The sequence below is a fragment of the Microbacterium sp. H83 genome (assembly GCF_001650405.1).
Classification (GTDB): Bacteria; Actinomycetota; Actinomycetes; order Actinomycetales; family Microbacteriaceae; genus Microbacterium.
Map to the genome: position 1 here is coordinate 1 of NZ_LWCU01000019.1, position 53,974 is coordinate 53,974.

Consider the following 53,974-nt stretch of genomic DNA (forward strand, 5'->3'; position numbering starts at 1 on the left):
GTCATGGTCGGCGGGTCCCTTTCGGTCGATGTTGCGTGGCGGGCGGTGTGAGCTCCGTGGGGGTGCGCAGGTGGGTGAGGGTGGCGGTGATGCTGAGCAGCACCACCACTCCCCCCAACACGGCCGCGGCTCCAGGGAGGGTGAGAGCGGGGACGAGGAAGCCGGCCAGCACGACGGGGACGGACATCGCGAGGTAGGAGATCGTGTAGATCACGGCCATAACGGTGGCGCGCTGCCCGGGGTCGACGTGCGGCAGCAGGGTGCGCATCGCGCCCATGAAGGCAGTCCCGAACCCGGCACCCACGACCGCGACACTGGCGAGGTACCCGGGCAGAGTTGGCACGGCCAGCGCGGCGAGGCTGAGCACGGTGCCTGCGCCGAGAGACACGGCCCCGAACACGCTGATCCGCCGGGCGGTGGCCCCCTGCAGTGCGGTGGCGGCGACCACCCCGGCCGCGGCGAGGATGATGATGGACCCGGCCTGGTGCAGGTAGGTGTCGGCGTGGAACCGGGTGGCGATGATCCCCGGTCCCAGGGCGAGGAACAGACCGTTGGTGACCCACCCGGCGATGATGGCGGGGGCGACCGAGACGATGATCCGCCGCGTCGCCGCCGAGACCCGCCGGGCCCGTGGGTCCGGTCCCGCGTCCCCGGGAAGGACGGGTGGGGTGGGAATGGTCCAGGCGGTGGCGGCGAGGAGAGGGAACACCGCGGCGAGGAGCAGAAAGATGGTGCCCGCGTCGATGCCGGGTAGGTCCAGCAGTCCAGCGGCGGTGAGCGCCCCGAGCCCGAGACCGGCCATGGGGGCCACGGTGTTGGCCAGCGCGGCCGCCCCCAGCCAGCGGGAGGGTTCGTGGTCGACCATCATGGCGTTCAGAACCGGGACCAGCAGTCCCGCCGCCAGGCCTTGCAGGGCGCGGGCGGCGAGCAGCAGCAGGAAGGAATCGGCGGCCCAGAACATCAGCAGGCTCACCGACAGGGCCACCGATCCGACGGTGAGGATGCCGCGACGCCCGACCCGGTCAGAAAGCGACCCGAGCGTCAGCAGTGCGAGCAGCAGCGGGATGGCGTAGATCGCGAAGATAAGAGTGGTGGCCACCGGGGGCAGCTGGAGCTGCTCGGTGAGTTGCGGGTAGAACGGGGAAGGCGCCGACGCGGCCGCCATTAGCACGACGGTGCCGGTCACGGCGAGACAGAACCCGCCGCGGGCACGAGTGGCCGGGGTCACAGGGGTGGCGGCGGTCATGCGGCGCTCTCGTGCAGGTGCTGGGCGGTTTCGTGGACGGTGGCGACCGCGTCGACACCGCTCACCCCCACCAGAGCACCGTTGAGCGTGTGCGTGACGAGGGTGCCGGGTCCTGGGCCCTGTCCTTCGGTGGCGGGCGTCATGGTGTACCCGATGCCGGTGATGGCGGTGCCGTGGATCAGTGACGTGTAGGAGCTACGAGGACGGTAGGGTCCCGGGTCGGCGGCGCCGGTGCGGTCGTGGAGCACCGCGGCGGCGGCGTGCTGTCCTTGCGCGGCCGCGTCGGCCCAGTGATCCAGGCGCCAGATCCCGAGGTGGTCGTCGCGGTGTATGGCGGTGCTGCCGGCCGCGTACACGTGCGGGGCAGTGCTCCGCAGCCGGTCATCGACAGGCACCCCGGAAGAGAACGGTCCCGGTGCGGTGGGGGCGTTGCCGAGGGCGGTGATGAGCAGGTCGGCGGAGAGCGTGGTGGTGTCATCCAGGGTGATCCCCAGCAGCGGGCTCCTGTCACGGACGGCGGTGATCGTGCGGCCCAGGAATGTGGTGATTTTGCCGCGATGGATGCCGGTGATGTGGGCGGCGATCTGCGCGCCGAAGGAGGCCCGCCCGGGGATGCGGGAGCGGCTGATGAGGGCGACGTGATGTCCGGCGGCGTGGAGTGCGGACGCGGTCTCCGCGCCGGTGAATCCGCCGCCGTAGATCGCGACCCGGGACGGCCCGGCGGTGCGGGTGAGGTGTTCTCGGATCTGTTGGGCGTCCTGGATGCTGTGCAGGGTGACGACCTGGTGCCGTGCAGCGGGAGTGTGCCGCCCGGGCAGGCCCGGGGTGAGGGTGTCCGGGCGGCTGCCGGTGGCGATGATGACCGCGTCGTAGCGCAACTGTGCGCCGGAGGCGAGGTGCACGATGCGGCTGATCGGGTCGAGGTGGGTGGCGGTGTCTGCCAGCACGGTGACGGGCGGGAGCGGCGCGTGGATGGTCTCGGGCAAGGTGGGACCGAACGCGACGCCGGTGATGTGCATCCGGATGTACGGGGTCTCGTGGGTTCTGCCGACCAGGGTGACGTGGATGTCCTCGTGGCGGGCGAGGGCTGTTGCGGCGGCGACGCCGGCTGCTCCTGCCCCGAGGATGAGGACATGGTGGGTGGGCATGAGGTGCAGTTCGCTTCCGGGGTACGGGGGTCGCGGCGCTGCGAGGAGGGCAGGGTCAGGACCGGATCAGCTGGGTGATCGCGGTCGAGGCGGCATCAAGGACGGTGTCGTCGGTGAGGGTGCCGGTGGCGTGCGCGTGGCGCAGGTAGTCCGTCAGCAGGGCGAGACCGACACCCTGGAGCGCGCGTTGGGTGGCGGAGATCTGGGTGAGGGTATCGATGCAGGGGCGTTCCTGCTCGATCATCCCGGTGAGCCCGCGAATCTGCCCTTCCAGACGGCGCAGCCGGTTCCGGTAGGTGCGGGGGTCGGTGATGTAGCCCGGTTCGCGGGCGGCCGCGATGGTGGAGGTCATGAAGGGTCCGGTCTCCCGGTGCCCGCACGGGGTGTGTGGGCACCGGGAGTGAGGCTCAGGCCATGGCGGCGGCGTAGCGGGCCGGGTCCGCGTCGAACGCGGGACCGCAGCCGGCGCAGCAGAAGTAGTACCGCTCGCCCTCGTAGTCGCGGAACAGGCCGGCCGCCACGGCGGTGGCCTTGTTGACCGGGGTGCCCTCCATCACGGGGCAGGTGGTCATGTCGGCGCCACCGGCGGCGTCGAGGAGGTTCTCACGGCCGCCGGGGGCGGGGGCGCTGGTGCTGCAACAGCTGGACATGGGTGGTGTTCCTTCCGATGTGGGTGGTAGGTGCTGCCGGGTTGCCCGGTCAGCGGGCGATGCTCTTGAATCCGCGCAGACGCAGGCTGTTGCCCACGACGAACACGCTGGACAGTGCCATGGCGGCACCGGCGAGCATCGGGTTGAGGAGACCGAGGGCTGCGACCGGGATCGCGGCCGTGTTGTAGGCGAAGGCCCAGAACAGGTTGGTCTTGATAGTGCCGAGGGTCTTGCGGGACAGCCGGATCGCGTCAGCGGCGCTGCGCAGGTCGCCGCGGACCAGGGTGATGTCCGAGGCCTCGATCGCGACGTCGGTGCCGGTTCCCATCGCCAAGCCGAGGTCGGCCTGCGCGAGCGCGGGGGCGTCGTTGACACCGTCTCCGACCATCGCGACGACCTTTCCCTCGCCTTGGAGGCGGGTGACGACATCGACCTTGTCCTTCGGGAGGACTTCGGCGATGACCTGGTCGATACCGACCTCGGCGGCGATCTGGCGGGCGACCGCCTCGTTGTCGCCGGTGAGCAGCACCGGAGTCAGGCCGAGTGCCTTGAGCTGGGCGATGGCCTCCTTGCTGGTCGGCTTGACGGTGTCGGCGACGATGAGGATGCCGCGAGCGGCACCATCCCATCCGACGGCGACGACGGTCTTGCCTTCGCTTTCGGCCTGCGCCTTCGCGGCGGCAACCTCGGCGCTCAGGCGCAGCGACCACTCGGCCAGCAGCGATTCCCGGCCGACGATGAGTGCGTGTCCGTCGACGACACCCTGCACGCCCTTGCCTTCCAGGTTCGTGAACCCTTCCACGGTGGGGAGGGTGCCGGTCTGCTGGGTGGCGCCCTTCGCGATCGCCTGCGCGATGGGGTGCTCGGAGGCGTCTTCGAGTGCACCGGCGAGGCGGAGTAGCTCGTCCGCATCGGTGCCCGGCTCGGTGACGACGTTGACCAGGGTCATCTTGCCGGTGGTGACGGTGCCGGTCTTATCGAGCACGACGGTGTCGACCTTGCGGGTGGATTCCAGCACTTCCGGGCCCTTGATCAGGATGCCCATCTGCGCGCCGCGGCCGGTGCCGACCAGCAGCGCGGTCGGCGTGGCAAGACCCAGGGCGCACGGGCACGCGATGACCAGCACGGCGACGGCGGCGGTGAACGCGGCAGCGACAGGGAACCCGGCACCCAACCATGCCCCCATCGCGACGACGGCGATGAGGATCGCAATCGGGACGAACACGCCGGAGATCTTGTCGGCCAGGCGCTGCACCTCAGCCTTTCCGGTCTGGGCGTCCTCGACGAGCTTGGCCATCTGCGCCAGCTGCGTGTCCGAGCCGACCCGAGTGGCGCGAACTACCAAGCGTCCGCCGGCGTTCACCGTGGCTCCGGTGACGGGGTCGCCTTCGGCGACCTCGACCGGGACGGATTCGCCGGTGAGCATGGAGGCGTCCACGGCGGACGTGCCGGAAACCACGACACCGTCGGTGGCGATCTTCTCGCCCGGGCGGACGATGAACTCGTCCCCCGCCTGCAGGTCCTCGACCGGGATCTTCGTCTCCACCCCGTCGCGCAGCACGGATACTTCCTTCGCGCCGAGCTCGAGCAGCGCGCGCAGCGCGGCGCCGGCCTGACGCTTGGACCGCTTCTCGAAGTAGCGGCCGGCGAGGATGAACATCGTCACCCCGGCGGCGACTTCGAGGTAGATGTTCGCGGCTCCTTCCGAGGGGGCGAGGGTGAGCTCGAACGGGTGCGTCATCCCGGGGGTGCCGGCGGTGCCGAAGAACAGCGCGTACAGCGACCACAGGAACGCGGCGGTCGTGCCCATCGAGATGAGCGTGTCCATCGTCGCGGTGCCGTGCTTGAGGTTCGCCCACGCCGCCTTGTGGAACGGGAACGCCGCCCACACGATGACCGGCGCCGCCAGCGCCAACGACGCCCACTGCCAGTAGGTGAACTGCAGGGCGGGGACCATCGCCATCGCGATGACCGGGACGCTCAGGACGATGGAGACGATGAGCCGATTGCGGAGGCTGGTCAGCTCCGGGTCGGCATCGTCCGCGTCCCCGCCCTCGGCGGTGTCGTTCTTGGCCTTCTTCGGGGCCGGAAGCGCCGCGCTGTAGCCGGTCTTCTCGACCTCGGCGATCAGCAGGGCCGGGTCGTATCCGGCGGGGATGGTGACCTTCGCCTTCTCGGTGGCGTAGTTGACCGTGGCGGCGACGCCGTCGAGCTTGTTCAGCTTTTTCTCGATCCGCATCGCGCAGGAGGCGCAGGTCATCCCGCCGATCTGGAGTTCGACGGCGGAGTCCGCGGTCTGTTCTGCGGGGGCTGTGGTGCTCATGGTGTTCCTTCTTCTCTCAGATCACCGCGGGGCGGTCAGTGACCGTCGCCCGTGTCGCTGTGTGTGTCGTCCGTGTCCGTGTCGCCGGTGCCGTGCCCGGCGTCCACGACGAACTCGGCGGTGTGGACCTGCCCGTCGACCTGGAAGTCGAGGTAGAGCAGGTACCGGCCGGTGGTAGGCGCCTCGGCCGCGAATCGGATGTCGGGTCCGGCGGTGTCGCCGTCCTGCGGGTCGTCGCCTTCGGCGTGCACGTGCAGGTAGGCCAGGTCCCCATCGCGCAGCGCGACGAGGTGCCCGAAGGCCCCAAGGTACGGCTGCAGGGTGGTGACTGGCTGCCCGTCACGGGTGACCGACAAGGTTAGCTCGGAGCTCTCCCCCGCGGTCAGGTCCCCATCGAGGGTGACCGTGTACCCGTCGACCTCGCTTGTCGTCGACGTGGCGGTCGCCGGGTTCGGGGTGAACGCGCCCGCGACGTCGACCGTGCGGGTCAGGGTGACCTTGTCGGGGCCGTCGGCGACGTCCGGCACGAAGTCGGCATAGATCCGGTAGCTGCCGGCTTCGGTCCACTCCCAGGAGGTCGTCCAGGTGCCGGTGGCCTCGTCGAGCGTGGGGTGCACGTGCCGGAACTGGGTTCCATCGGTGCGCACCACGATCAGGTGCAGGTCCTTCTCATGCGAGGACTCGTACGCGGTCAGCGCAGTCCCGTCAGCGTCGAGGATCTGGAAGCTCAACTCGCCTGACTCGCCCGTTCCGGTGGGCGCGGCGATCGGGCTGAGTTCGTATCCGTAACCGGAGAGGGAGACGCCGGGGATGGTGGCGGTCTCGGCGGTGTCCTCGCCGGTCATGCCGGCGTGATCGGCCATCGAGCTGTCGTCAGCCGCGGCCGTCCAGTTGGCGACGGCGCTGTCCGGGACGACAGCTGCCGCGATGCCGAACGCCCCGCCGAAAGCCACGACGACGCCGGCGCCATACAGGCTGAGTCGTCCCGCAGCGTTCATCAGGCGCGCACCGCGGAGTAACCAGCCTCGTCGACCGCGGCCAGCACGGCGGCGTCATCCAGAGCACTGGTGGAAGACACGACGAGCTTGCCGGTCTGGGCGCTCACCTGGATCTCGTCCACGCCGGGGATCTGGGAGACCTCTTCACGGATGGACATCTCGCAGTGTCCGCACGTCATGCCGGTGACCTGGTACTCGCTGGTGGCCATGATGGTTTCCTTCCGTCGGTGATGCGCCAGAATCGGCGACACCCACCCTAACACCCCTACCCCCCTAGGGTATTCCGGAGTACTGAGGAAATCGTGGTGTCCATGCTCAGATTTGTTTGTGGCATCGCGTGAGACCTACCGCCTCGAACCGGCCGCCTGTGCGTGAATTACGTCTCCCGCCCAGCAGCTATCCCCTTGCTGCAGGAGAGATCACCCGAACCACCCGACCGAAATGTCCATATGGACACCACGTGGACACTTCATCTGCGAAATGGACATTTTAGAAAAATCCCTACAGAACTTCCGCTTGACGGTGGCACGGGGTGACTGTATCTTTGTGAATGTCACATTCACTATCGGACCAACACCGAGGAGACGCCCACCACAGACTCACCGACTAGGGGAACCGCTCAGCGCCGTTCCCCTCCGCGGGACAGAGCCCACTTCGCAGCCTGACGAGCGCTCACAGCGTTCGTGGCATCCCGCGGCTACGGCGTCGACCGACGCCCGCCCATACCGGTCGGCGCCAGCGGAGGCGGCGCCGTGACATCGCCGCCTCCGCACATCCTGTCCGCGAAGCGCACCAGCTGCGGCCTATACCCAGCAGAGACCACCGGAGGCAACCATGGACACCACCCCCACGACGCAGCCGACCGCAGACTGGCACGACTTCTACGTCGAGCCCTACCCCGGCCGCAAGGGGAACGAGCGCATCCAGGAGACCTGCGGCGCGTGCGGAGGCACCGGAATCTACACGGCGCCCACCTACATCACAGACGGCGAGGGCCGGCCGTACTGCTTCGCATGCAAAGGGTCCGGCGTCCACAGTCGCCTCGTCAGCAGCGCACGCGCCACCGCTCGCTCTCACGCGAAGGCACGCGCCGAGCACGCCAACACCATGCAGGCCCTCGCCGCGCGGCGTGCCGACTTCGAGCTCGCTCACCCAGGCCTGCGCGACCAGCTCACCGAGGCGCATCTGTCCGTCCGCGACGGCAACCCGCTGCGGCTGCGGATCGGCCAGCTGCTGGACAGCCTCGAGGACTACACCGGCACCCTGGACGACGCCGAGGTCACCGAAGCGCATGCCCTGCTCGAGCAGCTCGAGCAGGAGAAGGCAGCCCGTCGCCCCGTCCCCACGGGACGCACGATCATCCGGGGCGAGATCCTCGCGACGAAGACCCTCGACAGCCAGTGGGGCATCACGGTCAAGATGCTCGTCCAGGGCCCGGGCTGGCGCGTCTGGGGCAGCCGCCCGTCCGAGATCTCAACCGCCGGCCGCGGCGACGTTGTCGAGTTCACCGCCACCGTTTCCGCCAGCGACGACGACGACAGCTTCGGCTTCTACTCACGCCCCACCAAGGCGCACATCATCGCCGCCGGCCTGCGCCGCACCGCATGAACAGGAACACCATGGCCGGACGCACGCTGCTCACGATCTACCTCACTCCGACCACGAGCGACCCGCGACTGCCGGCGCCGATCCTCGTGGGGAATCTGTACCTCGTCCACTCTGGGCTTGACCAGCCCAGCCGACTCATGGGGTTCAGCGCTCCCGGCGAGATCCCGATCGCCCTCTGGGCGCACGACGCCCTGCGCACTCCCGAGAAGGCGCGAGGGCTGCATCCCCACTTCATCATCCGCGGCCGCGTCTGGCGCCACCCGCTCACCGTCGACGCGCTCACCGTGCGCGACAACAGCGACGTCATCCAGGTCGTCATCACCCACACGGCGTCCGGGAAGAGCTACCGCCCCTATGTCGGCGACGACCCCGACAGAGCCAAGCGGATCGCGACCTCCTGGGGCAACAACCCCCACTACACCGCCGTCGTCAAACCCCTCCACGAACACCAATAGGAAGGTCCACCATGCGCTGCCTCATGTGCGAAGAGCCGGAGATCATGTACATCCCCTCCGACGACATCCCCGACGTCGGGCTCTACAGCTGCGGCGTCTGCGGCTTCGAGCTCGAAGGCCCGCTCGAGCGCCCCTCGAGACCTCTCGCCGTTCCGGGCCCGCGCCCACTCCCCATCGCCGAGATCCACACCCACACGCTTGCGCTCGAGCGAGCCACCGCGTAACGTCAGTGAATGTCACATTCACTACTGATCACCTATCGCGGAGGACACCATGAGCGACGCTGCGCAGATCGTCGACGAGGAAGTCGTCTACATCGGACGCAAGCAGGCGGGCAACGGCAAGCTCGCCCACTGGTACCGTCCCCTCGTCAACGGCGTTCTCGAAGAGAGAGAGATCGGCTCCTACAAGCCATACCTGTCAGTGCCGGTCGGCGCGATCGTCACCATCACCCGACCCGCTGACGAGCCTGAATCGCTGTTCGTCCGCGGCGCTCACGGGCCCAGACTCACCGGCAGCTGGCAGGACACCGCAGAGATCTCGGAGTGGCGCACCCGCGATCGCGCCGAGTACCAGCGCGACGCGAACGAGCGCCGCGTGAAGCGTGATCTCGACGGGCTCCCGGATGACTTCGAGAGCGCAATCGACATCCTCGGCAAACACTTCTCACGGCTCAACAACAGCCAGAGAGCCGCGCTGATGACTCTCGTGACCGCGCGCATCCTCCGCTACTGAGGGGTTCGCCATGTCCACTCTCGACCTGCTCGACGACAGCTTCCCCCATGGCACCCCGGACGGGTACAGGCAGGGATGCCGCAGCGCAGCATGCCCCGCAGTCATCCCGTGCCGCACCGTCCACTCCCGGTACTCCGGCGACTACTCATTCGCCCGTCTGATCGACGCCGGCGTGCCCCTCGCCGAGATCCTCGAGCGCGACGCGGCCGAACGCGCGAATGCCCGTCAAGGAGACCGCGCAGCCGCCCGCGAAGCACGGCGCGCAGCGGATACTCCGGCCAAGCGCACCCCCTCCCGGAAGGCGCCACCCACTCCACGAGCGAAGCGCAAGCCAGCACCCGGCCGAGACGTCGACGAGTATCAACGGGCGCTCGAGCAGCGCAGCGACGAGCTCGCCCGCTGGCAGATCGAGCGCCGCCGGCTGCGGGAGGCGCTCGCCCTCATCACCGAGCAGCTCGAGGCGGCGACGATCGCCACGGGAGCCGGCCTGTCCCTCGGCGGCGTGATCGAGCAAGCCCTGCTGCAGGCCACCCAGCGACATGCAGCAGCAGCCGCCGAGCTCGCGGCACACGACGAGCAGCGCCCTTCCCCGCCGACTAAGCCGCGCCGCCAGACAACGCCGCGGCCGCGGACCTCCACCACGCCTCGACAGCTGCAGCCGCACGGCACCAACGCCTGCCGCGCGCGCGGATGCGATCGACCCGAGTGCATCGAAGCGGGACGCACCTACCACCGCGAATGGATGGCGAAGCGGGCCACCGCCCCGATCCCCCGTCAGCACCATGGCACCGCTTACGGCTATCAGCTCGGCTGCAAGGACCGCGACCAGTGCCCTGCGGAGACCTCGTGCGCCGACGCTTCACTGGCCGAGGAGCGACGCCGGCGCCGGGAGTCCGGCGTCGCGCCGCAGGCCCCGCGCGTGTCCGCCGAACCGATCCGACAGCACGTCCGTCAGCTCATGGCATCCGGCATGGCCGTCCTCGAGATCGCCGACCAGGCGCAGGTTTCCAAGACCGGCGTGAAGATCCTCCTCTACGGCCGCTCAGGTGCTCGCAAGGGGGAGCTGCCTCGTGAGATCGAAGCGGAGAAGGCGCAGCGGCTCCTCGCGCTGGAGCCGCTCACCGCAGCCCCGAAGCTCGAACGCTCCGCCTGACACCGACATCAGGAAGGCCACCATGAACGACCGCACCACCCCTACCGTCACCGTCACGATTCAAGTCCCCAGCAACGCACCCGAGGACGTGATCTCCCGGGTCACAGCCCTCGGCACGGAGCTCGGCGCCCAGGGCGGAATCGACCAGGTTCTCCTCGATCTCGTGCGCACCTGTCACGTCTGCGGGTGCACCGACGAGCGAGCATGCTTCGGCGGCTGTTGGTGGGCCAACGACGAGGGTGCCGCCGACCTCTGCTCGAGCTGCGCGGACGGGCCCCGCCAATGACGCAGGAAGCTACCGCCCGGATCTGCCTGGCGGGCATCACAGGATCACGCGGCTACTGCGGACGCAAAGCGACGTCGGCAGCCACGGCCGTCGCAGACGTGACCTGCAAGGACTGCAGCGCAGCCGTGCGCGCAGACCAGCAGGCCGGCATCCTCTCCCCCGAGCTGACGGCGGCGATCGCATGCTGACCGCCAGCTGGTCGTCATGGACCCCCGGGCGCCCCGGAGGCGCACTGCGCGGCGTCATCGACCACGTCACCGACAAAGGCACCCACCAGTCCGGCGAGCGGGTGTGGCGCTGCGCCCACCGCCACGCCACCGAGGCCGACGCCACCCAGTGCGCCAACACCGAGCTCAAGCGCCGACAGAACGCCCGGCGTCTGAACTGGTCGCAACGGGTCACCATGCGGATGATCGCCGATGGTCGATCCCCCTCCGGCGGCGCGAGCTACCTCGACACGGCAGGCCTGGGGATCCCCGGCGGCACCATCCAATCCCTCCGCCGGCGCGGACTGATCGAGCGCTACTCCTGGATCGAACCAGGATGGGTGCTCACCAAAGCCGGTGTCGACGCCATCAACAGCGGCGCGTGCAACGAACCCGAGGACAACGTCGACGACTGACCACCCGACCTCCGCAACTCCGATGTCCGCGAACACCCTCAAACCCGGCCTATACCCAGCAAGAAAGGCCTGCAGCAACGTCAGGCACGGGGTTCCCCTACCGGGCGCGCAGGCGTATAGTCAGTGAATGTCACATTCACTAATTGATTGAGGAGAAACGCCATGACCATCACCCAGACCGCCGCCCCCACGGGCACCGCGGTCACCATCACAGGAACCGTCCGCACACCGCTCACCCTCGTCCGCCGGCTCACCGACCGCCGAGCACGAGTCGGTTTCCGCGTCGACACTGACACCGGCCCGTACAACGTCCACGCCAACGGCGCCCTCGCCGAGCTGCTCCGGCTGACGACGCACCGGGGCGATCACGTCACCGTCCACGCCGCCGCTGCCACGTTCAGCCACCCCGCCCAGACCATCCCCGACCTCGAGGCCGACAGTGTCGAGCTCGACATTGACTGAGTCCGCCGCCGCGCCGCATCAGGATGGGAACCTGACCATCCCGCAGCGCGCAGCAGGAGAGACCGACATGGCGAACATCTTCCACATCAACGGCAAAGACGTCGATGTCACCGACCGCGCTGCAGTACAGGCACTCACGCCGGACGAGTACCGCGAACTGCTCGAGCTCACCTTGCAGGATCAGGCCTCCCCCGACGACACGATCGTCGGCCTGCACCAGGAGCAGCCCGACGCCGGCACGGGCTTCATCATCACCAACCCGTCGACCGGCGGTGATGACGATGCCTAGCCTGCGCCGAACCATCGGCCCCGCCGCCAATTCGGTCGTGGCTCCCATCGCTGCGCTCCTGACCGGCAAGGGATCCGAGGCCGCGGTGCCGGTCCAGCCGCCGGCACCGCCAGCCAGCCCCAAGCTCGACCCCTGGCATGAGGCGTTTTCCTACGCGAAGAGCTCCGGCCTCAGCCGCGCGAGTGCGCAGGACTTCGCCGACCACTACGCGGCCTACATCGAGGACCGCACGAACGAGATCCGCTACCCGGATCTCCCGCTGCCGACCCCGAGCGAGTTCATCCCGTGACCGGTCGCGCATCGACACACTGACCCATCCACAACGGGCTCCGGCGATCACGCTGGGGCCCGTTCTCGTTGTCCGCGAAGCCCTCTCCGCTCGGCCTATACCCAGCAGAGATCACGGAGGCGCTATGTGTGACGACATCGACCACGGTGGGCGACGTTGCCCCTCGTCGACGGCAGACGGACAGCGGCGCCGGCGAGCGGACCAACGTGCCGCGGCCGCAGCCGATCAGGTTCGCGCGTTCATCGGCGCCACACCTTTCCGACCGGAGTCGGGCGAGCTGATGCGGATGAGCTCGCGTCCCAGCTACTACGACACCGATGAGTGGATCGAGTACGACGAGACGCTGCGCGCGTCAGCTGAGCGGCATGGGATCGAGATCTCGGAAGCCGACCGTGCCGATGGCCTTTGGGAGGGCGAGTCAGAGCCCGCCGGCGCCTACGTCGTCCACGCAGAGAGTTTCGAGCAGATCACGGCATGGGCGGGCGAGATCGCTGGCCGATACAACCAGGACAGTGTCATGGCGGGCTACTTCGACCAGGACGGCCCCGACCGGGTCTACTCATTCCCGGTCGGCCTCGACGAGCAAGACCGGGTGCAGCACACGCTCGACATCCTCCGAGACGCCGGCGCCTCCGGCGGCAGACTCTACGACGGCAAGCTCGAGATCGCAGAGCCGGCCTCGTACCCGCTGCCACCGGCAGCAGTGAACGCGATCGCCTCCCGGCTCGGCGTCGACCCCAGCTTCGCTCAGGCGCACGTCACGTTCGTCGAGGGGGATGAGCGCTATCTGCGGCACACGCCGATCAAGGAGATCCAGTCCCTCCGCGAGCGGTACGCCGATGCTCAGGGACTCCCTCGTCGACGCGGCATCCCTCACCTGACAGACATGGACGACATCGCGGCCGCACGCGCCTACGACGTCGCACCCCACGAGCCGGCCCACCCGCGGGTCGCCCGCTCCTACCGGTCGTTCCGGCACCACATCGCTGCCCAGTGGGACATGCTCACCGAAGCCGGCTACCGCTTCGAGCCCTGGCACGGCGAGAGCGAACAGCCTTACGCCGACTCCGCGGCGATGCTCCGAGATCTCCGCGAGAACAAGCACCTGTTCTACTTCCGCACCGACGTCTCACAGAACACCGAGGGCGCCCTTCCCCCCGATCACCCCATGGCCACCCAGATCCCGGTCACCCTCCCCACGGGCGAGCGATCGAGGATGATCGCCAACGACGTGTTCCGAGCCGTTCACGATGCTCTCGCCCACAGTGAAGGGCACCAGTTCGGGCCCTACGGCGAGAAGCGGGCGTGGTGGACCCACCGCTCATGCCTGCCACGCGATGCCCGGCTCGCGCTGTGGTGCGAAACCCGCGCGCAGAACTGCTGGACCAACGCCGGCCCCCACATGGTCACCGGCGAGTCCTCGAGCGGTGAGCTCCGATTGAAACGCCGTGGCGAAGACGGATGGGCGCCCATAAGCGATCGGCCCTACGCGCAACAGAAGTGCGTGCGCGTCCCGAGCGCCCTCACCTAACAAGCTCGCCGCAGTCAGCTCGACCGAACCGCGCGCAAGCCGCCGTCGACGACGACGACGACGAGCAGTTGACGACGTCCGCCCCCTGGCATATGATTGTGAATGTCACATTCACTGTCAGTCGCAATCGAGGGAGGACCACATGACCACCACCAAGACCCGTCGCCCCGCACGCCGCACACCCGAGGAGCGCCGCGCGCAAGCCGAGGCGCTGCACGAGCAGCTCACCGCGCAGGTCGCCACGCTGGCGGAGAGCGAGAACTGGAAGGCGTGGCTGCGCTTCGCCGGCACCGTCCGCCGGCGGTCGTTCTCCAACCAGATGCTCATCCTCGCCCAGGGCGGCACGCACTGCCTCGGCTACCGGCAGTGGGAGGCCCTGGGCCGTCACGTCGTGAAGGGCGCGAAGTCGATCAAGATCTTCGGCTACTCCACCAAGCGGATCGTAGAGAAGGACGAGACCACCGGCGAGGAGACCACCAGCAGCCGTGTCATCTACCCGGTGCTGTCGGTCTTCGACGTCCGCGACACCGATGGCGACCCGCTGCCCCAGCAGCCCGCCACCTACCTCGAGGGTGACGACGTCGACGGCCTCTTCGACCAGCTCGAGCAGTTCATCACCGCTCGGGGATGGGATGTCGCGCTCGAGGACATCGAGCAGGACGGCCTCAACGGCTACACCGATGGCGCTACCCGCCAGATCCGCGTCGACGCCAAGATGTCGCCGGCAATGCGCGTCAAGACCCTCCTCCACGAGATCGGCCACGCGCTGCTGCACTTCGAGGATGGCGCCACCCGCGAGCACCGCGGCCTGATCGAAACGGAGGCCGAGTCCACCGCCTACGCCGCCGGCGCGCTCCTCGGGCTGGACACGAGCTCGTGGTCGATCGGCTACGTCGCCGGCTGGTCCAACGCCGACGTCGACCTCATCCGCAGCACCGCCGGCAACGTCCTGCGCGCGGTGAACACGATCGCCGACGCACTGCTGGGAGACGAAGACGACGCGGCCGCGTGACGGAGGACCGGGGTGGGCCGGATCTTGGGTCCACCCCGGCATCTGTCCGCGAACACCGCTCCCCGCGGCCTATACCCAGCAGAAGACTTCCCGGAGGACCACTCAATGCGCACCCGAACTCGCCGCACCCTCGGCGCCACCCTCACGGCCATAGCCGCCGCGATCGTCGCCGCGGTCGTTCTGCCCACCCTCCCGCAGACGCCCGAGGACGTCACGCCGGCGCCAGCGATCGCAGTCACCACCGAGACCCCGGCGCAGCAACTCTCGCCTGATGCCGCAGCTGCAATGGATCTCCTCGAGGCACTCGCCCCCGCCGAGCCAGCGAACCAGGACACCTACGAGCGCGACGACTTCGGCCAGCGCTGGGCCGACATCGACCGCAACGGCTGCGATCAGCGCAACGACGTCCTCGCCCGCGACCTCACCGACACCACCACCAAGCCGGGAACCCACGAATGCGTGGTGCTCACCGGCACCCTCCACGACCCGTACACCGGGAGCACCATCGTCTTCCAGCGGGGACAGGCCACCAGCGAGTTCGTCCAGATCGACCACATCGTGCCCCTCGCCTGGGCATGGAGGCAGGGCGCCGACACCTGGAGCATCGAGCAGCGCGAGACCTTCGCCAACGACCCACTGAACCTGCAGGCGACAGACGGCCCCACCAACCAGTCCAAGAGCGACCGCGGTCCCGGCGACTGGATGCCGCCCGACACGTCCTACGCCTGCACCTACGCCGCGCGCTTCATCGAGATCCTCGCGACCTACCAACTCACCATCAACACCACCGACCGATCGGCGCTGGCCACTCAACTGACCAGCTGCAGCGCCTAAGCGCCAGGAGCACTCATGAGCACCCTCCGCAGCGTCACCATCACCGACGACACCGGCACCCGCTACACAGACCTGTTCGACGACGTCGCCCTCGACGACTACGAGATCCTCCGATCGACAACCGGGATCCGCGGCGTCGACGCGATCGTGCCGGCCGACCCCTTCGCGCCGCGCGCCTCCGCAGACGGCCCCCTCGGCGCACTGATCCTCCGCTGGGCGCAGGCGCACGTCGACGGCCCCAGCTACATCATCAGCTGGCAGTACATCGACGCGCACGACATCCACACCGTGGCGATCGCCAACACCAACACCCGCGAGCTGCACTTCGTGAACCTGTTCGGACACGTCATCGCCGGACGCCGCGCCTACCGCCTCCGCGAGCTCGCGGACGCGCTGGACCTGCTGATCGAGCCCACCTTCGAGTGACCCCATGATCCCCGACGACATCGCCCGCACCATCATCCACGGCAGCCCACAAGGCTACGACCTCGGATGCCGCAGCAAGGGCGGGTGCGCCAACCACGGCCATCCCACGCTCATGACCTGCGTCGCCGCCCACGCCGCGGCCGGCTCAGACTGGGCCCTCGGTCGACGTCCTCGCAACGAACCCATCCCCAAGCGTGCGCGCAGGCTCAGCCGCAGACCTCAACAGCCCGCCACGAACACGGAGACGCCCCCGCCCGCAGTGGCTCCTGCACCCACCGGCAAACGCCCGATGCCGCGGACACAGATCAAGCACGGCACCGCCCACGGGTTCAACCGCGGATGCAAGCGCATCGAGGACTGCCCCAACCACGGATCCGGCGACCCAACCTGCACCGAGGCGCATCGGCGCTACTACCGCGACTACCGCCGGCGGCAACGCAACGCGCGAAAGATCACCCACGGGACGGCCACCGGCTACTCCTACGGCTGCCACGATCGCAGCAAGTGCCCAGGAGACGCGGACGGGACAACCTGCCCCGACGCCGCTCGCGCAGCCGAACGCCGGCGCCGCCAGACCGCGAGGAGAACCGCCGCATGATCGACCCCACCTACGCCGCGTGGCCACAGATGCGCCGCGGCGATCGGATCCTCATCCGAGAACGACTCACAGCGCGTGAGCTGACCGTAACGGTGACCGCCACACTCCCGCCCACCGAGGGCGAAGGCCCCGGCATCATCGACGACCGCGGCCGCACGATCCGGCATCACTTCTACGACGCCAGACCCACTCCCAGCGAGACCCTCGACCAGCAAGAAGTCGACCGCCTCTTCGCCCATATCACCGCACCGACCTCGACCCGGAGCCCTCTGCGATGAACACCCTCACACCAGCTGACTTCCGGCTGCTGCAGCGCTCCCTTGAGCTCGCCGCCGGCTACGCGAACACCGAGCGCGACGAGGCCGCGATCCTCGACCTCAGCGCAAGGATCCGACGCGCGCAGTCGACCGTGCCCGCGACGCCGGAAGCTCACGCCGCAGTCACCGCGACGATCACCGCGATCAAGCACGCGGGACGGCGCGCCCCGCTCACACCGGAGCTGCTCGACCAGGTTGCCCACGACCTCATCGGAGGCACCGCCCCCGCGCCCTGAGAGACCCGCGCGGTACACTGGGACCGCGGCACCCGGCCGTTCGAGCAGGTACTCATTCCGCCCCTCGGGGCGATGATTCCTTCCTCGGTTGCGTGATGGTGAATGTGACAATTTCCTCCGCTCCGGCCGGGTGCCGCTTCTCTTCGGCCCCGGAGCTGACCACGATCACCTTTGGTTCGACCGGCGTCCCCTGAGATCCCTTCGTGTACGACGCGAGACGTCGGCGGGGAACGCGGCCGCGGCGATACCCAGGTCCGCGAGCTCACCCACGAGGTGGTCGAGTTTGGTCTTGTTGCGGGAGATGAGGGCGACGGTGAAGCCCTGGCTTCCGAACACTTTCGCGATCGAGAAGCCCAGGCTCGGGCCGACCCCGACGATGGCGATGGTGGGCATGAGTGAGTCTCCTGTAGCCGGGAGTTCCGGCGGTCAGTGGTGTCGCGGGTGACCCGTGACCCGCGCCTGGGTGGGTCACCCCGCAGTGGTGGGTGGTTAGGAGATGACGAGTTCGGCGGTGCTGCGTTCCTGGTGGAGGTCCCAGAAGGCGGCGGCGATCTCGTCGGGTGTCTTGAACGGGTAGCCCTCCGCGGGGGCGGCGTCTCCGATGGACACACCGATCGCGATGTGGGCGACGTAGACGCCGGAGCCGGCGAGCTGGTTGTGCAGGTTCAGTGCCCAGTTCCTGGTTGCTGCCTGGGCGGTGTTCAGCGTGCCGAAGAACGGGACGGGGTTGATCGATCCGCTGCCAGCGGTGAACAGGATCGTCCCGTGGCCGGCGTCGACCATCCCGGGCAGGACCGTCTGCACCGCGGTGACCGCACCAAGCAGGAGGGTTTCGAGGACGGGACGGAGGTTCTCAGCCGTGACGTCGGTGGGGCTGGTCATCGATCCGGGTCCGCCGGAGTGGGGGGAGAACTCGAGCACGTCGATGCTGCCGAAGTGGGTGCGGGCGGCGGTCAGAGCGGCGGTGAGTGCGGCCTGGTCGCTGGTGTCGGCGACGAACCGTGCCACGTTGATGCCGTGAGAGCTCAGGTCGTTGACGAGGGTGTCGAGCGTGTCGGGGTTTCGGGCGATGAGGGCGGCGTTGTAGCCGTTCTGGCCGAACTTCTTCGCGAGGGCGAGGCCGAGTCCGGGGCCCGCTCCGATGATGGCGATGGTGGGCATGCTGATGCTCCTTGTGAGGGGTGGGTTAGAGGGTGAGGAAGCCGAGCACGGTGGAGACGATGGCGAGGATCCCGAGGATGAGCGGGACGACTGCGCTCTCCTTCCGGCGGATGTGGACGATGACGGCGCCGATCATCACGACAGCCAGGCCGGCCGCGGCCAGAGGTGTCAGGACCGGTGCGATCCCGGTTGCCAGGGGGACGATCAGGCCGATCGCGCCAAGGATCTCGATCGCGCCGATGCCTTTCACGGCGGCGTCGGTTGAGTCCGCGGTCCATGCCATCCCGGACGCGGCGAGAGCTGTGCGTGGTCGGGCGAGTTTCATCAGGCCGACTGCCAGGAAGATGAGGGCGAGGATCGCGTTCACGATCCACAACGCAATGATCATATGAGTCTCCTCGAGTTCTCCGCCGCTCGATGAAAGACAACGGGATGGTTACTATCTGTTCGTAGCCCCATCATGAGTGGTCAGGTGGGAGGTTACAAAAGGCACATTCATGTACCTACCCAGAACGGAACGCACCATGCCAGACACCGCCGAGATCGAGCCACCGACACCGCTCACGGGCTACGAGGACCGGTGCCTTCAAACGGACGAGGGGCGGGCGATCCGCGACCTGATGGATCGCGTGGGAGACAAGTGGTCGCTGCTGATCATCTCGACACTCCGGGCAGGAACCCTCCGATTCAGCGAGCTCCAACGGCACATCCCCGGGGTGTCCCAACGGATGCTCACCCTCACCCTGAAGCACCTCGCCCGCGACGGACTGGTCTCCCGCACTGTGCACCCCGAAGTCCCACCCCGTGTCGAGTACAGCCTCACCCCCACCGGCCGCACCCTCATCGACCCTGCCGAAGCCCTCGCCGCATGGGCCGTCGCCCACCTCCCCGCCATCAAAGCCGCCCGCGCAGAGTTCGACGCAGCGGCGGGGTGAACCAGAGCCACCAGGAGTCCGTCGCAGCGCCACGTCGGCGTGTGCTCCGTAACACGGCTCAGCGCTGAGTCTGGGCAAGACGTCGCAGATGACATTTCGGGACAAGCACGAATACTCCCGCGGCTACCTTGATCGCGACGTGCTCTTGTGATCCGTGGGGTCCTTCAGCGCTCCCTCGCACCTCCAACTCGATCGCGTTACGCCCATGCCATCAGCGACGTCGTAATTGAGGGCCGCGCTGAAGCTAGGCGCCGGCGATTTGTTGGATGATCTGGATGGCCACGGCGACGACGAGGGCGTTGTAGAAGAAGCTCACGACGCTGTGCAGGAGAACCAGCCACCGCATGCGCACCGTGGTTACCGACGCATCGGAGGTCGCGAATGAGGTGCCGACGGTGAACGCGAAGTAGAGGTAGTCAGCGAGGCCTGGCGTATCGGTGCGCGGGAACTCCAGGCCCGGTTGCCGGGGGTGGAGGTTCTGCACGCTTTCGTAGATCTGCGCGAAACCGATGTGCAGGAGCTGCCACGACAGGATGATGCCGACGGCCGCCACGACCCCGGTGAACGTGTAGCCGGCCCGGGTTCCGTCGACGGGAGCCCGGACGGTGATCGCCAGCAGAGCCGCGTTCACTCCCACCAGGCTCGCCACGAGCGGGAAGATCCAGGACAGCGCGTCCAGTACACCCGTCCGTGGGGGCACCTGTTGGCCGCGCACGCTGCGATACCACGTCAGAGCGAGGCCCCCGAGGAGGTACCCGGCCGCGATCGCCTCCCACACAACCAGCATGACGACGTTGCCAGATATCACATAACCCGCCGCAGCGAGGGCGGTGAGGGCTTCGAGGGCGGTCACCAAGTAGTCGACACCGCGGTTCTTGCCGTGAGGCCACTGTGCGTTCACGACTCCTCCTTCTCTGGATCACAGCATATTGTCAGCGTAGTTACCTTCCGGATGGTAACCTACTGAGATGCGAACAGATCCTCGGCCTGCAATCCTGACGGCCGCATTCACCCAACTTGATGAGGGGCGGGCGGTGTCCTTGGATTCGGTTGCGCGGAGTGTGGGGCTGACGAAGCCGGGGGTGATGTATCACTTCCCCACGAAGGAAGCGCTCATGCTCGCCCTGGTCGACTCGGTCCTGGACCGGTGGGAAGAGGCGCTGATCGCTCGGTTGGGATCGTCCCCAACCGAGGCGGTCGCGTCCGCGCGCATCGGCGCGTACCTCGACTGGTCGCTGTCCGGGGGTTTCGATGAGACCGACCTGGTGGCGATGAGCGACCCGAAGTTGCGGCGATCGCTCACGCGGCGCTGGGCCGAGCGTCTCGCACCGTGGCTGATCGTGCCTGATGACGTGGACCCCGCCGAACGCACCCGACTACTCGCAGCCCGCCTTCTCGCTGACGGCGGATGGCTTGCCGAAGCCGCCAGCTTCTACCCCCCGACCCCTGACGAGCGAGCCCAGCTCCGCGTCTTCGCCCACAACCTCCTGAAGGACTGACTATGAAGAAATGGCTTCTCCTTGCCGGCGCGATCATCAGTGAAGTCGCCGGCTCCCTCGCCCTCCAAGCCGGGCAGGACCACCCGGTCTGGTACGTCCTCGTAGCAGTCGGCTACGTCGGCGCGTTCACTCTTCTCGCGCTCGTTCTGCGCGAGGGAATGGCCCTCGGGGTCGCCTACGGGATCTGGGGTGCGATGGGCGTGGCGTTGACCGCACTGCTGGCCGCACTCATCTTCGGACAGCCCCTCACCGGCGTGATGATCCTCGGCCTGGTGCTGATCATCGGCGGTGTCCTCACCGTCGAGCTCGGATCGCAAGCGGCGCAGCGCAAGAAGGAGGCGAGCATCTGATGGTCTGGCTCTTCCTCGTCCTCGCCATCGTCCTCGAAGTTGGCGCCGCGCTCTCCCTGCGCATCGCGACCGGCGGCCGGAAGCTGTTCTACATCGTCGTCGTCGTGGGCTACCTCGGAGCGTTTTTCTTCCTCACCCAAGTCCTCGCCCTTGGTCTCGGTATCGGTGTCGCCTACGGCATCTGGGCCGCCTCGGGCGTTGCCCTTACCGCGGTGGCCAGCAAGTTCTTGTTCAAAGAACCCTTCACCTGGGTCATGGCGCTCGGCATCGCGCTGATCATCGGTGGCGTCCTCCTCGTCGAACTCGGCGCCGCCCACTAACCCACCGGGCCGCGGCTATGAATACCGAGCGAACCATCGCGACGATTCGCCGCGTCCTCATCGGCAACCCCGCCGCCGACGTGAAATTCGTGGACGCGATCGCCGCCGACAGTCACTTTGTGAGCACAAACGGCCGCGTCTTGGTCCTGTTCGTCAACCCCGAGCATGGGGAACTGATCGACGAGCTGCGCCAGGCGTCGCGCTCTCCTGAGTCGGCGGCAGGGCCAGGGAGCACCGTCGGTGTGTCGGAGCATCCGAAGGAGCCCTCATGAACACCGCACGGCTTCAGTCACGAAGCTCGGCACGCAACCGACGTCGCCAGCCCGAAAGTACTCCCGCGTGGGGGCTTCCCCCGCACCCGTTCCGGTATGCCCTCGTCGCGACCCTTGGGGTGGGTGTGGGGACAGCGATCCTGGGCGGCATCGGTGCTCTCGGCACGGTGCTGGTCTACCTCGGGATTGCTTTCTTCCTCGCCATCGCGGTCGAACCTCTTCTGCAAACCGCTCTCCGACGCGGGGTGCCGAGGTGGGTCGCCGTCGTCGCTCTCGCGCTGGTCCTGCTCTTCGCCGCCGCGTTTGTCGGCACCGTGATCGTTCCCGCCGTGTCCGCCCAGGTGGCAACGCTGGCCGAAGACGCGATCGCGTTCGTCACCGCCATCCCCAACCAGGAATGGTTCACCTGGCTGGCCGGCGTCCTCGGCGGATCACTCGATCTGAACAACCTCACCCGCAGCGCACTGGCCTTCATCTCCGATCCCACCCAGTTACTGAACGTGACCGGCGGTCTGTTGCAGATCGGCACCGGAATCATCGATGCCGTCACCGGCGTGATCATCGTCACCGTGCTGACGGTGTATTTCGCGATCACCATGCCCGCCATCAAGGCCAAGGCGTATCAACTTGTCGCGTACCGGCACCGTGCCCGAGTGCAAGACCTCGCCGAAGACATCCTGGGTTCGGTCGGCAGATTCGTCGGCGGTCAGATCGTTCTCGCCATCCTTAACGCGATCGTCACCTTCATCGTGACCGCAGCCGCCGGAAGCCCGGCCCCGGCCCTCCTCGCCCTCATCGCGTTCGTCGGCGCCCTGATACCCGTCGTCGGTCCCGTCATCGGCGCCTCCATCGCCGCCCTGATCACCCTCGACACCGGGCTCATCCCCGCCATCATCGTCGCCGCGATCCTGTTCGCCTACCTTCAAGTAGAGGCCTACATCCTCACCCCGCGAGTCATGGCACACGCGGTGGCCATGCCCGGAGCACTCGTCATCGTCGCCGCCCTCGGAGGCGCCGCCCTCGGAGGCATCCTCGGCGCCCTCGTCGCCGTCCCCATCGCTGCCGCCGGAGTCACGATCATCAACCGAGTCGTCATCCCCCACCAACAGCAACAACGGTGACCCACGAGGCCACCGGAAGCGACCCTCACCCGCAGCCCAGAGTCGTTGACAGAGACACCTCCGGGGCATATCGTGGTGAATGTCACATTCACCATCCTTAGAGGAGGTCTCATCATGCGTGCGTTCCCCGTGAACCGCGACACCATCGACCTACTGGTCACCGCCGCCTACATCAGCACTCCCGCCTACCGGATCAGCACACCCCGAGATCTTGTCGAGCACGCCGATCGCATGGGTCAGCTGTTGTGGGATGAGAACCACAGCAGCGTCAGCTTCGCCATCGGCGAGCACCTCACCGCGCCGCGGTACGAGTGGCAGCCCGTCGCCGAGATCATCCCCTGTGCGGACGACGAGCAAGTGCTGCAGATCGAGCGCAGTCGGCTCCTGCTCACCGAGGTCTCCTGCCATCACGACGGATGGGACGACTCCCCCGCGCGTGATCTCGTCGAGCGCCTCGGCCAAGCGATCGCGCTGCGCTTCGCGCACTGGCCGTTGGTCGCATCCCCGGAGCACCGCGGCGTCATGGAGTATGACGGCCTCCACCGTGCAGCCGAAGTCTGGGAACGGCACATCGGCTTCCGTCACCCGCTAACCAACGACGCGGCCGCGTGAGAGGGAGTGACCACATATGACTCTCACCATCACGCACACCGCCGCCGAAGGCACCCTGATCGACGGCACCGCGAAGGGCGACGGTTCGGCCGAGGTGCTCCGCACCAACGGTTGGCGATGGAGCCGAGCTCTCGGCTCCTGGTACGTGCCCCACTCCCGAGATCGCGAGCCGAAGAGGCACGTCATCGACCGCACCGTCGCCCAGCTGCAGGAAGCCGGCTTCACCGTGACGGTGTCGGTGGACTACGCCCGACGCGCCGCAGCTGCAGTCGAAACAGATCTCCTCGCACGTCGAGAGGACCGCGCCGCCGCCCTGGACGCGAAAGCTGAACGGCGAGCCGACACCGCGGCCGCGGAAGCGGAGCGCGCAGCTCGAGCACTTCGGCGGCTCCCGGAAGGCGGCGAGCCGATCCACGTCGGCCACCACTCCGAATCCGCCCACCGAAGCGCGATCGCCAAGGCGGATGCCGCGATCCGGCGATCCATCGACGCCGACACCGACGCCCGCCGTGCTCGCGCACGAGCAGACATCGCCGCCGGAGCGAACGAAGCCCGCTACGCACCCATCACGGTCGCCAACCGCATCGAGAAGCTCCGCGCCGACCAGGTCAGCCTCCGCCGGCGCCTCGAGGGGTACAGCCGCACACTGCCGGGCGGCTATCTCGACATCACGCCGGCGGCGACCGGCGACTACGCCGAGAGACTCACCCGCGAGCTCGCCGCCGTCGACGAGCAGCATGCCTACTGGCAGGCCGTTCGCGAGGAACAGATCGCCGCCGGGATCGTCGCCAACCACTCCCGCGACACCATCCGCCCCGGCGACCAGATCCGATACTTCGGTGCCTGGTGCACAGTGACCCGCACCAACGCGAAGAGCGTCAGCATCACCGACACCTATGGGCATCGCGGCACGGTCCCGTACACCCACATCCGCGAGCACCGTGCGGCCGAGAAGGGAGCGTCATCGTGAGCATCGCCACTCGCCCCCGCCCGGTGCCGCGCGAGATCCCCGCCGAGCTCGTCGTGCGGCTGCGCCGCCTGGTGACCGGCGTCGCCTTCGTCGTCCTGGCGGTAGGCGCCGGCTACCTCGGCCTGCTGCTCGCGCCTATCCTCGACCGGCTCATCGTCGCCGCCCTGGCCGTGATCCTGGTCCCGCTGCTCGTCGTGGTCGTGGTCGACTTCTTCCGTAGTCCGGACTAGCCCATGCCCGCGTACAAGGTGGCGTGGCAGCAACCGGCGCAAGTCACCGCGACCGTGACCGTCGACCTCGACCAGCTCGCACAGTGGGCTGTCGAGGTCGACGGCGTGCGCGCCCTCACCGAGACCGGGCCTGGCCCGGGCGAGCTTGCGGGCGTGCGGCTCATGCTCGAGCGGAACCGTCATCTTCGCGACGAGCTGCTCCGCCAGTGGGCGAGGGCACACATGCCGCACTCCTGATGTCCCTACGCGAGGCCGTCGACGCACACAGCGAGGCCCCGCCGGCACGTTTCCGGCGGGGCCTCGCTGCTGTTAATCAGGCGAGTCGCTTCGCGAGCTCGTCGATCTTGTCCGGGCGGAACCCCGACCAGTGGTCTTCGTCCGTGACGATGACAGGCGCCTGCAGGTACCCGAGCGACTTGACCTGCTCGAGCGCAGCGGCGTCCTCGCTGAGGTCAACGACGTCGTACTCGATGCCTTTCGCATCCAGCGCGCGATACGTGGCCGTGCACTGCACGCACGATGGCTTCGTGAACAGCGTGATCGCCTTGTCCCCGTTCGTCAGTGTGGTTGTCATGTGTGGTCTCTCCTCCTTTCTGGGTCTCGTTTGTTGAGCATGGTGGACAGTTCAGACACGGGCGGCAGCTCGGCGTTTGAGCCACACGAGGAGCGCGATCGCCGAGAGAAGGATCGCGGCGATGACGAGGATCTGACCCCATCCGAATCCGATGCCGTCGACGATCGGGATCACCGTCGCCTCGCCCTGCTCGAGTAGGTGGTACTGCAGCATCCAGACCCGGAGTGGATCGAGGAACATCCCCAGCGAGACGATGCCTGTGGCGAAGGCGAGCACGACGATCAGCAGCAGCGAGATCCAGTCGTCCTCGGAGACAGACGCTTGGTTGGACATGGGCTCCCTCTCTTTCGTCAGTGGCCGGCCGCGACGTCGGGACGGCGGTAGGTGATGACCTGGGTGTCCGACATGGTCAGCAGCCCCTCTTCCCCGGTTTCGAGATCCCGGTACTCGATGGCGAGCTGTTCATCGTCCAGGACGTCGTTCTCGACGCCTTCGACGACGCCCCACATGCCGAGGCTCTCGTCGGTCTGCAGCAGGTCTCCGACCTCGAGCTCGACCGCGGGCCCGTCGATCGCTTCGCCGTATCCGTCGCCGTCGCCGTCGACCGCATCGTCGACGGCGTCCTCGTCGACGGGCTCCGGGACGAATCGGACGGCAGTGCGGGAAGGCAGCAGGGTGACGTTCCCCGGGCGCATCGTCTCGAGGCGCGCGGCCGCGGCCGCGGGATCCCACTCAACGATCTCGGCGCCGGCCCACTCGTAGTAGTCCGGTTCGAGCTCCTCGCCCTCGCCGTCGTCGCCGATGATCGGCTCGGGGTCTTTCACCATCATCCGGCTGTAGTCGGGGATCTCCGGGCGCAGCGCAGCCAGGTGCTTCCAGTCCGCTTCGTCGGTGGAGTCGAGCTTGGCGGGGTCTGGCGTGTAGAACGCCTGGATCTCGACCGGCACCGACTCGCCGCTGAGGGTGACACCGCGACCACGCTTGTTGCGGGGGATGGCTACGCCGACCGCGAAGGAGTCCCACATCATGTTGGCGCCCTGTGGGGAGAGTCGACCGAAGCTGACGCGGGCGCCGAAGTTGTCGCGCATCTCACCGCCGAGGAACTCGACGTCGGGGCGCTGCAGACCCAGCAGAAGGTGGATCTTCGCGCTGCGGGCGAGGCGGGCGAGATCGGAGAGGAGATCCAGGACGGGCGCCTGAGCCGGCGCGCCCTTCGGCTTGACGGTCTTGTACCAGCGCTGCACTCGGGCCTTGAAGGTGGCGTACTCGTCGATGATCAGCGCGAGCGGGTCAAAGTCCTCAAGGCGAGCCGTTCCGTTCTCGAGCTGGGAGTACCGCTGTTCCATGAGTTCGTGTGCGGCGTGCAGCATCCGCACCTGGTGCTCGACCCGGGCGCCGACGAGCTCGACGTTGGGCCAGTCCCGGAAGCCGGCGAACTCAATCCGCTTTCCGTCGAGAACCCACACCCGCCAGTGCGCGTGAGTCAGGTGCGTCAGCACGGTGTGCTGGAAGCTGGTCTTACCGGAGCCGGTTCCGCCGATGACGAGGCAGTGCGGCGAGACCGCTGGATGCCAATGCTGGACCCCGCCGTCTTCGTCGACGCCGATCGGGATCTTGAACCCCTTGTAGGCGGAGTGGGTGAGAGCTGCGGCGGGGGTGACCTCGTGCAGCACCATGTCCGGCATGTTCGGGCGGACCTCGAAGAGGATCTTGTCTCCCTCCAGGTCCCATCGGGCACGCCAGCGTCCGGGCAGCATCGACGAGACGACCTTCTCGATCGACGAGCGACGTGCGGCGATCGCCATCTTCGGTCCCACGTTGTGCTTGACCTCGATCTTGGACACCGATCCGTCTTCGGCGCTCGTCACCGACACCGTCGCGGACGGATCCACAACCTGCTTGATCACTTCGATCGCTCGCTGCTGCTCACGAGAGACGGGGTCCGTCTCCGGCGCGATCTCCACCACAAGCCAGCAGCGACGGGAGTTGTGCTTGCGCACTCGGTACTCCACTCCGAGCCGGCGACTCAGCCCGGCGAGGATCTGGTCGACGAAGCGAGGGTCGGTGTCGTCGACGTGGGAGGCCCAACGGATCTTGATGCGCTCGGGGACGCCGACCCACCCGCGCGTCCACTTCACCGGTTCCACCAGAGCGCGCGTGGGCTGAGAGGCGCCCAGCAGAGGAAGCAGCGCTTCGATGGCGGGATCCATCCGACCGGCGCGCTGGAACGCTCGCACTCCCGCGACGATCGAACCCGCAGCCAGCACCACAGCCCCCACCCATACGAGAGGCACGAGGTTGGTGAAGGGGCGGACAGTGTTGAGGCCGGTGACAGCCGTCGCGATCGCGAGAGCCAACAGTGCGGGGATGATCCCAGTGAGCTGCCGGCGGGGCAGGACGCCGAGCGCGGTCACGGCCGGCGCAGTCGGCCGTGCCGGCGGACGGTTCGCCACACGAGTTGCCATTCGATACCTCCTGGTGGGGTCGCGCTCTTCACGGCCCTCTGCGAGGTATAGGCCTGCGTTCGCTCCCTTCGCGGACATCAACGGTTCTCATCCCGCGTGCCGCACTCGTGATGTCCCTCCCGAAGCGAGTTCGCTCAACACGGCGGCGGAGGGGTGTAGCGCTCGATCGTCACGCGCATCAGCGCAATACCCACGCAACCATCGCGCATGCCCCCCGCTTGACACGGGTGATAGGATCAGCCCGAACGGCGTTCTGCCGCAGGCACGGTTGTCGGCACGGGCTGAACCCCTCCCCCCTGTAGCTATTTCCAGACGTCGAGGTCGCGCAGTTATGGCGCAATATCGCGGCGCATATCAGCGGAACATCGCCACGCACACGCCGAGATCGGCGTCATCGTTGCCTCAGCGGGCAGCGTGGATCACTCGTCGACGTCGGATGGCGTGCTCGAGCGCTGCGCTTGAATCTCCCGGCGCCGCTCCCATTCACCGCGTAGCCAGTCCCCTTGCCGCTGCGCTGCAGCACGACTGATCCCTCGAGCTCGCGCCGGCGCCGGCGGGAAGGGCGCTCCTTCGTTGTAGAGATGCTCGAGCCGATCCGCTTCACGCTCGAAGGATGCCGCGACCAACCCCGCCAGAGAGGGAGCGCCCTCAGCCTCGTCCCGCGTCGCCCACCACGCGGCCTTGAGCCGGGCGTGTAGATCGACGGGAAGGTAGTACGCCTGATGGGCGTACCCGGTGGCACCCCGAGGGTTCACCCCTTGCGCGCGAGCCGGGGATGACGGGAAGGGCTCGCCACCGTTGAAGGTCTCCTCGAGGCGACATGCCTCGCGCGCAAAGGCGACCTCGACGAGGCCCGCCAGAGAGGGAGCGCCCTCAGCCTCGTCCCGCGTCGCCCACCACGCGGCTTTGAGCCGCGTGTGCAGCGCGGTGGGGATGAAGTACGAGAACGAGCGATACCCAGTGGCCGATGCTCGGCCAGCGGGGCGCGGGGGTTCTTCGGCGGCGTTGACGTCTCTTGTTGGCACGAATCGCAGACTGGAAATGATGAGTTGCCCCGGTTTCTAGGGGCGTCGGGTTCCCTCACCATACCTGTCGGCGTTGCGGCCGCGTGTGCTTTCCGGCCCGCATTCCCGCTGTTTCCAGGGGGGTCAGAGCCGCCGGCACGTCCCGTCTGCGGGGCAGACCTCGATGCCGTAAAGCCGCAGGAACTCCTCGGGGTTCACGAAGTCTGCGTACATTGCCGGCGCACCGAGAGAGCCGGCCGTGGTCAGCTGCGCGACCGCGGGGTTGGTGTTGCCCGTGGTGCTGACAGCCAGATGCAAGTGGCAGCCACCGCTCGGTGGGACGTTGCCGGTGACGCCGATCTGCTGGCCGGCGGTGACTTCGTCGCCGACGTCGACCAGGCGCTCGCTCTTGTACATGTGGAGGTAGCTCACAGTGAACCCGTCTGGGTGCCGGATCGACAGCCACAACGTGCTGCTCAGCGTGACCGTGCCAGGCAGGACCGCGTAGACGGGGTCGCCGCACGGCCCGGGCCACTGCTGCAGGTCGATGCCGGCGTGCCAGCTCGAGGCGCCCGGCACCGTGACCTCACGGGGGCCGTAGCCGGACGTCATCTGGTAGCCGGGATCCATCGGGTAGGCAGCCTGTCCGACGACGGTGCCGCCCTCGCAGCTGACCGAGCCTCCGACCGCGGTGATGATCTGCTGTGCGGCCGTCTCCCACTTGTCATAGGCATCGGGGTAGGCCGAGACCTGCACGGTCTGCGCGGCCTTGCCGAGCGGCATGCTCTCCCACCCAGGAACGTCCAGCAGGCCGCGCGGTGAGCCCTGGTTGGGGCCCTCGGGGCCACCGAAGAACGCCTTGGTGGCGTAGGTCGGGTCCATGAGCTCTGCAACGGTTCCCCACCCGGAGACGCGCTGCTGGAAGAAGTTGACGGAGTCGTGGTCGCTGCCAACTGCATCGTGTGGGTAGTCCAGTGATGCCGGCACGCTCGAGTTGGCGTACATCTTCAGCCCCGACTCCTGCAGCGCGGTCATGATCGCGATCTGCTGGCCCTTGACCGAGACGCCGAGGGAACGCGCGATCGAGAGGATGGTTGCGGCGTGGTTGAGCTCAGTGGGTCCGAGGGTGCGCTTGGAGCCTCCGGTGGTCTCTACCTCGAGCGAGCTCGTCGGCGATGTTCCCGTGGTGGTGCATTCGCCAGATCCGGAACCCATGCTGCTGCCCAGCAGCACCATGATGAACATGGTGTAGCCGCCGAAGAGCACCACGGGCACGAGGATCAAGGCGACAACCCACAGGATGACCTTGCGCGAACCGCGGGGCTCGCCCTCCGCGTCGACGCCAGGCAAGTCACTGGGCGCGGCGGGCCGCTCGAGGGTGGTGGACATCCGTCAGCTCACCCCCGGGTGATGGCGAGCCGGCTGCGCAGCTCGGCGCTGCGCGGCGAACGAGCTCCGCGTGCCGCGAGTGAGGAGATGTCGACGACTCCCCCGACCGGACGACGCTCGATGTGTCCCATGCCAGTCGAATCCACGACGATCCGGCGGGGCGCGTCCGGCGTCCGCGGGGTTCGCGTCGGCGGGGTGGGCTCCACCACCAGCGGTACAACCTTCGTCGACGTCGTCCGGGGCTCCTCGGCTGCCCGGTGAGATCCGCCCTGTACTGCGGAGGCACCGGCCGTGATCGCTTTGCCGGCGCTCTTCTGCGCCACCCGGCCTCCGACCTCGATCGCGGCTGCGCCGGCAGCTCCTGCGACGCCGCCGGCGGCCGCGCCCTTGGCAATGCGCGCACTAGTGAAGATGAGATCTGCGGTCTTGGAGGCCGTAGCTGCAGCCCCTGCCGCTCCTGCCCCACCAGGGCCGCGCTGAGACGGCGGCAGCGCCGCGCGGCCAGAGGAGCCTCCGGGGGGCGCCACGGGCGGCGTGGAGGGCGCAGGAGCGCGCGTGGCGGTCATTGTGCCGATGTCCTGCGCCGCGGCAGGGCCGAAGTTGATCGAGCGGGCGTCGATGTTCCGGTCGGGGCGGCGCAGCGCCGCGGCCGCGACGGTCGACACCGCACTCATCGCTGCGACGGCCTTGACGCCGTCCCGTTCGGCGGCGCCACCCTTGCCCATGCCGAACTTTGACAGCTGCTCGGCCATCGACCGCCCGGCTTTCTTCGCCATTCGCTTCGCGCGGACGAGCATGAAGACCAGCACGCACATCACCAGCGTCGCGAATCCCATCTGCGCGACGACCGGGATCCCGAGTCCGCTCAGACCGGTGATGATGGCGACGGTCAGCTTGAGCACGGCAGCCATCACCACGGCCATGAAGACGATCGCCACCAGCCCCATGAAGGTGTCCGCGAGGGACTTCCACAGCGGGTAGCGGTTGATCGGGAGGATGCCGATGTAGACGTTCCACATCGTCTTGAGGGCTGCGATGAGGAAGCCGATCACCGTCACCAGGAACAGCACCCCGAATGCCATCGGCAGGAGGAACAGCGCCAGGGCGCCGGGAGTCATCGTGACCGCGGTGGCCACCTGGCCGAAGTTGGGGTTCTGGTTGTACGTCTTCGCGGCCTCGTCGCAGGCGCCGACGGCGTCGCGGACCTCGTTGCCACCGGTGTTGATGGGCGCGGAACTGGTCATCGTCTCGGTGAACGTGCTGGCGCAGGCTCCCTCGAGGGCGTGGCCGAAGGCGATCGTCTGGGCGGGGATCTTCACGAAGATGTCGACCAGCTGAGAGGACACTGCCGCGCTGAGCATGTTCTCGGAGTCGAGGGTGGTGTTGTTGATGTCGTCGCTGACGACGGCCGCGGCGATCTGCCCGCCGTAGTCCTGCGCCGTGTCGAGGGCGCCGCCGGCGGCGGTGAGGCTGGCGACGGGGTTGGCGAGGAGGCCGGTGGCGAGGACGGCGCACGTCGCGGAGATCACGATCTCTGCCCACCCGGTGGAGTGTCGGCCGAGCATGATCGCGATGCCGGCGATGCCGCCCGCGATCATCAGTGCGAACGGGATCCAGTTGATCTCGCCCAGGAACCCCTCGACGACGTCGGCCAGTGCCCCGAAGGGAGCCGCGATCACTCCGACCCACTCGAAGGACAGCAGCCAGTTGCAGAACCAGATCATCCACGACACCAAGCCCAGGTGCCCGGTCCAGATCGGGTCCAGCCATGCGGCGATGAAGGCCTTGCCCCAGTTGAAGATGTCGCCGCGATCGAGGGGGAGAACCGTGTAGGAGGACAGCGGTACTCCCCCGCTGTCGGTGATGTCGCCGCCGAGCAGGAACGGTGCCGCGCCGGCGCCGTCTGCGGCATAGGCCCAGTACGTGTTGCCGAACAGGATCAGGAACACGTCGACGAAGACGACGGCGAGGATGCGGGTCCACCAAGGGTGCTCGTGTGCCCAGAAACGGACGCGCCAGAACGCGCCGCCGAGGGTTGCGAAGGTATGCCGGTAGAAGGTGATCATGGTGCCACCAAGGACGGCGTGGACAGTACGGCTTCGCGGCGGTCGGGACGCTCGGGGAGAGTCTTGCGGAACTTCCCGATCCGGCCGCGCTGGTCACGCACGAGGCCCTCGCCGCGCCGGTCGGCGGCGACCTTTCCATCCGGGCCCAGTGGCGAGAGATCCTCGGTGACGACCTTCACCATGGTTGCGTCGGCGGGCTCGCCAGTCAGCCACTCGATCGCACGACGGGCGAGATCCTTGTCGGTCTGTCGCATGACGTAGCGGGTCTTGAGGAGACCGCGGGTCTGCGTCTCTCCGAAGTCGGCGGGGTCGTGAGAGCCGAGGGCGAAGTAGGCGCGGTGCTTGCGTCCGTCGCGGATCCCGATGCGCAGGTCTCGCTCACCCTCGGGTGACTGAGTGATGTGGTGTGTCTCGTCGAAGTAGGCGCCGGCGAGCTCGCGCGGGTTCATGAAGCAGACCTCGCGCGAGATCCCCATGAGCATCGCGTACATGGCGCGGCCGTAGATCTTTTCCAGGGGCATCTCGTCGAACAGGTGCGCGTGCTCGAGCTCGGTCTTGTCAGGCAGCGACAGCCCGTGGGTGAGGAACACGATCGCGCGGGAGTCCAGGTTGACGGCGGGCAGCCCGTCGTCGAAGAGCACTTCGCCGATGTCCTTGGAGGCAACCAGGTTGATGAGCCCGCCGAGCTCGTCGCTCTCGGGGGACGTGATGCTCTTGAGGTGCGCGGTCAGCCGGCCGAGGCTGGTGATGTCGTGGGCGGCGACGTACTCCGGCTCGAGCAGCCGGGACAGAGCGACACCGCGGGAGTCGCGGGCGCGGATGCCGAGCATGACCGCGAAGAGGCTCTGCACCATGCGCGCACCCACACGGGGCCCGAAGACGCGCAGCGGGTCCAGCGAGTACTCCGGGGCCATCAGGTCGACGATCGTGGTGGTGTCGGGGCGCAGGCTCTGCGCGAAGGTCGCGTACTCCTTGGATTCGGTGCGGTCGATCGCGACGACGCGGCCGTTGCGGTCGACGGTGTCGCCCATGTCGCACTTGAGGAGCACGCTCTTGCCGGCGCCGAGCTCTGCCACGACGCCGAAGCTGGCGCTGGTGTCTGCCTGAATGCTGCCGTCTGCGTCTCGGAGGATCGGGGTGTGCCGTGCCGTCGAGATGTTCTCGCCGAATCGGGCGCCCTTCTCGTCGCCGAGCTCGTTGCTGACCAGGGGGACGCTGGTGGCGAATTCGCGGCCGGTGGTGATCTGGGTGAGCTCGCGGACGATGCGGCCGGTGGCGGTGCCGGGGAGCATCGCCCACCAGAGCTCTTCCTGACCTCCCAGCGGAGCCTCGAGGAGGAAGTCTGCGCGCTTGTACTCGTCGGCGACGAACCGGGCCTTCGCCTTGGCGAGGTCGGCGCTGTCGGCGCCGACTGCGAGCAGGATCGTCGCTTGTACCTCGACCTCCTTGTCCGAGCGGTTGAGCGAGGCGTGGTACGCCGCGAGGGTCTCCGCGATCTCGCCCAGGTCGTTGCCGCCGCCGGTGATGGTGGCGGTTCCCTCCTGGTGCTTGTACTGCTCCTCGAGCGCGGATTCGGCCTTCTTGTTGCGGCGCTTGACCTCGTCGGCGCCGGTGACGGTCAGCCGCACGGCCCAGTCGACGTCGAGGGGGAGCTGGTCGACGTGCGAGATCCACTCCACCCCGGGAGAGACCCAGCCGGCCTTGGGCGCTCCCACGAGCGCCTGGATCACCTGGTAGGAGGACGCCTCGTCGGCGTAGGGGCTGTGCACCTTGACGTAGCGGCGCTTGAACGGGAGGAACTGCTGCCCGGACTTCGGGTTGATGTCGCTCTGCCCGCCCTCGTCGATCCAGGGGTTGGGCATCGAGGATGGCATCTGGAAATGTGCGAGGTCATCGGCGGTGAAGCCGTCGTCGTCAGCTCCCTGTGCCGGCGGGACCGGTGCGGCGGTGTCGACGGCGAGGCCGCGCTGCTGTGAGTGCAGCGCGATCCAGATCTGCTCGGCCGGGGTTGCGCGAGTCGGCTGGAAAGCCGAGGGGATGCGGACCTCGATCTCCTTCGCCATCTGAGCCACTGCTGCGATCTCGGCGTCGGACGGCAGCTGTCGGGGCAGCGCGAGGCTGTCGCGCAGCTTGGTGTCCGCTGCCCGCAGTGCGGACATCGCACGAGCCTTCACGGATCCTGCCGCCAGTGGTACGGAGAACCAGAACGCGCGTGTTCCGAGCGGGATCTGCTCGAGCGCGTCCAGGGTCAGCTCAACCTCTCGCGCCCAGTCGGGGCACTCGTCGATGCGAACACCGTCCAGCATGCGCTCGACGATGGCGACAGGGTCCAGATCCGCGCACAGGCCGAGCAGGAGCCCCTCGCCGCGGTGGGCCTGGAAGAGGGCCTGGTGGTGGGCCTTGACGAGCTGCTTGGTCGCGGCGGTGCCGTAGGCGTAGGGAAGCGGCTGCAGCCGCCACGTCGCCCAGACCACGCCCGAGCGCGTCCACATGAGGTTGGCTGTCATGGCTGTCGCGGGAATCTGCATCGTCGTCTCGTCTTTCAGTCGGTCGGTTCGGTGAGGGGAGCGGGTGAGGTCTCGGTCATCGCCCATCCCCTCCTCGGGCCTGTTGCAGCAGCCGTTCGACGCCGCTGACCGCATGCGCGGGTGTACGGGCGGGCAGCGGCGTCGAACGCTGCGGGGTCACCGGCTGCGCCGCAACGGGTGCTGCCGGTTCGGGTGCTGTGGTGATGTCCTCGTTGAGGGCGAGCGTGGCCGTGACAGGCTCGGCGATCGTGGTCTTGCCTCCCGCGAAGTGCGGTGGGCGGACCCGCATGGTGGTCCCGCGGTACCGGCCCGCAGCGGGGCGTGTCATCGCGGCGAGGCCGCTGCTGATCACGCTGAGCATGTTCCGGCGCGTGGCGGGGATCCGTCCGGCTCCCCATGCTGCAGCCCAGGACACGGCGGCAGCGAGGGGGATGTCGACGATCGGAGAGCCAGTCCCCCACACTCGCTGCGTCAGAAGCGCGCCGACCAGGACGATCGCGAGGACCACTCCCTGGGTCAGCGTGTAGGGGCCCCCGGGGATCTTCGTGCCGTCGTGGAGACGGCCGATGAACTTCGGGAACCGGCGGCTGCGCGTGTAGAACCGCGCAACCTCTCTCTCTTCGTCGTGCTCGGCCACAGCTGCCCCTTAAGCGCTCAGCCGATAGACCGCGTCGCCGGTCGCGGTGATGCTCTCGTCGAGCACCAGCACATCCGGCGCTGCGATCTGGTGAACGGTTGTACCCAGGGCGTTGACGGTCTCACCCTGGATGAGGGTCATGACCCATTCGCCGCCGCCGAGAGCGAGGAACATCGCGAACCCGCACAGCAGGCCGGTGATGATCGTCGTCGCCACGGCGAACTTCACCTTGGCGGCGACGACGAAGAACACGATCGCGGCCACCAGGACGACGAGGCCTCGGAAGGCGGTCGTGCCGTCAGCGACGATCCCGTTGATCCAGTCGAAGAATCCCATGAGGGGGCTTTCCTTTCGTTACTTGCCGGAGCCGGTAGGCGTCGGCGTGGGGGTGGGTGTGGCCGACCTCTCGGAGGCCGCTTGCGGTGCAAGATCAATGGCGCTGACTTCCCAGCGGGAGGCGCGCGCGGTGAGGGTGAGCGAGTACGTCGACGTCAGCTGCTGCTCGAGGGGACTCATCAGGGTCGTGGTGGCGAGCACCTTCACGGTCGACCCATCGGAGGGAACGTCCTCGGGCATCACGTCTGAGCGGAGCTCCTCGACGCTTACGTTGACGTAGGGCGCCGGCGTGACGGCCGTGAAGTCCGTACCAGGTGCGCTGTAACGGGAGAGATCCCCGGATCCTGCCAGGTACGCCCCAAGGAACGCGCTCACCGTCTCCGCCGCGGGATCCGACGAGCTGATCGACTGGTTGTAGACCAGAGCAGTCGTGGACCCCTGCAGAGGAGCGGCGACCTGCGCCGGCAGCCCCACAGCCCGCAGAGCGTCGCTGCCGACCGCGATCGCAACCTGGTAGTAGCGACGTGGCCACGCCGTGGTGCTCCCGTCCGACGAGTCGCTCACGGCGAGCTCCTTGACGTTGGCGGCGACGACGACGTTGACGAAGCTCGTCCCCTCGACGGGGGTGATGGATGCGATACCGAGGTCGCGGTACTCCCACGGCTGGTCCGACATCTGCCGCAGTGATCCGAGGTCGACGTAGGTTCCCAGGTCGCCCGGCTCGCTCTTCGTCGCGCCGAGCCAAGAGCCCACGAAGCCGAGCGCGTAGTCGCCGGCAGCCTGCTGCTGTGCATCGAGCCCGGCGACCTGCGCCTGCGTCGACGCGGCCACCACGGCAGGAGGGCGGGTCGCTGCAGCGAACAGCGCCACCGGGCCGCAGGCGATCGCCACGAATAGCGCAGCCGTCAGCACTCGACCACCCATCTGCCGGCCATGCGTCCAGCTGCTGCCCTTGGCCTCGGGAACCCGCTTCTGCTTCGCCTCCTTCGGCGTCTTCTCACGCTTCTCACGAACCATCACGCACCCCCTCTCGGCTGCAGCTGCGCAACCCGCAACGCTGCGGGCACGGCATCACGCAACTCCTCGACAGCAGCGATCACGCGGCCGTGGGTAGACGGGTCGAAGGGACGATCAAGCGTCCCCGCCACCGCCTCCTCGAAGCCCTGCCGAGCGCGGATGGCGCGTGCCGCATCCGGCTTGAACCCTTCCCACATCGCGTCGTCCGCGGTGCTGCTCTCGCTCACGTCTTGTCCCTTCCGAAGACCCTGTGTCCTCCACCCAGATCGGGGTGGCATATGGGTATAGGCCCGACTTCGGGCCCTTCGCGGACATCGCAGGACGAAGAATTCTTGCGCGGATATTGCGGACGTACAGCAAGGCAAGGAAATGCTTGTGGCCTGGTGTTTTACCGGCTTTTCCAGACCTGGAACAGGAGGCCGCACACGGGTCGTCCTGAGAGGCGCCCACGGCCCCGCACGGTTTTCCAGGATCTGAACCAGGGGTGCTGAGGAACGTGGCCCTTCGTCAACCGACGTCACGACGAAGGGCCATTTCTCATGACTGCTTGGGCGAAGACTTCACCTCTTGCCGATCAGCTGTTCGACGAGTGGAACGCCATCCACTCGCACACCACCCACCACTTCGGGGAGCTCGGCGAGCTCACCGGCGACGAGGCCGTTGCCCTCATCCGCCACCCCCAGATGAACGACGAGCGAGACGCCGTCCTCATCGCCCTGCTCCGCCTCGAGCACGCCGGCGACACCTTCGCCGGCAGAGTGCTCCTCAAGTCGTTCATGCCTCTGGCACTGCGACTCCCCTCGAGCGTTTCGGCCATGCGGTCGATGTGGCACCACTCCCCCGCCGATGCACGCACCGCGACGATCGGCGTGCTCTGGGAAGTCATACACACCTACCCGCTGAACCGCGTCAGCTCGGTCTCCGGCAACATCCGGCTCGAGACGATCAAGGCGCTGGGACGCGCCTATGGCAGCGAGGCGAGCGTCGACGCACTCGCCGTCGAGGACGAGGTCCTCGAGAAGATCGCCGGCGCCGACGAGACCGACGACGTCTTCCGCGATCTGGTCACGATCCTCACCTGGGCGATCGACGCGAACGTGCTGCGCCGCGACGAGGTCCAGCTTCTCGCGCGCATCGAACTCGCAGAGGGCGACCCCGGTGCGGCCCGGGATGCCGCAGCCGACGAGCTGGGCGTCTCCCGCGAGACCCTCAACCGTCGCGTCTGCCGCATCCGCACGAAGCTCATGCGGGCCGTCTCCGGTGACCTCGAGGCAAAGGTCTCCTACGCACCCCGCCGTAGCTGAGCGCCACTCGCCTTAGCTACGCAACGCCACCCTCAGACTCCCCGAACTGACAGAGCCCCTGGATGGCCCCCAGGGGCTCTGTCGCCCATTTACGGCACCAGAGACTCGGATCCATGGTCAAAATCCTCTCAGCGGGCGCTACAGCGGCTCTCAGGGTGCATTCGATCCTGATGATCCCCGTCGCATCGCACTCACCCCGCTCGGGCCGGGCACTCGTAGCGGCCCGACGCTTCACCCACGCCACACCCGCAGCATGCACCCCGCTCCACTCTGGCGATAAGCTCGATGCACCGGCCGCAAGGCTCGTGCTCGAAGCATGCAATAACCGGCGCAATACTCCGTGCAATATCCGTCGCCGCATGCTCGCGATATCTCCGCTGGTATTGCGCTCCCGCTGCGCTAGTACATGGCCGTACTTCCGCTATATCTGCGCAACTCTTGCGCCTATACGAGTGCAACGTCGTGCGCTACCCCTTCGCATTATCAGCGCGTGCTGTGCGCAGTCTCATGCGCTTGATTGGCGGATGCGTAGCGCTGTTCTTGTGCTAGTAGCGCGCCGGTCGATCACCACACCTGTGCACGTTATAGCGGAATTAGTGCGGACGACATGCGCATTAGTTGTTGCATATTGGCGTGAATGTCACGCTATACTTGCGCCCATGTACCCGCTGATGTTGCACACGCATCGCGCAGCCCCTGCGCATAGCTCCCGTCCGCATAGCGCCGCTACAGCGGATGCACACTCCCGCGTCGGAGGCCTCTCGTGAGGATCATCGCCGTCGTCGGTCAGAAGGGCGGGGTCGGCAAGACCACCACCGCCATGAACCTCGCAGCGGCACTCGCCCGCGCAAACAACGTCATCGTCGTCGACGTCGATCCGCAGCAGTCAGCTGCGCGATGGGCGGAGCGAGCGGGGGACAACCTTCCCTTCGACTTCGCCGCAGACGTCGACCCCGACAACATCATCGGACTGCGCAACCTTGACGACTACGACGTCGTCCTGATCGACACCCCCGGCAGTCACGAGAACACCGGTGTTCTCTCCGCCGTCCTGCGCGTCTCTGATTTCGTCGTGCTGCCGCTCGAGGCCGCGACCATGGCGATCGAGTCTGTCACCGACACCCTCGTCGAACACGTCCTACCGGCTGGCCTTGACTACCGGCTCCTGCTGAACAAAATCGACCGGCGCCGTGGGGGCCGGCGCCTCGAGGACTGGGAAGAGCTGCTCGACCGTGGGGAGTTCATCGACGGCGTCACCGGCCTGCCCCGGTTCAAGAACCACATCCGTCTGTCGGCCAGCGTCGAGGACGCGCCCTTCGACGGGAAAGTCGTCACGCAGTACACCGATACGCGAGCCAACCAGGCCGCGATCTTCGATTACAGCAGCGTCGCCTTCGAGCTGACGTCGCTGTGGGCCAACCAGAAGAAGGGCGCTTGATCATGGCTCGTCAGGATCTCACCAAGCTCACCCGCAAGACGCCTGCGCCGACGCCGGCAGCCGACACCGCAGAGCTCGACGACACGGCACAGGGCAACGAAGCCCCCGAGCAGGCCACCGCTCCCGCAGCTGCTGTCTCGAGCGAGCCGAAGGCGCCGGCGCCGCGAAAGCGCGAAACGCAGCCTGTCGCCGACTCGACGCCGGGGGACTCCGATGCCGCAGCGGGGGAGTCCCGCGAAACGGCCAGCAAGGGCGTTCCCGTACACCTGCCCACCTCGCTCAACGACCGGCTGCAGGCCTACATGACGAAGACCCGCAAGAGCCACCAGACGGTGCTCCTCGACGCGCTCGAGGCGACCTACCACCAGCTGCCCGAGCTCATCGAGAAGGCGACCTCCGGTGACGCCGCCGAGGAACCGCAGGAGCGAGCATCCCTGTTCGCCCGACCCAGCCGACCCGCGCCGGTGAGCTCAGGAGAACCCCGCATCAAGCACACCGTGCGGGTGAGCCCCACTAACCGCAAGGTCTTGGACTCCATCACCGCCGAGCTCAAGGCACCTTCCCGCAATCTCCTCATCATCACCGCCTACGAGGCATTCCTTCCGCCCATCAACGAGAGCTGAGAACCATGACCACCACCACCGACCGCAAGTCCAAGCGAACCCAGAAGGACACTGAGACGACCGAACAGCCCACCGCCCGACAGGCCGCAGTTCTGCGACCCACCCAGTCACGGCGCCGGCCTGTTCTCATCGCTCTCGGCGTCGCCCTGGCTCTACTCGGCGGCGTCGGAGTCTGGTGGGTCACCACGAACCTCACCCGCACCGTCAGCGTGATGGCGACCGACACCGACATCGCCCGCGGCGAGACCATCACCACCGAGGACCTCACCACCATCCAGCTCGCTGGCGGGCAGCAGGTCGACGCGATCACCGCGGCCGACGCTGCAGACATCGTCGGCACGACCGCGCTGGTCGACCTTCCCGCCGGCACGCTCATCACGTCCGCCAACACCGGCGACACCCTCCCCGTCCCTGAGGGATCATCCATCGTCGGAGTGACGCTCACCCAGGCGCAGATGCCCGGATACCAGCTCGCCGCCGGTGATAACGTCCGCATCGTGGAGACCCCGGTCACCCAGGGCGACCCGCCCGTCGAAACCCCGCAGAGCTTCGACGCCACGGTCTTCACCGCGACCTACGTCGCCGAGACCCAGGTGTGGGTTGTCGACCTCATCGTGCCTGACCGGGAAGCGCCTGACATCGCCGCACGCGCCGCCACCGGCCGCGTCGCGCTGATCATCGACTCGACGGGGGAGTAACCCGCATGGCGATCATCTTCCTTGCCAGCACAGCCGGCGCCCCAGGCGTGACCGCTGCTGCCTGCGCGCTCGCTCTCAACTGGCCCAAACCCGCCATCCTCGTCGAGGCGGACACCAGCAAGACCAGCAGCATCATCCCGGGTGCACTGCGCGGCCAGGTGTACCACAGCACCGGTCTCACCGAAGCTGCCGTCGCCGACCAGTACGGCGCTCTCACGCCGGACAAGCTGTGGGAGCAGACCGTCGAGATCAGCGAGAACAAGGTGCTGATCCCCGGGTTCAAGAGCCTCCAAGGCGCCGCCGGAGCCGGAGCGCACTTCTGGCGATCGCTCGTCGACGCGCTGCGCCCCTACGAAGCCGCCGGCTACGACATCCTCATCGACGGCGGGCGCCTCCACACCAACGACGCCCGCCTTCCGCTGATCCGCGAAGCCGACAGCATCACCCTGTTCTCCGACCGCACGCTCCCCGCCGTGGCCAGCATCCTCTCCCACTGGCGCTCCCTCGACGACAACCACAACCCTGTCCCGGAGTGGCTGATGACAGCCCTCAACGACATCGGCCACAGCGGATATGTGGACCTCGCCCTCGTCGAACGCGCGACCACACAGGAGACCTGGCCGGTCAAGGAGGTCACCAAGCAGATCGGCATCAACCTCCTCGGCACCATCCCGTGGGATCCCCGAGGAGCTGCGATCTACGCCCTCGGAGCCCCCACGGCGCGCGGCGACCGCACCGCCTACGCACGAGCTATCGGCGCCCTGCTGCACAGCTACAGCGACGTGCTCAACACCCGTACCTACTCGACCGCCGACAACTGGGAGGCACAGTCATGAGCGACTCCACGCCCGACCCCGCCGACCTCAGCAGCCTGCCGTTCTTCGCTCAGCCCTCGCGGCCCGCGCAGCAGCCTGCCCCCGGCCTTCCGAACATCGAGCACGCCGCTGCACGCCTCACTCGCGCCGCGCAGCGGCAGGCACCGGAAGCGACCGCTCCGCCCAGCCCACCGACCACCGCCACGCCCACACCGCCGCCGGCACCCGCCGTGTTCGACACCACCCTCGACTCCCGCAGCGACCTTCCGTGGGACGAGATCGCGATCATCCGCGACGAGGTCTCCCGCGAGCTCGCTGCCGTGTTCAGCGAGTCGATGGACATCGACAACGAGCAGCGCGAGCAGATGGCTCAGGATCACATCGTCGACCGCGTCCGTGCCCGCGTCGACGAGCAGACCCGTCGGCCGGGGGAGCAGCGCTGGGAAGCGCCGATGCAGAACGCCATCCGGCAGGCCGTCTTCGATCAGCTGTTCCGGCTCGGCCGGCTGCAGCCGCTCGTCGACGAGCCCGGCGTCGAGAACATCCACATCAACGGATACGACGATGTCTGGATCTCTTACGCGGACGGGCGAGTGGAGAAGTACGGCTACCCCATCGCCGCGAACGACCGCGAGCTCGAGCGCGAGATCAACATGCTCGCCTCCCGCTCCGGCGAGGGCGGCCGGTCCTTCACCAGCGCGCGCCCGCGCCTGCACATGGATCTGCCTGGCGGTGCCCGCCTGGCGGCGATCGCCGAGCCCGTCGCCACACGGCCCACCATCGTCATCCGTATCCACCGCCTCGTCGACGTCACCCTCGACCAGCTCGTCGAGCACGGCACCCTTACCCGCCCGGCTGCAGCGTTCCTTCGTGCCGCCGTCATCGCCGGCGTCTCGGTGGTCACCAGCGGATTCCCCGGTGCCGGCAAGACCACCCTTCTCCGCGCCCTCGCCGACTGCATCCCGGCCGATGAGAAGATCGTCACGATCGAGATGGAGCGGGAGCTGTACCTGCACCAGATCAAGGACCGTCACCCCCGCGTCGTAGCCCTCGAGGCGAAGCCGGGGGAGGGGGAGCGTGGCGCCGATGGTCGCCTACCCGGCGAGATCACGCCCGAAGACCTGGTGTACGACACGCTGCGGCTGGATACTCAGCGATTCATCGTCGGTGAGGTCCGCGGGCCCGAGATCTACGCCATGATGCAAGCCATGCAGTCCGGTGTGGGCTCGCTGTCCACTCTGCACGCCGCCAGCGCCGACGACTCGATCGACCGCATGTCCGCGCTCATGCTCTCCCGCGGCAACAACACGACCCCGGTGTACGCCTACCGAATGATCGAGCAGAACATCAAGATCGTCGTGCAGATCTCCAAGATCATCGACCCGGCCACCGGGAAGCCTCGACGCATCGTCACCGAAATCGCAGAGATTCTGCCGGGCGAGGAGCAGAACAACTCCCGGCCCGTCGCTTCTCAGGTGTTCCGCTTCGACCGGTCGACCACCACTCTCATCCCCGCGGACATGCCGTCTCCCCGACTGCTCGAGGATCTCAAGTTCCACGGCTTCGACCCCAGCAACCTCGGAGTGTGACATGGCTACCAACGCGACACTCGCCCTGAGCCTCATCGTCGCCGTCGCCGGCGCGATCCTCGTCATCCTGGGGTTCGCCGGCCGCCGCAACGAGGCGGGCCTGCCCACCCGCCGGGCGCTGAAAGCACGGAGAACCCACCAGCTGACGCGGACGCAGCAGATCCAGCTCCTCGGTGGCGCTGCAGTCGGCCTCGTCTTCGCACTCATCACCGGGTGGTGGCTGCTGGTTCTCGCCGTCCCCGCGGCCGCGGTCGGGCTGCCCTGGTTGCTGCAGAAGGGCCCCGAGGAGGCAACGATCGCCAAGCTCGATGCCCTCGAGTCATGGACCCGCAGCCTTGCCGGTCTCACCGTCTCCGGCGCCGGGCTCGAGCGCACGATCGCTGCCTCGCTGAGCAGCTGCCCCGAACCCATCAGGCCCCAGGTCACGCAGCTGGTCGCCCGCATGAATGCGCGCTGGACAACCACCGCGGCGTTGCAGGCGTTCGCCGACGACCTCAACGACGAAACCGCCGACGTCCTGGTGATGCATCTGCTCCGCAAGGCCGAGCTGCGCGGCTCCGGTCTCGCAGCCGCGCTCGAGGATCTCGCGAAGAGTATCTTCGAGCGGGTCAAGATGCGCCGGCAGATCGAAGCCGACCGGGCCACGCCTCGAAACGAAGCCCGTTTCGTCGTCTACTTCACCGTCGCGCTGCTGATCCTCCTGGTCCTCGCTCAGCAGTACTCCGCCCCCTACGGCACCCCGATCGGGCAAGTCCTGTTCGCCGTCTACCTCGTCTCCTACGCCCTCGTCCTCCTCTGGATGCGGCGCATCAGCCGCGGTGAACCGGCGCCCCGTCTGCTCGTCCCCACTGAGAAAGCTGGTGAGAAGTGAACCTCGCCCTGATCGTGCTGCCCGGCATCCTCGTCGGCCTCGGCTTCGCCCTAGTCGTCGCAGCGCTCGTCCCCACCCAGCCACGACTCTCAGCCGCCCTCGAGCGGATCGGGACCACGAGCGTCTCCCAGGACACCGCCCACGCGGCTACCTTCGAGAACCGCGTCGGATCAGCTGTGCTCCGACGATTCAGCGACAGCCCCTCGTTCAAGATCCCGAGCACCGACCTGCGACTGATCGGAATGAGCGTCAACCGGTACCTGTACCAGAAGGTGCTCTCCGCAAGTCTCGGGCTGCTCGCACCCATCGCTTTCGGCCTCATCTTCCAGGTGCTCGGAATCACCGCGTTCTACATCCCGGCGCTGTTCGGACTTCCGCTCGCCCTAGGCGGCTGGTTCCTGCCCAACCTCCTCGTCCGCGACCAGGCACAGGAAGCACGCACCGAGTTCTCCCGATCCGTCGCCGTCTACATGGAGCTCGTGGGATCCGAGCGCATCAGCGGCGCCCCTCCCGGGAAAGCCCTCGAGTCCGCAGCGCAGGTCGGCCGCAACTGGGCCTTCGTGCGGATCCGCCAGACCCTCACCGAAGCTCGCTACGCCGGCGTAGCCCCGTGGGACGCGCTCGAGCAGCTCTCCAAGGAAATCAACGTCCCCGACCTCGGCGAAATTGCCAAGGTGATCAGGCTCTCAGGGGAGCAAGGCGCGTCGGTATATGAGACACTCAGGGCACGGGGGCAGAACCTCCGCGACCGACTGCTGAACGACGAAGCAACGGAGGCGAACAAGGCGACCAACAAGATGACGATCCCGATGACGCTCACAGGTGTTCTCTTCATGCTTCTCCTCGGAACACCCTTCGTCCTCGACGCATTCTTCTGAGACGTTGGAATCCACCGATGTCCGCGAACCACCCAAACCGGGGCCTATACCTATTAGACCGAGTACCACCCAACCCCCAAGTGAAAGGAAACAGGACCACATGTCGACACTGAGCAAAGAGTTCCTCTCCCGCATGCGCGGGCGGGCGGCTCGCCTGACCAACGAGCCCGAGCGCGGCTCGATCACCCTCGAGCAGGTCATCTGGACAGCAGGCATCGCAGTCGCCGCAGTCGCCGTCGTGGTGATCATCGTCGCCGCGATCAACGCCTACGCCGGCCAGATCCCCACGGGCTGAAAGGCCACTCGCAGATGGATCGCACCACCACCGATCACCGGCAGCGCATGCTCCACGCGCTCGCCGGTGATCGGGGTGCGGCCACGCTGCAGAACACGATCATCGCCCCCGTGCTGCTGCTCCTGCTGGCGCTCTTCCTGCACCTGGGCATCATCCTCCACGCCAACAACCTCGCTCACGCTGCAGCGACCAGCGCCTACAACGCCGCGCGCTCGTACAACGCCAGCAGCAGCGACGGCACGACCGCCGGCCTCGCCGTCATCAACCAGAACGGCACCCCGATCAGCGGCGCCGCCGTCGACGTCGACCGCGGTGCGGAAACCGTGACCGTCACTGTCACCGGCACCGCCCCCAGCTTCGTCCCGGGCCTCAACACGGCCGTCGACGTCACCGTGACCGGACCCGTCGAAAGGTGGGTCGACTGATGCGTCACATCCGCACCTTCCTCGACAAGCTCCGCGACGACCGCGGATCCGCCGGTCTCGAGATCGCGATCCTCGCTCCCGCGCTCGTCGCGCTGCTCGTCCTGCTCGCAGCCGCCGGCCGACTCGGACTCGCCGGCAACGCCGTCGAGTCCGCCGCCTCAGCTGCCGCGCGCGAAGCATCCCTCGCCCGCTCCGCCGTCGAAGCCCAGGCCGCAGCGGAAGACATGGCGCGGATCTCCATGAACCAGTCTGGCGTTGAGTGCACCACCCTCAGCGTCAACATCGACGCATCCGGTCTGAACGCCCCCATCGGCACCACCGGCCAGGTCAGCGCGAGCGTTACCTGCACGGTCGCCCTTAGCGACGCGGCCATGATCGGGATGCCCGGTACCCGAGACCTCAACGGCACCGCCGTCTCGCCCGTCGACGCATACAGGGAGCGCCGATGAGAAACACCATCCAGAAGCTGCGCGACAAGCTCCGCGACGACAGCGGCGTCGCGACGATCTACTTCGTCATCATGACTGTCGGCTTCCTCTTGATCGTCGGCCTCGTCGTCGACGGCGCAGGGAAGGTCCAAGCCAACCAGCAGGCCTACTCCACCGCAGCCGGCGCCTCACGCGCAGCAGCCAACGCCGTCAGCGGCGCCGCGATCATCGACGGCACCACCGCGATCGACACCAACCGGGCAGTCACCGCGGCCAACGGCTACCTCTCCGCAGCAGGAGTCGGCGGCAACGTCTCGGTCGCAGGCGACCGGATCACCGTGACCGTCCTGACCGACTACAGTCCCGTCTTCATCCCCATCGCCTTCCCCGTCGAAGCCACAGCCACGGCTGAGCTGATCACCCAATAGGAGCCCCCATGAGCATCAAGCGCATCGCCATCGCCGGCATCATCGCCGCCGCCCTGACGCTGACCGCCTGCACGGGCACCGGCAACCCGAACCCCACCGCTAGCCCCAGCAACACCCCTACGCCGACGTCTACCGCCGGCACGAAAGTTCCGCCTCCTGCGAGCGAAGACGAGGCGATCGCAGCTGCAGATTCCGTCCTGACTGAGTACTTGGTCGCACGCGGAGAAGTCAACGCGGCGGGAGGTACCGATACCTCCTCTCTCGAAGTACTCGCGACCGGCAAGGCACTAGACGTTGCTGTAAGGGATGCGGCATACGTCGCGGAGGGCCCGGTTCTCAACGTCGACCAGGTCAATGTCGAAGGCCCGGCAACTACTGAGGGCGCGATCAAGTACGAGACTCTCTCGGCTTACGGGCAGCCGTGGGAGGACGTCGAGAACGGTCTGGTGACGATCAATGCTTGCCAGGACGCGAGCGAATACAAGGTGTTCGCGAGTGATGGGTCGGAAGCTCTACGTCCCGACGCTCGGACCACCTTCGACTACCAGGTGATCTACGACAGCGAGCGTCAGACCTGGCTGGTCTACGACCTGATCAGCCTGGGGGAGAGCTGCTGACTGTGGCTCGGGAGATCGCATGCTGAGACGACTACTTACTGCCACCATCGCCGCGATGGCATTGATCGCGGGATCGGTCATGGCGATGACCACTCCTGCCAGCGCAGCGAATGGCGTGTGGTGCGATCCCCAGACCACCGTCTGCTACATCACGATCGCGGCACCCTCGGATCCAGCACCGAACCCGGACAGCAACGGGTGGACCGCTGGTGCCCCTACTTGCTACTACGAAAACTCCCAATCCGGCCTCCTGCAGCTGGGTTGGACTGAGGACGAGATCCGTGTCTTTGACGGCGGAAGCTACCAGCGCTTCTACGCGATCATCGACTGTGGTGGTTCGACGTCGTACTGGTCGAACAATCGCCAGTGCTACGTCTTCATGAAGGACGGTGTCTGGCCTGCACGCCCCCCTGGCTACTCGCAGGAGGCGGGCTACTACGGTTGCATCATGTTCAACCCCACACCGGGGGGATCGCCGGGTGTGGGCACGGAGACCAACTTCTGGAGCGAGACTGTTCCTCCCGGGCTGCAGGTCCTCACCCCCGGCGCCGCAGCCGAAAGGCTGATCTCCACCTTCGCTCTGCGAGGCATCGACATCGGCATGGCGCCCCAAGTCAACCCAGAGTGGGGCCACCGCCGCGGTTACGTCGGCGTCCCGATCTGGCTCTGGGTGGAGAACCCCCAGCCGCTCACCTGGGGCCCTTACTCGGAGACGGCGACGCTCGGCGGGCAGACGATCACCGCGACTGCTCAGGCAACGTCCGTCCGGTGGCAGATGGGTGACGGCTCATCGACCACCTGTGGCAACACGGGCACCCCGTACAACGTCGGCTACGGCATGACGACGTCGCCCACCTGCGGGTATCAATACACGACCACGTCGAGCCGGATGCCCGGCGACCGCTTCATCGTCACGGCCACTACCAACTGGACAGTGACGTGGACCTCACTGGCCGGCCCCGGCGGCACCATCAACCTGACCACCAACAGCGCCGCTGACCTCGAGGTCAACGAGCTGCAGACCGTCATCGTCCCCTGACCCCACGGAGGCATCATGAACCGCATCGGAAAGGGCATTGGGTCGCTGATCCTGCTCGCCGTGCTGCTGATCGGGATCCCCGCGGGTCTCGTGTTCTTCGCCGGCAATCCGCTGCCGTCGTGGGACGAGCTCGTGAGCGCGTTCACGATGCCCGACTACACCGGATCGTTCCTCGTCGGAACGATCATGCCGATCGCGGCCTGGATCGCGTGGGTAAGCTTCGCGGTGGGATTCCTCGCCGAGCTGCCCTCGCAGCTTCGCGGTGTGCCGCGGCCGCGGATCCCCGGCCTGGGCATGCAGCAGAAGGTCATGGGCGGTCTGCTCGCCGCGGTGATCGCACTGTTCGCACCCGCCACCGCCTTCGCTGCCGAAGTCCCGACGACACCCTCGGTGTCGATGAGCGCTTCCGTCGTCTCGACTGAGGTCGCAACGCCAGACGCCGAGCAGGCAGCCCCCGTCACAGCCGGCCCGCAGTACACCGTGACCGGTTCCGACACGCTCGCGCGGATCGCGGAGTCCACGCTGGGCGACCGCGCCCGCGCTACCGAGATCTCCGCGCTCAACATCGGAGTCACACAGGCAGATGGCAGCGCCCTGGATTCGTCCGGCTGGTTGCACGAAGGATGGGTGCTGACCCTCCCCGCGGACGCTATCGTGGCCTCCGCCCCGGCCCCGGCCGCAGCAGCCCCCGAGACGACCGCCACCGAAGTCTCGTACGAGCAGCGGACGGTCGAGTCCGGCGACACCCTCTGGGACATCTCGGCCGAGACCCTCGGTGACGGTGCGCGCTACCCGGAGATCTTCGAGGCGTCGAAGGGCACCGTCCAGCCGGACGGCACCACGATCACCGACCCGAACTGGATCTACCCGGGGCAGACAGTCAGCATCCCCACGGCCAACACCGTCCCCGTCACCCCGCCCGCACCGGCGCCCGCACCCGAGGACGGTGGCGCAGCTGACACCGGCGCCTCGCCCGAGGTCGATGAAGGTGCCGCCGGCGCGGATCTCGGCGCCGGGGGAGCGGGCGAGCAGGCAGACGACGCAGCCGGCGGAGCCGAGGAGAGCGAAGCCGGCGCGGCCGAGGACACCAGTGGTGCCGGCCTCGGCTTCACCACCACCGAAACACCGGCAACGTCCGAGGAGGCGCAGGCACCGGCAGCCAACGCCGACCAGGCCGAGATCGACGACACCGGCATCGAGGACTACTTCAACGTCGCCACAGTCGGCGGTATCGGTGCAACCCTCGCCGCCGGCCTGCTCACGCTGCTGGGCTGGCGCCGCCTGCGTCAGCGCCGCGAACGCAAGCCCCGCCAGCGGATCGCGATGCCGGACGAAACCGTGTCCAGCGTAGAGCTTGAGCTGCGCGCCGTCGAGAACCCGCAGGGCGCCGAAGCCGTCGACACCGCGCTGCGTCACCTGGCCGTCTGGGCGCAGGACACCGGCAACCGCCTCCCCGCGCTGTACGCGCTGCGCCTGGACGAAAGCTCGGTCGCGGTCTACCTCGACGAGCCCACCGACCTGCCCGCCCCCTTCACCCAGTACGACCCCGAAGACAAGCTGGCGTGGATGGTCGCCCTCACCGACCTCGAGCCCCTCGACCGTGTCCCGTCCGCCCCGTACCCGGCGCTGGTCATGCTCGGCCACGACGACAACAACGGCCACATCTTCGTCGACCTCGAGCGCATCGGCGCTCTCAACGTCGTGGGTGCGAACAGCGAGCAGCGCCGCGGTGTTCTAACCGCGATCGCGATCGAGCTCGCTGCCAACACCTGGTCCGAGGACGTGCAGGTCACTCTCGTCGGCGTCGGCGACCGGCTGCCCCTCGCGCTTGGCAGCGGCCGCGTCCGCCACGTCAGCGACACCGAGACCCTGCTGCGCAACCTGCGCGGGCAGGCGACTGAGGTGGAGCAGGCCCTTGCCGAGCTCGGCGTCGACGGGCTCGAGCAGGCCCGCACCACCGGCGCCTATGCCGAAGCCTGGGCGCCGGAGATCATCATCCTCGGCGACAACCCCGACGACGCGACTCGGGATGCCATCAGCGAGCTCGTCACCCGCCTTCCGCGGGTGGGCATCGCCGCCGTCAGCGCCGGCCACCTGACCGGCAGCTGGAACCTCGCACTCACCGAGGACCGCCGCGCCGAGCTCGAGATCCCCGGCACCGACGTCGCGATCCCGATCACCCCGCAGACGATCGGCGCGAAGGAGTACAACGAGATCCTCGCCCTGTTCGACGTCGCCACCGAGGGTGCAGCAACCGGCGTCGCTCTCGACGACGAGCTCGAGCTTGACGACATCCCCTCGGCCGCGGCCGACGACGAGGCACTCGAGCCCGAGCTGCACCAGGACGTCGACGCCCCCGCCGAGACCGATGCAGCCGAAGAGCCCGCCGAGGACGAGCCCACTCCCGTTGTGGCCGAGACCGACATCGTCAGCGAGGAAGGCGAGACGATCCCCGCGGCCGCGGCCGACGACGCCGAGACGCCACTGGCGTCGATCACACCGCTGCACCGCGGCCCTTACCTGCAGATGCTCGGCACCGTCGAGGTAAGAGGCGCGCGCGGCGAAGCCCCGGTCAACCCGAACACCGCAGCACAGTGGCGATCGGCCGTGCGCCGCGGCACCGAGCTCGTGGCCTTCCTCTCGGTCACCCCGAACGCTTCGGCCGAGCAGGTACACGCCGTGTTCTGGCCCGGCCAGATCGCCAGCGGCAAGAAGGCGAACGACGACCGCAACGGCCTGCTCTCCAAGACCCGTCGCTGGCTCGGCCAGAACGACGAGGCCGAGTGGTACGTCCCCTACATCACCACCGGCGAGTACCGCCTGCACGAGGACATCCGCTCCGACTGGCAGGACTTCCTCGAGCTCGTCGGAGACGAGATCTCCGCCACGTCGACCGATCGGCTCCTCGCCGCGCTCGACATGGTCAAGGGGCAGCCGATCAGCGGTGTCCCCGACAAGCGCTATGTGTTCGCCGACCGGCTCCGCAACGAGATGATCGCGCTGATCGGCGACGTCGCCCACGAAGCAGCGACCCGAAGCCTGTCCGCCGGGAAGGTCCGGCAGGCCCGCTTGGCGTCCGCCATCGGGCGCATGGTCGACCCGGTCAACGAGATCTACTGGCGCGACGGCCTCCGCGCCGAGCACCAGGCCGGAGATCTCGCCGGCGTCGAGCGTCTCATCACCCAGCTCGAGCAGAGCCTTGCCGCGATCGACGAGGACTACGAGCCCGAGCCCGAGACCCAGGCTCTCATCGCGCAGCTGCGCCGCCGGCACGCGATCGCCAGCTGAGACCCATGCAGACCGAGCTCACTCTCGCTCATGTCGACAGGGACATCACCACGATTCCCGTCGACGCGATCGTGAACCCCTGGAACCGTAACTTCGTGCCCCGCTGGCTCCTCATGCCCGGAGGAGTCAGCGGGGCACTCAAGCGCAAGACCGGCCCCGAACCGTGGCAGGATCTCGCCCGCCACGGGATGCTCGATCTCGGTCAGGCCGTCACCACATCCGCGGGCGCCCTTCCCACAGCCAAGGCCCTCATCCACGTCGCGGGGCTGACGGTGATGTGGAAGGCGACGCCCGAGAGCGTCCGGCTCTCCACGGTGAACGCCGTAGCGGAAGCACGCGCGCACGGCTTCCGAAGCCTGGCCATCCCGCTAATCGGCGCAGGTCATGGCGGGTTGACCGCAGAGGAGTCCCGCACCGAGATCCTGAGAGCGCTGGACCCGACCGCACCGCTGCACGTCATCGTGGTGGAGCACACCCCATGACATCGACCTACGAAGCCCCCCAGGGCGTGCGAGCGCGACTGCACCCGGCGCTGCGCTACTCGATCGCACTCCTGGGGGGCTTCGTAGCCTCTACGGCGCTCACAGCGCCTCTCAGCGCCGATCTGCGCCCCATCGTGGGCGGTTGGGCGATGATCGCCGTCTACGCCGTCTACGGGACGCTGCTGGCTCGCCACGACCTCCGCGAGAAGAGACTGCCCGACTCCCTCACCCTGACCCTCGCCGCGATCCTCACCGGATCAGTCCTGGCACTCGCTCTCACGGCCGGCGCCGGCGCGGCCGCGATCTCCGCGATCGCCGGCGGCCTGGGTCTCGCCGTGGTGCTGACCTGCATCGGCCTTGCCGGTCACGTCGGATTCGGCGACGTAAAACTCGCCCTCAGTATCGGCCTACTCACCGGCTGGCACACCTGGTACTTCCCGTTCCTGGCGATCGCGCTGGCCTACCTCCTCGCATTCCCTCACGCGATCGCCGCGGCGATCCTCAAGAGCCGCGGCCGCGACACCCACGACCTCCCCTTCGGGCCGTACCTGCTCGCCGCCGGCGCGATCATCGCCCTCGTTGCGATCATCTCGAACATCCCCTTGTGATCGGTCTGGAACGGATGCCTCGCCATCACGAAGGCCGCGTCAGGCCCACACTCATGAACCCGAAAGGCAGCTTGTGAAAACACGGACCCGAACCTGGCGAATGATGCTGTCTGCGGTGGCCGCGGCACTCATCACCGTCAGCTCTCTCCTCGTTGCAACACCGGCTCAAGCTGCAGGCTCGTTCTCTCTGAACAATGGCCATTTCTTCGTCGCCCCACCTGTCGTCTACCCAGGGCTGATCGCACCCGTCAGCGTGGGCCTGGGCAACAACTCGAACGCCAGCGCAGCCACCGTCACCATCACCTTCGGCATCGTGTGCTACTCCCCGGGTCGGCCAGGCGCGGAAAGCTCAGCGCAGACCGTCATCGTCCCGCCGGATCCGTCGCGCCCTGCAGGAGGAAGCCAGCTAACTCGGGTATCAACTACGGTCGCCGTCCCCACAGCCTGCACCAAACCCACCGGGCCAATTCCGCTCTCACAGGACGGCTACTTCTGGGTCAAGATGACCCAGGCCGGGATGCCGGACCAGATGAAGATGATCCCGATCTGGGTCGGGAAGCCATTCACCGCGGCCAACTTCCGCGAGAACCTAGTCACCCTCACCAAGCAGAACAATCCCGACTACCAGGCCCACCATCAGCTGCCGCAGATGTATCGCGCCACGTTCGAGCAAGCGGGCCTGATGATCGACGACCCGCGATACGGGCTCTGGTGGTGCTCCAAGGCTGGGGTGTCCACCAACCACTCGAGTCAAGCTGCGAACTACAACGCGAAATGGGATCAGTTCTTCGCCACCACCGCGAGCCCATCCCAAGACGAGATATTGACCTACATGAAGTCACTCGTCAGCTTGTACGTCTACACATGCTGACCTCGGTCCTCATTCAGGCCCCTTCCCGCAGAGGGTACGCCTGGGTCAACGTCAAGTCCTCGCCCTTGCTGAGTCCCGACGACAGATCGGAGATGCTTCGCGCGCTCCAATGGGGGCGGCTAGACGAGCTTCCGACGGAACCCCGGTTTGTCCGCCAGAACAAGGGTCGGAAGTTCGGCGATCTCCTCTGGACGACTGGCCCAACGAAGATCGCTAGCGACCGATTCGTGAGTGTCCTCGAAGAATCGCGCGCCACGGGGTACTCCACATTCCCGGTGGAGATCGAGAACCCGCCCGGCATCGTCTTGCCGCGGTATCACGGCCTCGTGGTGTTCGGGCGCCCTGGCGACGACTGCTTCTCCATCATGCCGGGGGAGCAGCATTGGAAGTTCGGCATAATCGGAGCCCTCCTGCGCGATCTGCGAGCTGCAGGAGTCGACGACTTCGAGATAATGGAAGACTCCTCGGCAGCAGGAGCTTTGTCCCGCTGACCTCGACGGACGCGCGCTGACGCACCTGGTGGCGCGTGCGCGGGTTACTCTCGCAGCGTGTGCGGACGATTTGCGATGAACA

General features: G+C 67.6%; 69 protein-coding genes and 1 pseudogene. 48 read left to right on the plus strand and 22 right to left on the minus strand.

What is annotated here, in order from left to right:
- Position 1: 1 nt before the first annotated feature.
- Genes A4X16_RS09150 through A4X16_RS09180 form a run of 7 tightly spaced genes read right to left on the minus strand, consistent with a single transcriptional unit; the run spans position 2 to position 6,574 of the window.
- Positions 2–1,246 (minus strand): MFS transporter, encoded by a 1,245-nt coding sequence (locus tag A4X16_RS09150; RefSeq protein WP_067119687.1) that lies wholly within the window; start codon positions 1,244–1,246, stop codon positions 2–4.
- On the minus strand, positions 1,243–2,394 hold the full coding sequence (locus A4X16_RS09155; RefSeq protein WP_067119688.1) for an FAD-dependent oxidoreductase: 1,152 nt from the start codon (positions 2,392–2,394) through the stop codon (positions 1,243–1,245). The genes A4X16_RS09150 and A4X16_RS09155 overlap by 4 nt, the downstream gene beginning before the upstream one ends.
- 55 nt (positions 2,395–2,449) lie before the next feature.
- Positions 2,450–2,746 carry a metal-sensitive transcriptional regulator gene (locus A4X16_RS09160; protein WP_067119691.1) on the minus strand — a complete coding sequence of 99 codons (297 nt, stop codon included), beginning with the start codon at positions 2,744–2,746 and terminating at the stop codon, positions 2,450–2,452.
- Positions 2,747–2,801: 55 nt separating this feature from the next.
- A complete protein-coding gene (locus A4X16_RS09165) occupies positions 2,802–3,044 on the minus strand; it encodes a YHS domain-containing protein (protein ID WP_067119694.1) in 243 nt (80 codons plus the stop codon).
- A gap of 49 nt (positions 3,045–3,093) precedes the next feature.
- Positions 3,094–5,367 (minus strand): heavy metal translocating P-type ATPase, encoded by a 2,274-nt coding sequence (locus A4X16_RS09170; protein WP_067119698.1) that lies wholly within the window; start codon positions 5,365–5,367, stop codon positions 3,094–3,096.
- Between the two features lie 35 nt (positions 5,368–5,402).
- Positions 5,403–6,365, minus strand: coding sequence for a heavy metal-binding domain-containing protein (locus tag A4X16_RS09175; RefSeq protein WP_067119702.1), 963 nt, complete (start codon positions 6,363–6,365; stop codon positions 5,403–5,405).
- Positions 6,365–6,574 carry a heavy-metal-associated domain-containing protein gene (locus A4X16_RS09180; protein WP_067119704.1) on the minus strand — a complete coding sequence of 70 codons (210 nt, stop codon included), beginning with the start codon at positions 6,572–6,574 and terminating at the stop codon, positions 6,365–6,367. Before A4X16_RS09180 ends, A4X16_RS09175 begins: the two co-directional genes overlap by 1 nt.
- A gap of 625 nt (positions 6,575–7,199) precedes the next feature.
- On the opposite strand from A4X16_RS09180, the gene A4X16_RS09185 reads away from it, so the two are divergent.
- The 18 genes from A4X16_RS09185 (at position 7,200) to A4X16_RS09265 (ending at position 17,218) form a co-directional block, all read left to right on the plus strand.
- Positions 7,200–7,973, plus strand: coding sequence for a hypothetical protein (locus tag A4X16_RS09185; protein ID WP_067119707.1), 774 nt, complete (start codon positions 7,200–7,202; stop codon positions 7,971–7,973).
- Positions 7,970–8,428 carry a hypothetical protein gene (locus A4X16_RS09190; protein WP_131494294.1) on the plus strand — a complete coding sequence of 153 codons (459 nt, stop codon included), beginning with the start codon at positions 7,970–7,972 and terminating at the stop codon, positions 8,426–8,428. The genes A4X16_RS09185 and A4X16_RS09190 overlap by 4 nt, the downstream gene beginning before the upstream one ends.
- A gap of 44 nt (positions 8,429–8,472) precedes the next feature.
- On the plus strand, positions 8,473–8,652 hold the full coding sequence (locus A4X16_RS09195) for a hypothetical protein (protein WP_197491810.1): 180 nt from the start codon (positions 8,473–8,475) through the stop codon (positions 8,650–8,652).
- A gap of 49 nt (positions 8,653–8,701) precedes the next feature.
- Positions 8,702–9,163 (plus strand): hypothetical protein, encoded by a 462-nt coding sequence (locus tag A4X16_RS09200; protein ID WP_067119713.1) that lies wholly within the window; start codon positions 8,702–8,704, stop codon positions 9,161–9,163.
- A 10-nt stretch (positions 9,164–9,173) separates the two neighbouring features.
- The gene (locus A4X16_RS09205; protein ID WP_067119715.1) at positions 9,174–10,316 is read left to right on the plus strand and encodes a hypothetical protein; all 1,143 of its coding nucleotides are present in this window, start codon (positions 9,174–9,176) and stop codon (positions 10,314–10,316) included.
- Positions 10,317–10,338: 22 nt separating this feature from the next.
- On the plus strand, positions 10,339–10,602 hold the full coding sequence (locus A4X16_RS09210) for a hypothetical protein (RefSeq protein WP_067119717.1): 264 nt from the start codon (positions 10,339–10,341) through the stop codon (positions 10,600–10,602).
- Positions 10,599–10,790 (plus strand): hypothetical protein, encoded by a 192-nt coding sequence (locus A4X16_RS09215; RefSeq protein ID WP_067119719.1) that lies wholly within the window; start codon positions 10,599–10,601, stop codon positions 10,788–10,790. Before A4X16_RS09210 ends, A4X16_RS09215 begins: the two co-directional genes overlap by 4 nt.
- The gene (locus tag A4X16_RS09220) at positions 10,784–11,224 is read left to right on the plus strand and encodes a hypothetical protein (RefSeq protein WP_067119721.1); all 441 of its coding nucleotides are present in this window, start codon (positions 10,784–10,786) and stop codon (positions 11,222–11,224) included. Before A4X16_RS09215 ends, A4X16_RS09220 begins: the two co-directional genes overlap by 7 nt.
- A 162-nt stretch (positions 11,225–11,386) precedes the next feature.
- Positions 11,387–11,686 carry a hypothetical protein gene (locus tag A4X16_RS09225; protein ID WP_067119724.1) on the plus strand — a complete coding sequence of 100 codons (300 nt, stop codon included), beginning with the start codon at positions 11,387–11,389 and terminating at the stop codon, positions 11,684–11,686.
- Positions 11,664–11,975: a hypothetical protein gene (locus tag A4X16_RS09230; RefSeq protein ID WP_231880317.1), complete on the plus strand. Its 312-nt coding sequence runs from the start codon at positions 11,664–11,666 to the stop codon at positions 11,973–11,975. Before A4X16_RS09225 ends, A4X16_RS09230 begins: the two co-directional genes overlap by 23 nt.
- A gap of 37 nt (positions 11,976–12,012) precedes the next feature.
- Complete coding sequence (locus A4X16_RS09235; protein WP_067119729.1) at positions 12,013–12,264, plus strand: hypothetical protein; 252 nt, start codon at positions 12,013–12,015, stop codon at positions 12,262–12,264.
- Positions 12,265–12,550: 286 nt separating this feature from the next.
- On the plus strand, positions 12,551–13,795 hold the full coding sequence (locus A4X16_RS09240) for a hypothetical protein (RefSeq protein ID WP_231880318.1): 1,245 nt from the start codon (positions 12,551–12,553) through the stop codon (positions 13,793–13,795).
- Positions 13,796–13,937: 142 nt separating this feature from the next.
- Entirely contained in the window at positions 13,938–14,807 is an 870-nt protein-coding gene (locus A4X16_RS09245) for an ArdC-like ssDNA-binding domain-containing protein (protein ID WP_067119736.1), read from the plus strand.
- Between the two features lie 105 nt (positions 14,808–14,912).
- Positions 14,913–15,641, plus strand: a complete 729-nt coding sequence (locus tag A4X16_RS09250) for an HNH endonuclease family protein (protein WP_067119739.1) — start codon at positions 14,913–14,915, stop codon at positions 15,639–15,641.
- A gap of 15 nt (positions 15,642–15,656) precedes the next feature.
- Complete coding sequence (locus tag A4X16_RS09255; protein WP_067119741.1) at positions 15,657–16,067, plus strand: hypothetical protein; 411 nt, start codon at positions 15,657–15,659, stop codon at positions 16,065–16,067.
- A 4-nt stretch (positions 16,068–16,071) separates the two neighbouring features.
- Positions 16,072–16,665: a hypothetical protein gene (locus tag A4X16_RS17800; protein WP_131494290.1), complete on the plus strand. Its 594-nt coding sequence runs from the start codon at positions 16,072–16,074 to the stop codon at positions 16,663–16,665.
- Positions 16,662–16,943 (plus strand): hypothetical protein, encoded by a 282-nt coding sequence (locus A4X16_RS09260; protein ID WP_067119744.1) that lies wholly within the window; start codon positions 16,662–16,664, stop codon positions 16,941–16,943. The genes A4X16_RS17800 and A4X16_RS09260 overlap by 4 nt, the downstream gene beginning before the upstream one ends.
- Entirely contained in the window at positions 16,940–17,218 is a 279-nt protein-coding gene (locus A4X16_RS09265) for a hypothetical protein (RefSeq protein ID WP_067119748.1), read from the plus strand. The genes A4X16_RS09260 and A4X16_RS09265 overlap by 4 nt, the downstream gene beginning before the upstream one ends.
- A 165-nt stretch (positions 17,219–17,383) precedes the next feature.
- On the opposite strand, the gene A4X16_RS09270 is transcribed toward A4X16_RS09265, so the two are convergent.
- The 3 genes from A4X16_RS09270 to A4X16_RS09280 all read right to left on the minus strand — a co-directional run bounded on the left by A4X16_RS09270 (position 17,384) and on the right by A4X16_RS09280 (position 18,767).
- A complete protein-coding gene (locus tag A4X16_RS09270) occupies positions 17,384–17,611 on the minus strand; it encodes an SDR family NAD(P)-dependent oxidoreductase (RefSeq protein WP_067119751.1) in 228 nt (75 codons plus the stop codon).
- Between the two features lie 96 nt (positions 17,612–17,707).
- A complete protein-coding gene (locus A4X16_RS09275) occupies positions 17,708–18,379 on the minus strand; it encodes an SDR family NAD(P)-dependent oxidoreductase (protein WP_067119754.1) in 672 nt (223 codons plus the stop codon).
- A gap of 25 nt (positions 18,380–18,404) precedes the next feature.
- Complete coding sequence (locus A4X16_RS09280) at positions 18,405–18,767, minus strand: DoxX family protein (RefSeq protein WP_067119757.1); 363 nt, start codon at positions 18,765–18,767, stop codon at positions 18,405–18,407.
- Positions 18,768–18,903: 136 nt separating this feature from the next.
- Between A4X16_RS09280 and A4X16_RS09285 the strand changes: the two genes are divergently transcribed.
- Positions 18,904–19,314, plus strand: coding sequence for a winged helix-turn-helix transcriptional regulator (locus A4X16_RS09285; RefSeq protein ID WP_067119760.1), 411 nt, complete (start codon positions 18,904–18,906; stop codon positions 19,312–19,314).
- Positions 19,315–19,558: 244 nt separating this feature from the next.
- Here the strand turns inward: A4X16_RS09285 and A4X16_RS09290 are convergent, their stop codons facing one another.
- Positions 19,559–20,215, minus strand: coding sequence for a DUF1345 domain-containing protein (locus A4X16_RS09290; RefSeq protein WP_067119763.1), 657 nt, complete (start codon positions 20,213–20,215; stop codon positions 19,559–19,561).
- A gap of 67 nt (positions 20,216–20,282) precedes the next feature.
- Here A4X16_RS09290 and A4X16_RS18280 point away from each other — a divergent pair.
- From A4X16_RS18280 to A4X16_RS09335, 10 genes and pseudogenes are all read left to right on the plus strand, one after another.
- Positions 20,283–20,429: pseudogene (locus A4X16_RS18280) on the plus strand (TetR/AcrR family transcriptional regulator); the annotation flags it as partial.
- Positions 20,430–20,813: a TetR/AcrR family transcriptional regulator gene (locus A4X16_RS09295; RefSeq protein ID WP_231880321.1), complete on the plus strand. Its 384-nt coding sequence runs from the start codon at positions 20,430–20,432 to the stop codon at positions 20,811–20,813.
- A 2-nt stretch (positions 20,814–20,815) separates the two neighbouring features.
- Positions 20,816–21,163, plus strand: a complete 348-nt coding sequence (locus tag A4X16_RS09300; protein ID WP_067119769.1) for a DMT family transporter — start codon at positions 20,816–20,818, stop codon at positions 21,161–21,163.
- Positions 21,163–21,483: a DMT family transporter gene (locus A4X16_RS09305; RefSeq protein WP_067119772.1), complete on the plus strand. Its 321-nt coding sequence runs from the start codon at positions 21,163–21,165 to the stop codon at positions 21,481–21,483. Before A4X16_RS09300 ends, A4X16_RS09305 begins: the two co-directional genes overlap by 1 nt.
- Positions 21,484–21,500: 17 nt before the next feature.
- On the plus strand, positions 21,501–21,755 hold the full coding sequence (locus A4X16_RS09310; RefSeq protein ID WP_067119774.1) for a hypothetical protein: 255 nt from the start codon (positions 21,501–21,503) through the stop codon (positions 21,753–21,755).
- A 125-nt stretch (positions 21,756–21,880) separates the two neighbouring features.
- Positions 21,881–22,876: an AI-2E family transporter gene (locus tag A4X16_RS09315; RefSeq protein ID WP_197491811.1), complete on the plus strand. Its 996-nt coding sequence runs from the start codon at positions 21,881–21,883 to the stop codon at positions 22,874–22,876.
- A gap of 114 nt (positions 22,877–22,990) precedes the next feature.
- Positions 22,991–23,488: a hypothetical protein gene (locus A4X16_RS09320; protein ID WP_067119780.1), complete on the plus strand. Its 498-nt coding sequence runs from the start codon at positions 22,991–22,993 to the stop codon at positions 23,486–23,488.
- 16 nt (positions 23,489–23,504) lie between these two features.
- Entirely contained in the window at positions 23,505–24,458 is a 954-nt protein-coding gene (locus A4X16_RS09325) for a DUF3560 domain-containing protein (protein ID WP_067119783.1), read from the plus strand.
- Positions 24,455–24,688, plus strand: a complete 234-nt coding sequence (locus A4X16_RS09330) for a hypothetical protein (protein WP_067119786.1) — start codon at positions 24,455–24,457, stop codon at positions 24,686–24,688. The genes A4X16_RS09325 and A4X16_RS09330 overlap by 4 nt, the downstream gene beginning before the upstream one ends.
- Positions 24,689–24,691: 3 nt before the next feature.
- Positions 24,692–24,925 (plus strand): hypothetical protein, encoded by a 234-nt coding sequence (locus tag A4X16_RS09335; RefSeq protein ID WP_067119789.1) that lies wholly within the window; start codon positions 24,692–24,694, stop codon positions 24,923–24,925.
- 76 nt (positions 24,926–25,001) lie between these two features.
- On the opposite strand, the gene nrdH is transcribed toward A4X16_RS09335, so the two are convergent.
- The 11 genes from nrdH to A4X16_RS09385 form a co-directional block, all read right to left on the minus strand.
- A complete protein-coding gene (nrdH, locus tag A4X16_RS09340; protein WP_067119792.1) occupies positions 25,002–25,262 on the minus strand; it encodes a glutaredoxin-like protein NrdH in 261 nt (86 codons plus the stop codon).
- Between the two features lie 51 nt (positions 25,263–25,313).
- The gene (locus A4X16_RS09345) at positions 25,314–25,595 is read right to left on the minus strand and encodes a hypothetical protein (protein WP_067119796.1); all 282 of its coding nucleotides are present in this window, start codon (positions 25,593–25,595) and stop codon (positions 25,314–25,316) included.
- Between the two features lie 17 nt (positions 25,596–25,612).
- Positions 25,613–27,727: an FtsK/SpoIIIE domain-containing protein gene (locus A4X16_RS09350; RefSeq protein ID WP_165875514.1), complete on the minus strand. Its 2,115-nt coding sequence runs from the start codon at positions 27,725–27,727 to the stop codon at positions 25,613–25,615.
- A 419-nt stretch (positions 27,728–28,146) separates the two neighbouring features.
- Positions 28,147–28,752: a hypothetical protein gene (locus A4X16_RS17805; protein ID WP_131494144.1), complete on the minus strand. Its 606-nt coding sequence runs from the start codon at positions 28,750–28,752 to the stop codon at positions 28,147–28,149.
- Between the two features lie 123 nt (positions 28,753–28,875).
- Complete coding sequence (locus tag A4X16_RS09355) at positions 28,876–30,120, minus strand: M23 family metallopeptidase (RefSeq protein WP_067119802.1); 1,245 nt, start codon at positions 30,118–30,120, stop codon at positions 28,876–28,878.
- 8 nt (positions 30,121–30,128) lie between these two features.
- Positions 30,129–32,186 (minus strand): hypothetical protein, encoded by a 2,058-nt coding sequence (locus A4X16_RS09360; RefSeq protein WP_067119805.1) that lies wholly within the window; start codon positions 32,184–32,186, stop codon positions 30,129–30,131.
- The gene (locus tag A4X16_RS18285; RefSeq protein WP_231880319.1) at positions 32,183–34,714 is read right to left on the minus strand and encodes an ATP-binding protein; all 2,532 of its coding nucleotides are present in this window, start codon (positions 34,712–34,714) and stop codon (positions 32,183–32,185) included. Before A4X16_RS18285 ends, A4X16_RS09360 begins: the two co-directional genes overlap by 4 nt.
- 55 nt (positions 34,715–34,769) lie before the next feature.
- Positions 34,770–35,351 carry a hypothetical protein gene (locus A4X16_RS09370; RefSeq protein WP_067119811.1) on the minus strand — a complete coding sequence of 194 codons (582 nt, stop codon included), beginning with the start codon at positions 35,349–35,351 and terminating at the stop codon, positions 34,770–34,772.
- A gap of 9 nt (positions 35,352–35,360) precedes the next feature.
- Positions 35,361–35,687: a hypothetical protein gene (locus tag A4X16_RS09375; RefSeq protein WP_067119814.1), complete on the minus strand. Its 327-nt coding sequence runs from the start codon at positions 35,685–35,687 to the stop codon at positions 35,361–35,363.
- A gap of 18 nt (positions 35,688–35,705) precedes the next feature.
- Positions 35,706–36,704, minus strand: coding sequence for a conjugal transfer protein (locus tag A4X16_RS09380; protein ID WP_067119816.1), 999 nt, complete (start codon positions 36,702–36,704; stop codon positions 35,706–35,708).
- On the minus strand, positions 36,704–36,931 hold the full coding sequence (locus tag A4X16_RS09385; RefSeq protein WP_067119817.1) for a hypothetical protein: 228 nt from the start codon (positions 36,929–36,931) through the stop codon (positions 36,704–36,706). Before A4X16_RS09385 ends, A4X16_RS09380 begins: the two co-directional genes overlap by 1 nt.
- Positions 36,932–37,243: 312 nt before the next feature.
- On the opposite strand from A4X16_RS09385, the gene A4X16_RS09390 reads away from it, so the two are divergent.
- The 19 genes from A4X16_RS09390 to A4X16_RS09480 all read left to right on the plus strand — a co-directional run bounded on the left by A4X16_RS09390 (position 37,244) and on the right by A4X16_RS09480 (position 53,892).
- Entirely contained in the window at positions 37,244–38,008 is a 765-nt protein-coding gene (locus tag A4X16_RS09390; RefSeq protein ID WP_067119819.1) for a hypothetical protein, read from the plus strand.
- Positions 38,009–38,771: 763 nt separating this feature from the next.
- A complete protein-coding gene (locus tag A4X16_RS09395; RefSeq protein WP_082914384.1) occupies positions 38,772–39,446 on the plus strand; it encodes a ParA family protein in 675 nt (224 codons plus the stop codon).
- 2 nt (positions 39,447–39,448) lie between these two features.
- Positions 39,449–40,069, plus strand: a complete 621-nt coding sequence (locus tag A4X16_RS09400; RefSeq protein ID WP_067119821.1) for a hypothetical protein — start codon at positions 39,449–39,451, stop codon at positions 40,067–40,069.
- Positions 40,070–40,074: 5 nt separating this feature from the next.
- Positions 40,075–40,767, plus strand: coding sequence for an SAF domain-containing protein (locus A4X16_RS09405; protein ID WP_067119823.1), 693 nt, complete (start codon positions 40,075–40,077; stop codon positions 40,765–40,767).
- Positions 40,768–40,772: 5 nt separating this feature from the next.
- The gene (locus A4X16_RS09410; protein ID WP_067119825.1) at positions 40,773–41,603 is read left to right on the plus strand and encodes a hypothetical protein; all 831 of its coding nucleotides are present in this window, start codon (positions 40,773–40,775) and stop codon (positions 41,601–41,603) included.
- Positions 41,600–43,171, plus strand: a complete 1,572-nt coding sequence (locus A4X16_RS09415) for a CpaF family protein (RefSeq protein WP_067119828.1) — start codon at positions 41,600–41,602, stop codon at positions 43,169–43,171. The genes A4X16_RS09410 and A4X16_RS09415 overlap by 4 nt, the downstream gene beginning before the upstream one ends.
- Position 43,172: 1 nt before the next feature.
- Positions 43,173–44,042 carry a type II secretion system F family protein gene (locus A4X16_RS09420; RefSeq protein ID WP_082914385.1) on the plus strand — a complete coding sequence of 290 codons (870 nt, stop codon included), beginning with the start codon at positions 43,173–43,175 and terminating at the stop codon, positions 44,040–44,042.
- Positions 44,039–44,920, plus strand: coding sequence for a type II secretion system F family protein (locus A4X16_RS09425; RefSeq protein ID WP_067119831.1), 882 nt, complete (start codon positions 44,039–44,041; stop codon positions 44,918–44,920). The genes A4X16_RS09420 and A4X16_RS09425 overlap by 4 nt, the downstream gene beginning before the upstream one ends.
- A 100-nt stretch (positions 44,921–45,020) precedes the next feature.
- Positions 45,021–45,215, plus strand: coding sequence for a hypothetical protein (locus tag A4X16_RS09430; protein WP_067119834.1), 195 nt, complete (start codon positions 45,021–45,023; stop codon positions 45,213–45,215).
- 14 nt (positions 45,216–45,229) lie between these two features.
- Entirely contained in the window at positions 45,230–45,640 is a 411-nt protein-coding gene (locus tag A4X16_RS09435) for a TadE/TadG family type IV pilus assembly protein (RefSeq protein WP_082914386.1), read from the plus strand.
- Complete coding sequence (locus tag A4X16_RS09440) at positions 45,640–46,089, plus strand: hypothetical protein (protein WP_067119837.1); 450 nt, start codon at positions 45,640–45,642, stop codon at positions 46,087–46,089. Before A4X16_RS09435 ends, A4X16_RS09440 begins: the two co-directional genes overlap by 1 nt.
- The gene (locus tag A4X16_RS09445; RefSeq protein WP_067119840.1) at positions 46,086–46,496 is read left to right on the plus strand and encodes a pilus assembly protein TadG-related protein; all 411 of its coding nucleotides are present in this window, start codon (positions 46,086–46,088) and stop codon (positions 46,494–46,496) included. Before A4X16_RS09440 ends, A4X16_RS09445 begins: the two co-directional genes overlap by 4 nt.
- An 8-nt stretch (positions 46,497–46,504) precedes the next feature.
- Complete coding sequence (locus A4X16_RS09450) at positions 46,505–47,113, plus strand: hypothetical protein (protein WP_067119843.1); 609 nt, start codon at positions 46,505–46,507, stop codon at positions 47,111–47,113.
- A 55-nt stretch (positions 47,114–47,168) separates the two neighbouring features.
- The gene (locus A4X16_RS18290) at positions 47,169–48,152 is read left to right on the plus strand and encodes a hypothetical protein (RefSeq protein ID WP_231880320.1); all 984 of its coding nucleotides are present in this window, start codon (positions 47,169–47,171) and stop codon (positions 48,150–48,152) included.
- Between the two features lie 15 nt (positions 48,153–48,167).
- Positions 48,168–51,440 carry a LysM peptidoglycan-binding domain-containing protein gene (locus A4X16_RS09460; RefSeq protein WP_067119846.1) on the plus strand — a complete coding sequence of 1,091 codons (3,273 nt, stop codon included), beginning with the start codon at positions 48,168–48,170 and terminating at the stop codon, positions 51,438–51,440.
- Between the two features lie 5 nt (positions 51,441–51,445).
- Complete coding sequence (locus A4X16_RS09465; protein ID WP_067119850.1) at positions 51,446–51,922, plus strand: macro domain-containing protein; 477 nt, start codon at positions 51,446–51,448, stop codon at positions 51,920–51,922.
- A complete protein-coding gene (locus A4X16_RS09470) occupies positions 51,919–52,530 on the plus strand; it encodes a prepilin peptidase (protein WP_067119854.1) in 612 nt (203 codons plus the stop codon). Before A4X16_RS09465 ends, A4X16_RS09470 begins: the two co-directional genes overlap by 4 nt.
- Before the next feature lie 115 nt (positions 52,531–52,645).
- A complete protein-coding gene (locus A4X16_RS17810; protein ID WP_131494142.1) occupies positions 52,646–53,401 on the plus strand; it encodes a hypothetical protein in 756 nt (251 codons plus the stop codon).
- Positions 53,395–53,892, plus strand: coding sequence for a hypothetical protein (locus A4X16_RS09480; RefSeq protein ID WP_067119861.1), 498 nt, complete (start codon positions 53,395–53,397; stop codon positions 53,890–53,892). The genes A4X16_RS17810 and A4X16_RS09480 overlap by 7 nt, the downstream gene beginning before the upstream one ends.
- The last annotated feature ends 82 nt before the right edge of the window (positions 53,893–53,974 follow it).

Coding starts and splice junctions, on each gene's coding strand:
- A4X16_RS09150 (WP_067119687.1), bottom strand. CDS start 1,246: ATGACCGCCGCCACCCCTGTGACCCCGGCCACTCGTGCCCGCGGCGGG.
- A4X16_RS09155 (WP_067119688.1), bottom strand. CDS start 2,394: ATGCCCACCCACCATGTCCTCATCCTCGGGGCAGGAGCAGCCGGCGTC.
- A4X16_RS09160 (WP_067119691.1), bottom strand. CDS start 2,746: ATGACCTCCACCATCGCGGCCGCCCGCGAACCGGGCTACATCACCGAC.
- A4X16_RS09165 (WP_067119694.1), bottom strand. CDS start 3,044: ATGTCCAGCTGTTGCAGCACCAGCGCCCCCGCCCCCGGCGGCCGTGAG.
- A4X16_RS09170 (WP_067119698.1), bottom strand. CDS start 5,367: ATGAGCACCACAGCCCCCGCAGAACAGACCGCGGACTCCGCCGTCGAA.
- A4X16_RS09175 (WP_067119702.1), bottom strand. CDS start 6,365: ATGAACGCTGCGGGACGACTCAGCCTGTATGGCGCCGGCGTCGTCGTG.
- A4X16_RS09180 (WP_067119704.1), bottom strand. CDS start 6,574: ATGGCCACCAGCGAGTACCAGGTCACCGGCATGACGTGCGGACACTGC.
- A4X16_RS09185 (WP_067119707.1), top strand. CDS start 7,200: ATGGACACCACCCCCACGACGCAGCCGACCGCAGACTGGCACGACTTC.
- A4X16_RS09190 (WP_131494294.1), top strand. CDS start 7,970: ATGAACAGGAACACCATGGCCGGACGCACGCTGCTCACGATCTACCTC.
- A4X16_RS09195 (WP_197491810.1), top strand. CDS start 8,473: ATGTACATCCCCTCCGACGACATCCCCGACGTCGGGCTCTACAGCTGC.
- A4X16_RS09200 (WP_067119713.1), top strand. CDS start 8,702: ATGAGCGACGCTGCGCAGATCGTCGACGAGGAAGTCGTCTACATCGGA.
- A4X16_RS09205 (WP_067119715.1), top strand. CDS start 9,174: ATGTCCACTCTCGACCTGCTCGACGACAGCTTCCCCCATGGCACCCCG.
- A4X16_RS09210 (WP_067119717.1), top strand. CDS start 10,339: ATGAACGACCGCACCACCCCTACCGTCACCGTCACGATTCAAGTCCCC.
- A4X16_RS09215 (WP_067119719.1), top strand. CDS start 10,599: ATGACGCAGGAAGCTACCGCCCGGATCTGCCTGGCGGGCATCACAGGA.
- A4X16_RS09220 (WP_067119721.1), top strand. CDS start 10,784: ATGCTGACCGCCAGCTGGTCGTCATGGACCCCCGGGCGCCCCGGAGGC.
- A4X16_RS09225 (WP_067119724.1), top strand. CDS start 11,387: ATGACCATCACCCAGACCGCCGCCCCCACGGGCACCGCGGTCACCATC.
- A4X16_RS09240 (WP_231880318.1), top strand. CDS start 12,551: ATGAGCTCGCGTCCCAGCTACTACGACACCGATGAGTGGATCGAGTAC.
- A4X16_RS09245 (WP_067119736.1), top strand. CDS start 13,938: ATGACCACCACCAAGACCCGTCGCCCCGCACGCCGCACACCCGAGGAG.
- A4X16_RS09250 (WP_067119739.1), top strand. CDS start 14,913: ATGCGCACCCGAACTCGCCGCACCCTCGGCGCCACCCTCACGGCCATA.
- A4X16_RS09255 (WP_067119741.1), top strand. CDS start 15,657: ATGAGCACCCTCCGCAGCGTCACCATCACCGACGACACCGGCACCCGC.
- A4X16_RS17800 (WP_131494290.1), top strand. CDS start 16,072: ATGATCCCCGACGACATCGCCCGCACCATCATCCACGGCAGCCCACAA.
- A4X16_RS09260 (WP_067119744.1), top strand. CDS start 16,662: ATGATCGACCCCACCTACGCCGCGTGGCCACAGATGCGCCGCGGCGAT.
- A4X16_RS09265 (WP_067119748.1), top strand. CDS start 16,940: ATGAACACCCTCACACCAGCTGACTTCCGGCTGCTGCAGCGCTCCCTT.
- A4X16_RS09270 (WP_067119751.1), bottom strand. CDS start 17,611: ATGCCCACCATCGCCATCGTCGGGGTCGGCCCGAGCCTGGGCTTCTCG.
- A4X16_RS09275 (WP_067119754.1), bottom strand. CDS start 18,379: ATGCCCACCATCGCCATCATCGGAGCGGGCCCCGGACTCGGCCTCGCC.
- A4X16_RS09280 (WP_067119757.1), bottom strand. CDS start 18,767: ATGATCATTGCGTTGTGGATCGTGAACGCGATCCTCGCCCTCATCTTC.
- A4X16_RS09285 (WP_067119760.1), top strand. CDS start 18,904: ATGCCAGACACCGCCGAGATCGAGCCACCGACACCGCTCACGGGCTAC.
- A4X16_RS09295 (WP_231880321.1), top strand. CDS start 20,430: ATGCTCGCCCTGGTCGACTCGGTCCTGGACCGGTGGGAAGAGGCGCTG.
- A4X16_RS09300 (WP_067119769.1), top strand. CDS start 20,816: ATGAAGAAATGGCTTCTCCTTGCCGGCGCGATCATCAGTGAAGTCGCC.
- A4X16_RS09305 (WP_067119772.1), top strand. CDS start 21,163: ATGGTCTGGCTCTTCCTCGTCCTCGCCATCGTCCTCGAAGTTGGCGCC.
- A4X16_RS09310 (WP_067119774.1), top strand. CDS start 21,501: ATGAATACCGAGCGAACCATCGCGACGATTCGCCGCGTCCTCATCGGC.
- A4X16_RS09320 (WP_067119780.1), top strand. CDS start 22,991: ATGCGTGCGTTCCCCGTGAACCGCGACACCATCGACCTACTGGTCACC.
- A4X16_RS09325 (WP_067119783.1), top strand. CDS start 23,505: ATGACTCTCACCATCACGCACACCGCCGCCGAAGGCACCCTGATCGAC.
- A4X16_RS09335 (WP_067119789.1), top strand. CDS start 24,692: ATGCCCGCGTACAAGGTGGCGTGGCAGCAACCGGCGCAAGTCACCGCG.
- nrdH (WP_067119792.1), bottom strand. CDS start 25,262: ATGACAACCACACTGACGAACGGGGACAAGGCGATCACGCTGTTCACG.
- A4X16_RS09345 (WP_067119796.1), bottom strand. CDS start 25,595: ATGTCCAACCAAGCGTCTGTCTCCGAGGACGACTGGATCTCGCTGCTG.
- A4X16_RS09350 (WP_165875514.1), bottom strand. CDS start 27,727: ATGGCAACTCGTGTGGCGAACCGTCCGCCGGCACGGCCGACTGCGCCG.
- A4X16_RS09355 (WP_067119802.1), bottom strand. CDS start 30,120: ATGTCCACCACCCTCGAGCGGCCCGCCGCGCCCAGTGACTTGCCTGGC.
- A4X16_RS09360 (WP_067119805.1), bottom strand. CDS start 32,186: ATGATCACCTTCTACCGGCATACCTTCGCAACCCTCGGCGGCGCGTTC.
- A4X16_RS18285 (WP_231880319.1), bottom strand. CDS start 34,714: ATGCAGATTCCCGCGACAGCCATGACAGCCAACCTCATGTGGACGCGC.
- A4X16_RS09375 (WP_067119814.1), bottom strand. CDS start 35,687: ATGGGATTCTTCGACTGGATCAACGGGATCGTCGCTGACGGCACGACC.
- A4X16_RS09380 (WP_067119816.1), bottom strand. CDS start 36,704: ATGGTTCGTGAGAAGCGTGAGAAGACGCCGAAGGAGGCGAAGCAGAAG.
- A4X16_RS09390 (WP_067119819.1), top strand. CDS start 37,244: ATGACTGCTTGGGCGAAGACTTCACCTCTTGCCGATCAGCTGTTCGAC.
- A4X16_RS09400 (WP_067119821.1), top strand. CDS start 39,449: ATGGCTCGTCAGGATCTCACCAAGCTCACCCGCAAGACGCCTGCGCCG.
- A4X16_RS09405 (WP_067119823.1), top strand. CDS start 40,075: ATGACCACCACCACCGACCGCAAGTCCAAGCGAACCCAGAAGGACACT.
- A4X16_RS09410 (WP_067119825.1), top strand. CDS start 40,773: ATGGCGATCATCTTCCTTGCCAGCACAGCCGGCGCCCCAGGCGTGACC.
- A4X16_RS09415 (WP_067119828.1), top strand. CDS start 41,600: ATGAGCGACTCCACGCCCGACCCCGCCGACCTCAGCAGCCTGCCGTTC.
- A4X16_RS09420 (WP_082914385.1), top strand. CDS start 43,173: ATGGCTACCAACGCGACACTCGCCCTGAGCCTCATCGTCGCCGTCGCC.
- A4X16_RS09430 (WP_067119834.1), top strand. CDS start 45,021: ATGTCGACACTGAGCAAAGAGTTCCTCTCCCGCATGCGCGGGCGGGCG.
- A4X16_RS09435 (WP_082914386.1), top strand. CDS start 45,230: ATGGATCGCACCACCACCGATCACCGGCAGCGCATGCTCCACGCGCTC.
- A4X16_RS09440 (WP_067119837.1), top strand. CDS start 45,640: ATGCGTCACATCCGCACCTTCCTCGACAAGCTCCGCGACGACCGCGGA.
- A4X16_RS09445 (WP_067119840.1), top strand. CDS start 46,086: ATGAGAAACACCATCCAGAAGCTGCGCGACAAGCTCCGCGACGACAGC.
- A4X16_RS09450 (WP_067119843.1), top strand. CDS start 46,505: ATGAGCATCAAGCGCATCGCCATCGCCGGCATCATCGCCGCCGCCCTG.
- A4X16_RS18290 (WP_231880320.1), top strand. CDS start 47,169: ATGGCATTGATCGCGGGATCGGTCATGGCGATGACCACTCCTGCCAGC.
- A4X16_RS09460 (WP_067119846.1), top strand. CDS start 48,168: ATGAACCGCATCGGAAAGGGCATTGGGTCGCTGATCCTGCTCGCCGTG.
- A4X16_RS09465 (WP_067119850.1), top strand. CDS start 51,446: ATGCAGACCGAGCTCACTCTCGCTCATGTCGACAGGGACATCACCACG.
- A4X16_RS09470 (WP_067119854.1), top strand. CDS start 51,919: ATGACATCGACCTACGAAGCCCCCCAGGGCGTGCGAGCGCGACTGCAC.
- A4X16_RS09480 (WP_067119861.1), top strand. CDS start 53,395: ATGCTGACCTCGGTCCTCATTCAGGCCCCTTCCCGCAGAGGGTACGCC.